55 protein-coding genes (1 of these 55 cut by a window edge) are annotated in these 55660 nt (G+C 77.0%); 21 read left to right on the forward strand and 34 right to left on the reverse strand.

The genetic code is table 11. From position 1 onward, the window contains the following. The 3 genes from WJX68_RS22095 to WJX68_RS22105 all read right to left on the reverse strand — a co-directional run. On the reverse strand, positions 1-1089 hold a 1089-nt coding region (locus WJX68_RS22095; RefSeq protein WP_340294222.1), incomplete at its 3' end, for an ABC transporter ATP-binding protein. Next, positions 1086-2654 (reverse strand): ABC transporter permease, encoded by a 1569-nt coding sequence (locus WJX68_RS22100; RefSeq protein WP_340294224.1) that lies wholly within the window; start codon positions 2652-2654, stop codon positions 1086-1088. The genes WJX68_RS22095 and WJX68_RS22100, both read right to left, overlap by 4 nt. 2 nt (positions 2655-2656) lie before the next feature. Next, the gene (locus WJX68_RS22105; protein ID WP_340294226.1) at positions 2657-3616 is read right to left on the reverse strand and encodes an extracellular solute-binding protein; all 960 of its coding nucleotides are present in this window, start codon (positions 3614-3616) and stop codon (positions 2657-2659) included. Between the two features lie 197 nt (positions 3617-3813). On the opposite strand from WJX68_RS22105, the gene WJX68_RS22110 reads away from it, so the two are divergent. The 5 genes from WJX68_RS22110 (at position 3814) to WJX68_RS22130 (ending at position 9365) form a co-directional block, all read left to right on the forward strand. Further along, positions 3814-4437 carry a response regulator transcription factor gene (locus tag WJX68_RS22110; protein ID WP_340294228.1) on the forward strand — a complete coding sequence of 208 codons (624 nt, stop codon included), beginning with the start codon at positions 3814-3816 and terminating at the stop codon, positions 4435-4437. Continuing rightward, on the forward strand, positions 4434-5750 hold the full coding sequence (locus WJX68_RS22115; RefSeq protein WP_340294230.1) for a sensor histidine kinase: 1317 nt from the start codon (positions 4434-4436) through the stop codon (positions 5748-5750). Before WJX68_RS22110 ends, WJX68_RS22115 begins: the two co-directional genes overlap by 4 nt. A 99-nt stretch (positions 5751-5849) precedes the next feature. After that, a complete protein-coding gene (locus WJX68_RS22120) occupies positions 5850-7853 on the forward strand; it encodes an MFS transporter (RefSeq protein WP_340294232.1) in 2004 nt (667 codons plus the stop codon). After that, positions 7846-8484 carry a TetR/AcrR family transcriptional regulator gene (locus tag WJX68_RS22125; protein WP_340294234.1) on the forward strand — a complete coding sequence of 213 codons (639 nt, stop codon included), beginning with the start codon at positions 7846-7848 and terminating at the stop codon, positions 8482-8484. The genes WJX68_RS22120 and WJX68_RS22125 overlap by 8 nt, the downstream gene beginning before the upstream one ends. A 32-nt stretch (positions 8485-8516) precedes the next feature. Continuing rightward, positions 8517-9365: an alpha/beta fold hydrolase gene (locus WJX68_RS22130; RefSeq protein ID WP_340294236.1), complete on the forward strand. Its 849-nt coding sequence runs from the start codon at positions 8517-8519 to the stop codon at positions 9363-9365. A 22-nt stretch (positions 9366-9387) separates the two neighbouring features. On the opposite strand, the gene WJX68_RS22135 is transcribed toward WJX68_RS22130, so the two are convergent. The 11 genes from WJX68_RS22135 to WJX68_RS22185 all read right to left on the reverse strand — a co-directional run bounded on the left by WJX68_RS22135 (position 9388) and on the right by WJX68_RS22185 (position 19976). Next, positions 9388-10242 (reverse strand): ABC transporter permease, encoded by an 855-nt coding sequence (locus WJX68_RS22135; RefSeq protein WP_340294238.1) that lies wholly within the window; start codon positions 10240-10242, stop codon positions 9388-9390. 4 nt (positions 10243-10246) lie between these two features. Further along, positions 10247-11128, reverse strand: a complete 882-nt coding sequence (locus WJX68_RS22140; RefSeq protein ID WP_340294240.1) for an ABC transporter ATP-binding protein — start codon at positions 11126-11128, stop codon at positions 10247-10249. Then, on the reverse strand, positions 11125-12156 hold the full coding sequence (locus WJX68_RS22145; protein ID WP_340294242.1) for an ABC transporter substrate-binding protein: 1032 nt from the start codon (positions 12154-12156) through the stop codon (positions 11125-11127). Before WJX68_RS22145 ends, WJX68_RS22140 begins: the two co-directional genes overlap by 4 nt. Beyond that, entirely contained in the window at positions 12153-13253 is a 1101-nt protein-coding gene (locus WJX68_RS22150) for an amidohydrolase family protein (RefSeq protein WP_340294244.1), read from the reverse strand. Before WJX68_RS22150 ends, WJX68_RS22145 begins: the two co-directional genes overlap by 4 nt. Continuing rightward, positions 13246-14385: an amidohydrolase family protein gene (locus WJX68_RS22155; RefSeq protein ID WP_340294246.1), complete on the reverse strand. Its 1140-nt coding sequence runs from the start codon at positions 14383-14385 to the stop codon at positions 13246-13248. The genes WJX68_RS22150 and WJX68_RS22155 overlap by 8 nt, the downstream gene beginning before the upstream one ends. Then, entirely contained in the window at positions 14382-14822 is a 441-nt protein-coding gene (locus tag WJX68_RS22160; RefSeq protein WP_340294248.1) for a Rieske (2Fe-2S) protein, read from the reverse strand. The genes WJX68_RS22155 and WJX68_RS22160 overlap by 4 nt, the downstream gene beginning before the upstream one ends. Then, the gene (locus tag WJX68_RS22165; RefSeq protein ID WP_340294250.1) at positions 14819-15271 is read right to left on the reverse strand and encodes an aconitase X swivel domain-containing protein; all 453 of its coding nucleotides are present in this window, start codon (positions 15269-15271) and stop codon (positions 14819-14821) included. Before WJX68_RS22165 ends, WJX68_RS22160 begins: the two co-directional genes overlap by 4 nt. Further along, positions 15268-16545, reverse strand: a complete 1278-nt coding sequence (locus WJX68_RS22170) for an aconitase X (protein ID WP_340294402.1) — start codon at positions 16543-16545, stop codon at positions 15268-15270. Before WJX68_RS22170 ends, WJX68_RS22165 begins: the two co-directional genes overlap by 4 nt. Before the next feature lie 77 nt (positions 16546-16622). Next, positions 16623-17930, reverse strand: a complete 1308-nt coding sequence (locus WJX68_RS22175) for an FAD-dependent oxidoreductase (RefSeq protein WP_340294252.1) — start codon at positions 17928-17930, stop codon at positions 16623-16625. 86 nt (positions 17931-18016) lie between these two features. Then, positions 18017-18964, reverse strand: coding sequence for a LysR family transcriptional regulator (locus WJX68_RS22180; RefSeq protein WP_340294254.1), 948 nt, complete (start codon positions 18962-18964; stop codon positions 18017-18019). 118 nt (positions 18965-19082) lie between these two features. Next, positions 19083-19976, reverse strand: coding sequence for an AraC family transcriptional regulator (locus tag WJX68_RS22185; RefSeq protein ID WP_340294256.1), 894 nt, complete (start codon positions 19974-19976; stop codon positions 19083-19085). Positions 19977-20057: 81 nt separating this feature from the next. Here WJX68_RS22185 and WJX68_RS22190 point away from each other — a divergent pair, with 81 nt between their 5' ends. Further along, the gene (locus WJX68_RS22190; protein ID WP_340294258.1) at positions 20058-20495 is read left to right on the forward strand and encodes a pyridoxamine 5'-phosphate oxidase family protein; all 438 of its coding nucleotides are present in this window, start codon (positions 20058-20060) and stop codon (positions 20493-20495) included. A 15-nt stretch (positions 20496-20510) separates the two neighbouring features. Here WJX68_RS22190 and WJX68_RS22195 read toward each other — a convergent pair whose 3' ends face one another. Both WJX68_RS22195 and msrA read right to left on the reverse strand, forming a co-directional pair. Then, positions 20511-21095, reverse strand: a complete 585-nt coding sequence (locus tag WJX68_RS22195; protein WP_340294260.1) for an Rv1733c family protein — start codon at positions 21093-21095, stop codon at positions 20511-20513. Positions 21096-21411: 316 nt separating this feature from the next. Beyond that, positions 21412-21924, reverse strand: coding sequence for a peptide-methionine (S)-S-oxide reductase MsrA (gene msrA / locus WJX68_RS22200; RefSeq protein WP_340294262.1), 513 nt, complete (start codon positions 21922-21924; stop codon positions 21412-21414). 161 nt (positions 21925-22085) lie between these two features. Here msrA and WJX68_RS22205 point away from each other — a divergent pair, with 161 nt between their 5' ends. Next, complete coding sequence (locus WJX68_RS22205; protein WP_340294264.1) at positions 22086-23246, forward strand: acyl-CoA dehydrogenase family protein; 1161 nt, start codon at positions 22086-22088, stop codon at positions 23244-23246. 10 nt (positions 23247-23256) lie between these two features. Here WJX68_RS22205 and WJX68_RS22210 read toward each other — a convergent pair whose 3' ends face one another. The 4 genes from WJX68_RS22210 to WJX68_RS22225 form a co-directional block, all read right to left on the reverse strand. Further along, entirely contained in the window at positions 23257-24528 is a 1272-nt protein-coding gene (locus WJX68_RS22210) for an AI-2E family transporter (protein WP_340294266.1), read from the reverse strand. 187 nt (positions 24529-24715) lie between these two features. Beyond that, positions 24716-25378, reverse strand: coding sequence for an SDR family NAD(P)-dependent oxidoreductase (locus WJX68_RS22215; protein ID WP_340294268.1), 663 nt, complete (start codon positions 25376-25378; stop codon positions 24716-24718). A 40-nt stretch (positions 25379-25418) separates the two neighbouring features. Continuing rightward, complete coding sequence (locus tag WJX68_RS22220) at positions 25419-26144, reverse strand: VIT1/CCC1 transporter family protein (RefSeq protein ID WP_340294270.1); 726 nt, start codon at positions 26142-26144, stop codon at positions 25419-25421. A 193-nt stretch (positions 26145-26337) separates the two neighbouring features. After that, a complete protein-coding gene (locus tag WJX68_RS22225; protein ID WP_340294272.1) occupies positions 26338-27108 on the reverse strand; it encodes a hypothetical protein in 771 nt (256 codons plus the stop codon). Positions 27109-27265: 157 nt separating this feature from the next. Between WJX68_RS22225 and WJX68_RS22230 the strand changes: the two genes are divergently transcribed. From WJX68_RS22230 to WJX68_RS22245, 4 genes are read left to right on the forward strand one after another with little or no spacing between them, the layout of a single operon-like run. Further along, positions 27266-27808, forward strand: coding sequence for a dimethylamine monooxygenase subunit DmmA family protein (locus WJX68_RS22230; RefSeq protein ID WP_340294274.1), 543 nt, complete (start codon positions 27266-27268; stop codon positions 27806-27808). Next, on the forward strand, positions 27805-28734 hold the full coding sequence (locus WJX68_RS22235; RefSeq protein WP_340294276.1) for a PDR/VanB family oxidoreductase: 930 nt from the start codon (positions 27805-27807) through the stop codon (positions 28732-28734). Before WJX68_RS22230 ends, WJX68_RS22235 begins: the two co-directional genes overlap by 4 nt. Next, positions 28731-29714 (forward strand): heme-dependent oxidative N-demethylase subunit alpha family protein, encoded by a 984-nt coding sequence (locus WJX68_RS22240; RefSeq protein WP_340294278.1) that lies wholly within the window; start codon positions 28731-28733, stop codon positions 29712-29714. The genes WJX68_RS22235 and WJX68_RS22240 overlap by 4 nt, the downstream gene beginning before the upstream one ends. Before the next feature lie 49 nt (positions 29715-29763). Next, a complete protein-coding gene (locus WJX68_RS22245; RefSeq protein ID WP_340294280.1) occupies positions 29764-30933 on the forward strand; it encodes a hypothetical protein in 1170 nt (389 codons plus the stop codon). Between the two features lie 3 nt (positions 30934-30936). Here WJX68_RS22245 and WJX68_RS22250 read toward each other — a convergent pair whose 3' ends face one another. Genes WJX68_RS22250 through WJX68_RS22265 form a run of 4 tightly spaced genes read right to left on the reverse strand, consistent with a single transcriptional unit; the run spans position 30937 to position 34885 of the window. Continuing rightward, positions 30937-31686: a hypothetical protein gene (locus WJX68_RS22250; protein WP_340294282.1), complete on the reverse strand. Its 750-nt coding sequence runs from the start codon at positions 31684-31686 to the stop codon at positions 30937-30939. A 45-nt stretch (positions 31687-31731) separates the two neighbouring features. Beyond that, positions 31732-32922: a glycosyltransferase family 2 protein gene (locus tag WJX68_RS22255; protein WP_340294284.1), complete on the reverse strand. Its 1191-nt coding sequence runs from the start codon at positions 32920-32922 to the stop codon at positions 31732-31734. Beyond that, positions 32919-33878, reverse strand: coding sequence for a hypothetical protein (locus WJX68_RS22260; RefSeq protein ID WP_340294286.1), 960 nt, complete (start codon positions 33876-33878; stop codon positions 32919-32921). Before WJX68_RS22260 ends, WJX68_RS22255 begins: the two co-directional genes overlap by 4 nt. Then, positions 33875-34885: a glycosyltransferase family 1 protein gene (locus WJX68_RS22265; protein WP_340294288.1), complete on the reverse strand. Its 1011-nt coding sequence runs from the start codon at positions 34883-34885 to the stop codon at positions 33875-33877. Before WJX68_RS22265 ends, WJX68_RS22260 begins: the two co-directional genes overlap by 4 nt. Before the next feature lie 92 nt (positions 34886-34977). Between WJX68_RS22265 and WJX68_RS22270 the strand changes: the two genes are divergently transcribed. The 4 genes from WJX68_RS22270 to WJX68_RS22285 all read left to right on the forward strand — a co-directional run bounded on the left by WJX68_RS22270 (position 34978) and on the right by WJX68_RS22285 (position 38943). Then, positions 34978-35880, forward strand: a complete 903-nt coding sequence (locus WJX68_RS22270; RefSeq protein ID WP_340294290.1) for a WcbI family polysaccharide biosynthesis putative acetyltransferase — start codon at positions 34978-34980, stop codon at positions 35878-35880. A 143-nt stretch (positions 35881-36023) separates the two neighbouring features. Next, positions 36024-37085 carry a glycosyltransferase gene (locus WJX68_RS22275; protein ID WP_340294292.1) on the forward strand — a complete coding sequence of 354 codons (1062 nt, stop codon included), beginning with the start codon at positions 36024-36026 and terminating at the stop codon, positions 37083-37085. Continuing rightward, entirely contained in the window at positions 37082-38140 is a 1059-nt protein-coding gene (locus tag WJX68_RS22280) for a glycosyltransferase (protein WP_340294294.1), read from the forward strand. Before WJX68_RS22275 ends, WJX68_RS22280 begins: the two co-directional genes overlap by 4 nt. Beyond that, positions 38137-38943 carry a glycosyltransferase family 2 protein gene (locus WJX68_RS22285; RefSeq protein WP_340294296.1) on the forward strand — a complete coding sequence of 269 codons (807 nt, stop codon included), beginning with the start codon at positions 38137-38139 and terminating at the stop codon, positions 38941-38943. The genes WJX68_RS22280 and WJX68_RS22285 overlap by 4 nt, the downstream gene beginning before the upstream one ends. A 272-nt stretch (positions 38944-39215) precedes the next feature. Here WJX68_RS22285 and WJX68_RS22290 read toward each other — a convergent pair whose 3' ends face one another. Further along, the gene (locus WJX68_RS22290) at positions 39216-39782 is read right to left on the reverse strand and encodes a hypothetical protein (RefSeq protein ID WP_340294298.1); all 567 of its coding nucleotides are present in this window, start codon (positions 39780-39782) and stop codon (positions 39216-39218) included. A gap of 67 nt (positions 39783-39849) precedes the next feature. Continuing rightward, entirely contained in the window at positions 39850-40467 is a 618-nt protein-coding gene (locus WJX68_RS22295) for a LysE family translocator (RefSeq protein ID WP_340294300.1), read from the reverse strand. An 81-nt stretch (positions 40468-40548) separates the two neighbouring features. On the opposite strand from WJX68_RS22295, the gene WJX68_RS22300 reads away from it, so the two are divergent. From WJX68_RS22300 to WJX68_RS22315, 4 genes are all read left to right on the forward strand, one after another. After that, positions 40549-41028, forward strand: a complete 480-nt coding sequence (locus tag WJX68_RS22300) for an Lrp/AsnC family transcriptional regulator (RefSeq protein WP_340294302.1) — start codon at positions 40549-40551, stop codon at positions 41026-41028. Positions 41029-41147: 119 nt separating this feature from the next. Further along, positions 41148-42653, forward strand: coding sequence for a CoA-acylating methylmalonate-semialdehyde dehydrogenase (locus tag WJX68_RS22305; RefSeq protein ID WP_340294304.1), 1506 nt, complete (start codon positions 41148-41150; stop codon positions 42651-42653). Between the two features lie 73 nt (positions 42654-42726). Then, positions 42727-43014 carry a hypothetical protein gene (locus WJX68_RS22310; RefSeq protein WP_340294306.1) on the forward strand — a complete coding sequence of 96 codons (288 nt, stop codon included), beginning with the start codon at positions 42727-42729 and terminating at the stop codon, positions 43012-43014. Positions 43015-43214: 200 nt separating this feature from the next. After that, positions 43215-44804, forward strand: a complete 1590-nt coding sequence (locus tag WJX68_RS22315; RefSeq protein ID WP_340294308.1) for a phytoene desaturase family protein — start codon at positions 43215-43217, stop codon at positions 44802-44804. Between the two features lie 42 nt (positions 44805-44846). Here the strand turns inward: WJX68_RS22315 and WJX68_RS22320 are convergent, their stop codons facing one another. The 8 genes from WJX68_RS22320 to WJX68_RS22355 form a co-directional block, all read right to left on the reverse strand. Further along, positions 44847-45341, reverse strand: coding sequence for a bifunctional nuclease family protein (locus WJX68_RS22320; RefSeq protein ID WP_340294310.1), 495 nt, complete (start codon positions 45339-45341; stop codon positions 44847-44849). A gap of 77 nt (positions 45342-45418) precedes the next feature. Continuing rightward, on the reverse strand, positions 45419-46657 hold the full coding sequence (mmsB, locus tag WJX68_RS22325; RefSeq protein ID WP_340294312.1) for a multiple monosaccharide ABC transporter permease: 1239 nt from the start codon (positions 46655-46657) through the stop codon (positions 45419-45421). Next, positions 46654-48180: an ATP-binding cassette domain-containing protein gene (locus WJX68_RS22330; protein ID WP_340294404.1), complete on the reverse strand. Its 1527-nt coding sequence runs from the start codon at positions 48178-48180 to the stop codon at positions 46654-46656. Before WJX68_RS22330 ends, mmsB begins: the two co-directional genes overlap by 4 nt. Before the next feature lie 37 nt (positions 48181-48217). Further along, complete coding sequence (chvE, locus tag WJX68_RS22335) at positions 48218-49348, reverse strand: multiple monosaccharide ABC transporter substrate-binding protein (protein WP_422785757.1); 1131 nt, start codon at positions 49346-49348, stop codon at positions 48218-48220. Positions 49349-49509: 161 nt separating this feature from the next. Further along, on the reverse strand, positions 49510-50556 hold the full coding sequence (locus tag WJX68_RS22340; RefSeq protein WP_340294316.1) for a LacI family DNA-binding transcriptional regulator: 1047 nt from the start codon (positions 50554-50556) through the stop codon (positions 49510-49512). A gap of 48 nt (positions 50557-50604) precedes the next feature. Further along, positions 50605-51489: an SMP-30/gluconolactonase/LRE family protein gene (locus tag WJX68_RS22345; RefSeq protein WP_340294318.1), complete on the reverse strand. Its 885-nt coding sequence runs from the start codon at positions 51487-51489 to the stop codon at positions 50605-50607. A 129-nt stretch (positions 51490-51618) separates the two neighbouring features. After that, entirely contained in the window at positions 51619-51912 is a 294-nt protein-coding gene (locus tag WJX68_RS22350) for an SHOCT domain-containing protein (RefSeq protein WP_340294320.1), read from the reverse strand. Continuing rightward, positions 51888-52454 (reverse strand): Rv1733c family protein, encoded by a 567-nt coding sequence (locus tag WJX68_RS22355; RefSeq protein WP_340294322.1) that lies wholly within the window; start codon positions 52452-52454, stop codon positions 51888-51890. Before WJX68_RS22355 ends, WJX68_RS22350 begins: the two co-directional genes overlap by 25 nt. Positions 52455-53021: 567 nt before the next feature. On the opposite strand from WJX68_RS22355, the gene WJX68_RS22360 reads away from it, so the two are divergent. Beyond that, positions 53022-55064: a DEAD/DEAH box helicase gene (locus WJX68_RS22360; RefSeq protein WP_340294324.1), complete on the forward strand. Its 2043-nt coding sequence runs from the start codon at positions 53022-53024 to the stop codon at positions 55062-55064. 112 nt (positions 55065-55176) lie between these two features. Further along, positions 55177-55660: the start of an FAD-dependent oxidoreductase gene (locus WJX68_RS22365; RefSeq protein ID WP_340294326.1), read on the forward strand. 1028 nt of this gene lie beyond the right edge of the window; only the first 484 of its 1512 coding nucleotides appear in the window; it begins with the start codon at positions 55177-55179; its stop codon lies off the right edge, out of view.

The raw sequence follows: 55660 nt of genomic DNA on the forward strand, positions 1-55660 counted from the left end.
CACGACGTGCACCGGGCCCCGGGACCGGACCCGGCACCGGTCCCCGGGGTGCCAGCGCTGCGCGGGCGCGACGCGCACCCGCAGCGGGCCGGGGCCCGGGCCGCACACGGTCACGAGGGCGGCGTCGCCGACGAACTCGACGCCCGTCACCTCGCCGGGCGCGCCGTCGTCCGGGCCGTCGTCCGGGCCGTCGTCCGGGCCGTCGGCGGGCAGCAGGTCGAGCTGCTCGGGCCGCAGCACCGCCAGCGCGGGGCCGGCCGCCGCGGTCCCCGGCCGCAGCGGGGCGCGGCCCAGCGCGGTGGTGACCGTCGCGTCGCCGACCCGGGCCGGGAGCAGGACGACGTCGCCGACCAGCCCGGCGACCGCGGCCGAGGCGGGTGCGGCGTAGAGCTCGCGCGGCGTCGCGGTCTGGGCCAGGCGCCCGTCGTGCAGGACGGCGACCCGGTCGCTGACCGCGAGCGCCTCGCGCCGGTCGTGGGTGATGAGCACGCCGGTCGCACCGGCCGCCCGCAGCGCGGCGAGGGTCTCCCCGCGGACCTGCTCGCGCAGGCCGGCGTCGAGTGCGGAGAACGGCTCGTCGAGCAGGACCACGCGCGGCCCGGGTGCCAGCGCCCGGGCCAGCGCGACCCGGCGCCGCTGCCCGCCGGACAGCGCGTGCGGCATCCGGTCGGCCTCACCGGTCAGGCCCACCAGCTCCAGGAGCGCCGCGACCCGCGCCCGGTCCGCGTCCGGGGCGGCCCGCCGCCACCGGCCGGCGCGCCGGCGCAGCCCGAACCCGACGTTGCCCGCGACGGTGAGGTGGGCGAACAGCGCCCCCTCCTGCGGGACGAGGCCGACCCCGCGCCGCTCCGGGGCCAGTGTGGTCACGTCCTCGCCGTCGAGACCGACGGTGCCGGCCCCGGCCGGGTGCAGCCCGGCGACCACCCGCAGCAGGGTCGTCTTCCCGCTGCCCGACGCGCCGAGCACCGAGACCAGTTCTCCGGCGCCGACGTCGAGGTCGACGCCGTGCAGCACGGTCGCGCGGCCGTACCCGGCCCGCAGCCCGCGCACCGTCAGCCCCGTGCCCGCCGTCCCGGCTCCGCCGGTCATCGCCGCCCCCCGCCCGCGTACACCAGCAGCGCCGCCGGCACGCAGGCCAGCACCAGCAGCGCGAGCGCGGCCGGGGCGGCCGCGCCGTGGGCCCCGAGCGAGGTGTGCGCCCACAGCCGGGTCGCCAGGGTGTCGATCCCGGTCGGGCGCAGCATCAGGGTCGCCGGGAGCTCCTTCATCGCGGTGACCGCGACCAGCAGCCCGCCGGTGGCGATGCCCGGCAGTGCCTGCGGCGCGGTGACCGTCCACCAGGTCGTCCACGGCGTACGGCCCAGCGTGCGGGCCACCTCCTCGGCCTCGGGCGGGACCCGCTCCACCGCGCTGCGGGCCGCGCCGAGCGCCTTGGGCAGGAACAGCACGGCGTAGCCGAACACCAGGACGGCGGCGCTCTGGTACAGCGCCGGGACCAGCGCGAGGGACAGGAACACCAGGGCCAGCCCGACGACGACGCCCGGCAGCCCCTGCCCGAGGTAGGCGGCGGACTCGGTCGCGGCGACGGCGCGGGAGCGGTGGCGGGCGGCGAGCACCCCGACCGGCAGCGCCATCGCCACCGCCAGCAGGGCCGCCGCGCCGGACAGCAGCAGCGTCCAGCCGGCCGCGACGGCCAGGCGCGGCAGGTCGACGGGCACGCCACCGGCGGCGAGGATCCGCCCGGTGAGCACCGCGGGCGGCCCGAGCAGCGCGACCGCAGCGACCGCGGCGAGCGCGGCGGCGACGGCGGCGGTGGCCACCGGGTGCAGCCGCGCGGGCGGCGTGGCGGTCGTGGTGGTGCTCGCCCGGGCGCGGCCGGACCGGCGGCGGGCGAGCCGCTCGAGCGCGACGAGCGCGAGGGTCGCGGCGGCGAGGACCAGTGCGGTCACCGCCGCGCCCGTCCGGTCGACGGTGCCCTCGTAGGCGGCCTGCACGGCCCAGGTGAACGACTCGTAGCGCAGCAGCGCGGGCGCGCCGAAGTCCGACAGGGTGTAGAGCGCGGCCAGCAGCGTCCCGGCGAGGGCGGCGGGCAGCGCCTGGGGCAGCGTCACCCGGCAGAACGCGGCGACCGGGCCCCGCCCGAGGGTCCGGGCCGCGTCCTCCGGCCCGGTGTCCGCGGCGCGCAGCGCGGCCGCCGCGGGCAGCGTCACGTACGGCGTGCAGGCCAGCACCAGCACGGCGACCAGGGGGCCGAGACCCCGGGCGTCCGGGCGCACGGCCAGCAGCGCGAAGGCCGTCAGGTAGGACGGCACCGCCAGCGGCAGGGCCGCGAGGACCCACCACAGGCCGGGGCGCGGCAGCCGGACGCGGACCAGCGCCGCCGCCGTCGCCAGGCCCAGCACGAGGCAGCCGAGCGAGACCGCCGCGACGAGCACGGCGGAGTTCACGACGAGGGTCAGGGTCCGCTCCCGCAGCAGCAGGGCGGCGACGCGGTCCGGGTCCGCCCCAGCGACGCGCACGACCAGCCAGACCAGCGGCAGTGCGGCACAGGCGGCGACGGCCACCGCCGCCCCCAGCAGGGCGCGCGGCGGCCGTTCCCGCCGGTGTGCCGGCGGCCGGGCGGCGGGCGGGGCCGCGACGTGTCGGCGCAGCACCGTCAGAGCAGTCCGACCTGCGTCATGAGCCGGGTGGTGGCGTCGAGGTCGGCCAGGTCGGCGAGGTCGAGCTGCGGTGCCCGCAGCTCGGCCAGCGCGGGCATCCCCTCCGGACCGGCCACCCCGGCCACCAGCGGGTACTCCCCGGTCTCGCGGGCGAAGTACTCCTGGGCCGCCGGGGAGACCAGGAAGCGCAGCAGCTCGGCGGCCTCCGCGGAGTCCGCCGCACCGGTGAGGACCCCGGCCCCGGTGACGTTGACCAGCGCGCTCGCCGTGCCGGGGGCGCCGAAGCGCAGCGCGGTGTTCGCGGGCGGGGTCTCGGCGGCCGCGACGTAGTAGTGGTTGATCAGGCCGACGTCGATCGCGCCGCTGTCCACCGCCTCCAGGATCGCGGTGTTGCGGGGGAAGAGCTGCACGTCGTTGGCCCGCAGCCCCTCCAGGAACGCGCGGGCGGCGTCCTCGCCCTCCTGCACGCGCAGCGCCGTGACGAACGCCTGGAACGAGGCGTTGGTGGGGGCGATGCCGACCCGGCCCCGCCAGCGCGGGTCGGTCAGCGCGGTGACGTCGGCCGGCACCTCGGCCGCGGGCACCCGGGTGTTGTACGCGGCCACCCGCACCCGTCCGGTCAGCCCGGTCCAGGTGCCGTCGGTCGCGGTGTAGGGCGCGAGCACGGCCCCGCGCACGTCCTCGGGCAGCGGGGCGAAGGCCCCGGTGGCGGCGAGGGCGCCGAGCGCGCCGGCGTCCTGGGACAGGAACACCTGTGCGGGGGTCGCCGCACCCTCCTCCGCGAGCTGGGCGGCGAGCTCGGTGGTCGAGCCGTAACGGGTGTCCACGGTGATGCCCGACTGCTGCTGGAACTGCTCCAGCAACGGCGCGACGAGGTCCTCCTCGCGACCGGAGTACAGGGTCAGGGTGCGCCCCCCGGCCCGCCGGGGCCGGGTCGGCGGGGGCGGCGGCGCCACCGCAGCCGGCGACGAACAGGGTGGCGGCCAGGAACGTGCCGGCGAGCACGCCGCGCCGGGTCGGTCGGGTCACGTGGGGGTCCTCCGGAGACAGGGGGGCCTACGCCCGGTTCGCCGGGCTCGTCCCCTTTCGGGCGAGGGCAGGCTAACCTCTGTCCGATCCGTCGGGATCTCCCGAGAATTGAGGGGGTGCGCGCGTGGTGCGGGTGCTGCTGGTCGACGACCACCGGTCGTTCACCGACCTGCTCGCCCTCGGGCTCGGCGTGCGCGCCGGTGCCGAGGTCGTGGGCGTCGCGCACGACGCGGACACCGCCCGTGCGCTGCTGGGCGGGGGCGCGCCGGCTCCGGACGTCGTCGTCCTCGACGTCCGGCTGCCCGGTGGCGGGCTGTCCCTGCTCGGCGACGTGCACGCGGCCGGGGCCCGCGCCCTGGTGCTCACCGCGCACCCCCGGCCCGGGCCCGCGCGCGAGGCCCGTGCCGCCGGGGCCGCGGGGTTCCTGGGCAAGCAGGTCCCGCTGGACGGCATCGTCGCCGCCGTCCGGACCGTCGCGGCGGGCGGGACCGTGCACGCCGACACCGGGCCGGTCCCGCACCTGACCCCGCGCGAGCACGACGTGCTCGACGGGCTCGCCCGCGGCGGGCACGTCGGGCGCATCGCCGGGGACCGGGGGCTGTCCCCGCACACCGTGCGCGACCACGTCCGCGCGGTGCTGGGCAAGCTCGGCGCACGCTCGCAGCTGGAGGCGGTCGTGACCGCCGAACGCCTCGGGCTGGTCGCGTTCGACCCCGAGGGCGAGGTCCCCGCGGACCGGGTGCCGTGAGCGGCCCGGCGCGGGCCCGACCCACCGGTCCCCCGCCCCCGGGCCGCCTGCTCACCCGCACCCTGCTGCGGCACGCGGCGGGGACGGCGGCCGGTGTCGTGCTCGTGTGCGCCCTGGTGGCCGCGGGCGTGTGGTGGCTCGCCCACGAGGAGGCGGAGCGCCGCGCCGAGGAGGTGTCCCGCCGCGTCGCGGCCGCGGTGGTGGTCGGGCTGAGCCACCGCGACCTCGCCGCGGCCGGGCCGCGGGAGCGGGCCCGGGTGCTCGACGACGTCGAGCCGTTCCGGGCGACCGGCATGGTCGGGCGGGTCAAGGTCTGGCTGGTCCGGGACGACCGGGCCCGGGTCGTGTTCTCCGACGAGCCCCGCGTGGAGGGCCTGACGCGGCCGTTCGACCCCGCGCTCGGCGCCCGCCTCGCGGGCGGGTCGGCGGTCGTGCTGCCGGTGCCCGACGCCGTCGACGCCACCGACGCCGAGCACCGGCACGAGCGCGGCGCCGGGCTGCGCGAGGTCTTCCTGGGGTTCACCGACGCCGCGGGCCGCCCCGCGCTGCTGGAGGTCTACGTCCCGGTCGACGTCGAGGGCGCCACCGCCCGTGCGGTCGGGCTCCTCCTGCCCCCGGCGGTCGCCGGCATGCTGGCGGTCGCCGCCGCGGTGCTGCCGCTGTCGGTGGCGCTGGCCCGGCGCCGCGAGCGCGAGCGGGCCGAGCGCCGCGACGCCGCGCACTACGGCCTGGCCGCGGGCGAGCTGGCCCGGCGCGACCTCGCCCGCCGCCTGCACGACGACGTGCTGCCCGGGCTCGCGAGCGCCGGCCTGATGCTGGACCTCGCCCCGGCCCGCCCGGAGCTGCTGCCGCGGGCACGCGCCGGCGTCGGCGACGGCGTCGTGCGGATCCGGTCGGTGCTCGACGACCTGCACCCCGACGACGTCGGCGCCGCCGGCCTTCCCGCGGCACTGGCCGCGCTGGCCGCCGAGGGCACCCCTCCCGCCACCGTCTCGGTCTCCGGTGACCCCGCGGCCGCACTCGGCGACGACGCCGCGGCCCTGCTGCACCGCGCCGCCGGGGAGCTGCTGCGCAACGCCCGCGCGCACGCCGCGGCCACCCGGGTGAGCGTCGCGCTCGACGCCGGCGCCCGGCCCCGGCTCGTCGTCGCCGACGACGGCACCGGGTTCGACCCGGACCGCGGACCCGCACCCGGCCACATCGGTCTGCTGCTCGTGCGCCGGGCCGTCACCGAGGCCGGCGGCACGCTGACGGTGCGCAGCACACCGGGCGCCGGGAGCACCGTGACCGTGGAGCTCCCGGGCCGCCGGTGAGCCGCGGGCGGGCCCGGCCGGACCCCGGAACTGCACGATGTGCGCGGACGCACTCCCGGCAAACTTGCACGCTCTGCATCTTTGCGTGAAACTCGTTGCGTGACGTCAACCATCCGCCCCGCGCGTACCCCCGAGGAGGCCGCGGCCCACCGCCGCGACGTGCTGCTCCCCCTGACCGGCCTGCTGATGGCGCTGTTCGTCGGCGTGCTCTCCAGCACGATCGTGTCCAACGCCCTGCCCCGGATCCTGGGCGACCTCGGCGGCACCCAGGCCGAGTACACGTGGGTGGTCTCGGCGTCGCTGCTCGCCATGACGGCCAGCACCCCGATCTGGGGCAAGCTGGCCGACCTCTACTCCAAGAAGCTGCTGGTGCAGGCCGCGATCGGGATCTTCCTGATCGGGTCGCTGCTGTGCGGGCTGGCGGTGTCCACCGGCCAGCTCATCGGCTTCCGGGTGCTGCAGGGCCTCGGCATGGGCGGGCTGCAGGCCCTGACCCAGGTCGTCATCGCCGCGATCATCACCCCGCGCGAGCGCGGCCGGTACATGGGCTACCTGTCGGCGATCATGTCGGTCGCCGTCGTCGGCGGCCCGCTGCTCGGCGGCATCATCGTGGACTCGCCGCTGGGCTGGCGCTGGTGCTTCTTCGTCGGCGTCCCGCTGGCGGCCCTGTCGCTGCTGGTGCTGCAGCGCACCCTGAACGTGCCGACGCCGCGGCGCGACGCCGGCGAGCCGGTCACGATCGACTACCTCGGGGCGACCCTGATCGCGGCCGCGGTGTCCGCGCTGCTGCTGTGGACCTCGCTGGGCGGCAAGCAGTTCGCCTGGTCCTCGCCGACCTCGTTCGGGCTGATCGGCGGCGGGCTGGTGCTGCTGGTGCTGGCCGTGGTCGTCGAGCGCCGCGCGAAGGACCCGGTCGTGCCGCCGTTCCTGTTCCGCGACCGCACGGTCGTGCTGGCCACCGTCGCGAGCCTGTTCGTCGGCGTCGCGATGTTCGGGTCGACGATCTTCCTGTCGCAGTACTTCCAGCTCGCCCGGGGTGCGAGCGCCACCGAGGCCGGGCTGCTGACCCTGCCGATGATCGTCGGCATGTTCCTGGCCTCGAACGTCGCCGGCCAGCTCATCAGCCGCTACGGCTACTGGAAGCGCTACCTGGTCGGGGGCGCCGTCTCGCTGACCGCCGGGCTCGCCCTCGGCGCGACGGTCATCTCCTCCACGGTCGCCTACTGGCAGGTCGCGGTGGCGATGGCCCTGGTCGGTCTCGGTGTCGGCACCACCCAGCAGAACCTCGTGCTGGCGGTGCAGAACACGGTCGCGATGCGGCACATGGGCGCCGCCAGCTCCACGGTCACGTTCTTCCGGTCGCTGGGCGGCTCGGCGGGCGTCGCCGGGCTGGGCGCGCTGCTCGCGTCGGTCGTCGGCTCCCGGACCGCGTCCGGGCTGGCCGCGGCCGGGATCGAGGGCGGCGCCGTCGGCGGCGGGCAGGTGCCGAACCTGGCCCGGCTGCCCGAGCCGGTGCGCTCGATCGTGATGGAGTCCTACGGCCACGCCACCGCGATGATCTTCCTGGTCGCGGCGCCGCTGGCGTTCCTCGCGCTGGTCGCGATCCTGGCGCTGCGGGAGGTGCCGCTGCGCGACACCCTCGACATCGAGCGCCCGGCCGGCGGAGCGGAGCCGGTCGGCGGGACCCCGGCCGCCCGGCCCGCCCCGGCCGCGGGGCCGGTGCTGCACGGTGTCGTGCGGGCCGACGGCGTCCCCGCGGGCGGTGCCGTGCTGACCGTGCTCGACGCCGTCGGCGACGAGGTGGGCCGTACCCGCGCCGACGCGGACGGGCGCTACCGGATCTGCGTCGCGACCGGCACGCTGTCCACCGTGTACCGCTGGGAGGGCAGGCCCGCCGCGCACCGGGTCACCGTGCCCGCCGCCGGGCTGCGGCTCGACGTCGACCTGCCCGCCGGGCACCGCACCGACGGCCACGGCATCCACGGCACCCACGGCGACGGCACCGACGGCCACGGGCCCGGCGCGTACGGCGCCGGGCGGCACGAGCTCGTCGCGGTCATCGACGCGCCGAAGCGCGGGCGGACGGGGGCCGACCGTGTCTGAGCACACGCCGCCGGCCGCGCCGCCCGGGCGTCGCGAGCGCAAGAAGGCCGCCACCCGGGTCGCGCTGGCCTCGGCCGCGCTGCGGCTGTGCAGCAGCCGGGGGCTGGACGCGGTGACCGTCGAGCAGATCGCCGACGCCGCGGACGTCGCCCCGCGGACCTTCTTCAACTACTTCACCTCCAAGGAGGAGGCGGTCGTCGCCGGGAACGCGGCCTCGGCCGACACCCTGCTCACCGCGTTCGCGGCCCGCCCGGGCGACGAGCCGGTCACCGAGTCGCTGCGCCGGGCGCTGCACGCGGTGGTGACCGACCCCGGCTACCTGGACCGGGTGCGGGCGCTGCGCTCGCTGAGCGCGCACCCCACGGTCGTCGCGCACCAGCTGGCGGCGTTCGCGGCCCAGGAGCGCGCGCTGGCCGAGGCGGTCGTCGCCCGGACCGGCACCGACCCGGCCCGCGACCTGTACCCCACCCTCGCGGCGGCCGCCGCGGTGACCGGGCTGCGCGTCGCGGTGCAGCACTGGCTGGGCGACCACGGCACCGACCCGCGCGCGCCGTCGCTGCCCGCGCTGGTCGACGAGGCGATGGCCGTGTTCGACGCCGGCCTGCGCGCGCTGGCCTGCACCCCGGCCTGAGCACCCGGGCGGGCCGGGAGAGGATCACCGGCGTGCCCGAGCCCGTCACCGCCGTCCTGGACCGCCCGACCCCGGCGCCGCTGGAGCTGACCCTGCACCCGGCGGCCGACCCGGTCGCGCCGGTGCTGCTCGTCGTGCCCGCGATGGGGATGCGCGCGTCGTTCTACACGCCGCTGCTGGGCGCGCTCGCCGACGCCGGCGTCGCGGCCGCGGTCACCGAGCTGCGCGGGCACCAGGCGCGGCCCGCTCCCCCGCCGGGCCGCCGACACGACCACGGCTACGACGACCTCGTCGGCGACCTGGGCGCGGCCGTCGAGACCGTGCGCGAGCTGCGCCCCGGCGCACCCGTCCTGCCGCTCGGGCACAGCCTGGGCGGGCACCTGTGCGCCGCCTTCGCCGCGCGGCGCCCCGACCGCGTCGACGGGCTGGCGCTGGTCGCGTCCGGCAGCGTCGACTGGCGGGTCTGGGGGCCCGGGCACCTGCTGCGCACCCAGGCCGTGGTGGCCGCGGCGTCGCTGCTCGGGCACTTCCCCGGCGACCGGGTGGGGTTCGCCGGGCGGGAGGCCCGCGGCCAGATGCGCGACTGGGGACGGTGGGCGCGCACCGGCCGCCTCGCGTTCGGCACCCCGCGGGTCGACCACGGCCCGTCGATCGCGGCACTGCCGCTGCCGGTGCTCGGCATCGGGTTCGAGCGCGACACGCTCGCACCGCCCGCCTCCACCGCGGCGCTGCTGGACATGTTCGCCGCGGCGGAGGTGACCCGGCACCTGCTCGACGTGCCCGCCCGGCGTCCGCACGTCGGGTGGGCGCGCGAACCGGGGGCGCTCGCGGTGGTGGTGCCGGTGCTGGCGGGCTGGGCGCGCGGGGCGGGGCGGCCCTGACCCCGCCCCGCCAGGCGGGCCCTCAGACCCCGGTGCTCACCGACTCGTGCCAGGGGATCACCAGGCGCTTCGCCGTGGTCACCATCAGGTAGAGCAGCGACCCCAGTACCGCGAGCAGCACGATCACGGCGAACAGCCGCGGCGCGTCCAGGGCGTTGAGGCTCGACACCACCAGGTACCCGAGCCCGGCGCTGCCGCCGAGGTACTCACCGACGATCGCGCCGATCACCGAGAACACGATCGCGACCTCGGCGCCGGCGAACACGTAGGGCAGGGTCGCGGGCAGCTCGAGGTTGCGGAACGTCGCCCAGCGCGAGGCGCCCAGACCGGTCATGACGTCGCGGTGGCCGCGCTCGACCGAGCGGACCCCGAGCATCACGTTCAGCATGATCGGGAAGAACGCGAGCAGCCCGGCCATGATGATCTTGGAGGTCGGGCCGAAGCCGAACCAGATCACGAAGATCGGCACGAACGCCACCTTGGGCACGACCTGCAGGGCGACCAGGGCGGGCTGCACCGCGCGGCGCAGCCACTCGATCCGCCCGAGCAGCGCGCCGACGGCGACCCCGGCGACCAGCGCGGCGCCGAACCCGACGAGGACCTCCAGCAGCGTCACCCCGATGTGGCCCCAGATGTCCGGGTCGGCCAGCAGCTCCCCCAGCGCGCCGGCGACGGCGAGCGGCGCGGGCAGGATGAACTCCGACACCCCGATCACCGAGACCGTGAACTGCCAGCCCGCCACGAGCAGCAGCAGGAGCACCGGCCCGGAGATCCAGGGCAGCCGCCGCATCCAGGGCGACTCCTTCTCCGGGCCGCCGGGGTCGGTCACGGGCGTGGCGGGGCCGGTCGCCGCGGTGGGCCGTTCGGTCGTCGTCATCGGTTCAGTCCTCCCGGTCCAGCTCGGTGCGCAGCCCGGCGACCAGCGCGCCGAACTCCGGTGTCGTCTCGGTCGCCGCGGACCGCGGCCGGGGCAGGTCGACCGGGGTCACCGACCGGATGCGGCCCGGACGCGGGGTGAGCAGCACGACCCGGTCGGCCAGGAACACCGCCTCGGGGATCGAGTGGGTCACGAAGACGACCGTGGCCCCGGAGACGGCGTGGATCTGCTGCAGCTCCAGGTTCATCCGGTCGCGGGTCAGCGCGTCCAGCGCCCCGAACGGCTCGTCCATCAGCAGCACCGACGGGTCGCAGGCCAGCGCGCGGGCGATCGCGGCGCGCTGGCGCATGCCCCCCGACAGCTCGCGCGGATAGGAGTCCTCGAACCCGGCGAGGCCGACGGTGGCGCACAGCTCGACCGCGCGGGCCCGGCGCTCGGCGCGCGGCATCCCGCGCAGCTTGAGCGGCAGCGCCACGTTGTCGGTGACGGTGAACCACGGGAACAGGTTCGCCTCCTGGAAGACCAGGCCGAACTCGGCGAACACGGCGTCGTCGCGGCGGCCGGCGGACCAGGCGGGACGCCCGCCCGCCTCGACCAGCCCGGCCGAGGGGGCGAGCAGCCCGGACAGGATCCGCAGCAGGGTCGTCTTGCCGCAGCCCGAGCGTCCGACCAGCGAGACGAACTCGCCGCGGGCGACGTCGAGGTCGATCCCGGACAGTGCGTGGACCTCCCCGCGCCGGGTCGGGTAGACCTTGTCGACACCCGACACGCGCAGGCCGACCGCGCCGCCGGTGGGCGGGGCCTGCGCCGCGGAACGGGCCGCCGTCCGCTGGGTCATGCTCGTCTCCTGCTCCGGTGCCGGGGACCGTGTCGTCGAGGTGCTCATCGGGCACCCTCCGTGCCGTTGAGGCCGGCGTCGAGCCACTGTGCCGGGTCCAGCCCGGCCGGGACCTGCCCGACCGAGGACACCTCGTCGTAGGTGGCCTGCCAGCGCTGCGGGGAGATGCCGGTCGGGCCCTGGCCCTTCGCGTATCCGTCGGTGTAGGCGGCGAGGGCGGCGCGCGCGACGTCGGGCCGCTCCAGTGCCGAGACCTGGTACTTCGAGCCGATGAGCCGCATCGTCTCGGCGAAGCCGTTCGCCTCGTCGGCGGTGATGAACGCGGTGGCGTCGGCGATCGCCGCGAGGTAGCGGCGCAGCTTGTCCTGCTCGGCGGGGTCGGCCGCGGTGGCCTTCGAGGTCGCGTAGATCTGCGACCCGGCGGAGATCGCCTGGTTGGGGTCGTACACGACGGCCTCGGGCCGGGTGGCCTGCAGCAGCATCGCGGTGTCGAGCGACACGACGAAGGCGTCGACGCGCCCGCTGTCCACCAGGTCGAACACACCGGGGCTGAGCCCGACGACCTGGCGGCGCACCTCGTCGGGGGCGATCCCGGCCGAGCCCGCGACGAGGTCGAGGGTGATCGAGCTCGTGCCACCCTCCGACGGCGTCCCCACGAGCCTGCCGCGCAGCTGCGCGGCATCGGTCACCGGCGCGCGCTGCGCGGAGACCAGGCGCAGCGGACCGTCGTGCACGACGCCGCCGATCGCGACCAGCGGCGCACCGCGTTCGCCCGCGGCGACCATCGTCTCGATGTCGCCGATGCGGGAGATCTCGGCGGATCCCGCGAGCAGGGTCTGGATGGCGGGGGCGGAGCCCTGGGTGGCCTCGAAGGTCACGTCGAGGCCGTGATCGGCGAAGTAGCCCTTCGTGTCGGCGATCATCTCCGCGGCGTAGCCGAGCGACTCCATCGGCAGGATGTTCAGGAAGGTGATCCGGTCGCGGCCGTCCCCGCCACCGCCCGAGCCGCATCCGGCGAGGACGAGGCAGGCGGCGAGCAGGACCGCGGCGAGCCGCCGGGTCGTCGTACGGGTCATCGGGGGACCTCCGGTGCGTGCCGGACCGGCGCGGGGGCCGGTACGTGGGGGACGACGGCGCCGGCGCCGCGGTACCAGCCGGCGGCGTTGCCGTGCAGGACCGCGGCGCGGCCCGCCGGATCGAGGGCGTCGAGCAGCCGGGCCGCGCCGTCGCCGTGACGGTGCGGGTGGTCTCCGGCGTGGAGCAGCAGCTCCGCGGCGCCGAGGACGTCCAGGGCGTCGCGCAGCTCCGCGGGGTCGCGCGGCAGGTGGATCGGGGCCGTGGTGAACCGGACCTGCTCGCGCACGTACCGCGAGGGCGGCCGGTCCACCCACGGCACCTCGCGCCGGATGCCGCGCCACTCCTTGTCCAGCCGCCACAGCAGCGGCGGCAGCCACGAGGACCCGCACTCGGCGACGGTGACCCGCAGCGCGGGCAGCGCGCCGAGCGCGCCCTCGGCGACCAGCGACACCAGCTGGGACTGCGCGACCTGGCCGTGGGACAGGTAGTCCTGCAGGTAGGTGTGGGTGAACCCGGTCGTGGTCGGGGCGCTGCCGACCCGGCCCCAGGCGTGCAACGTGACGACCAGCCCGGCCGCGGCGGCCGCGGCCAGCACCGGGCGGAACACCGGGTGCCCCCAGCGCAGGTCGTGCCCGCGCACCGGGAGCAGCACCTGCACGAAGCGCGGGTCGCCCGCCCGGTGCTCGATCTCGGCGACGGCCGCGGCCGGGTCGCCGAGCGGCACCGCGACCGAACCGCGGGCGCGGGGCTCGTGGTCGAGGAACGTCTGTGCCGTCCAGGTGTTCACCGCCCGGCACAGGGCCGCCTCGAAGGCGTGGTTGCGGCTGACGTCGAACGCGGTGGTGCAGGTCAGGACCGCGGTCCCGGTCCGGGCGCCGCCGGGGCCCGGGGCGTCGAGCACCGCCGCACGCAGCGACGCGAGGTCGTGCGGGGCGGGCCCGTCGACCATCGCGGGCGGGTAGGCGCTCGCCTGGACGGGGTCGGCGCGCAGTGCGGCACCCGCCGCGTAGTCACGCCAGTACGGGCTCAGCGACCCCGCGAGGTCGGCGAACGAGGCCGGCGCGACGTGGGTGTCGGCGTCGAACAGCTCAGTCATCGTCGCCCCCGGGCAGGGTCAGGCCGTAGAGCCGGGCGGCGTTGGCGGCCGCCATCGGCCGGCGCAGCGCCGCGGGCAGCACCCGCAGCGCGGTGATCGGGTCGTCGAAGTCCCAGTGCGGGTAGTCGGAGGAGAACAGGATCCGGTCGGTCATCCCGGTCTGCTCCCAGGTGGTCGCCAGGTGGGCGGGCACCGGCGGCTCGTCGATCGGCTGGGTGGTGAACCACAGCCGCTCGCGCACGATCTCCGACGGCGGGCGGGTCAGCCACGGGACGTCGTCACGGCACAGCTCCCAGGCGTCGTCGAGGCCCCAGAGAAGCGACGGCAGCCACGACACCCCGCCCTCCACGAGCACGACCTGCAGGTCCGGCACCGCCTCGAGGACGCCGCCGGCGACCAGCCCGGTCAGCGCGACGGCGACGGCGTTGCCGTACCAGGCGTGCTGCTCCAGGTAGAACGACGGCCAGCCGTCGCCGCGGTGGCCCTCGGTGCCGCCGAGGTGGATCGCCACCGGCAGCCCGTGCGCGGCGGCCGCGGCGTAGATCGGCCGGTACTTGGCGTCCGACCACGGCAGGAACGTGCCGCTGGGGAACAGGACCTGCACGAACCGCGGGTCCGCGGCGCGGCGCTCGATCTCGGCGACGGCCTCGGCCGGCGACTCGTGCGGGATGCAGATGCTGGCCCGCAGCCGCGGCTCGGGGTCGAGCCAGTCGGTGACGAGCACGTCGTTGTAGGCGCGGCACAGCGCGGCCGCGAACGCGGGCTCCTCCGCGCCCGCGGTGTGGCCCTGCATCGGGATGAGCACCCCGGCGACGACGTCGTAGGGGTCGAGCAGCTGGCTGCGCATCAGGTCCAGGTCACTGCCCGGGGGCCGGACGGCGCTGCCGGGCGGGCCGGCCGCGGGGTGGGAGTCGCGGCGCATGCCGCCGTGCCGGACCCGGGGGTAGACCGCCGGCGGCGGCGCGCCGCGCAGCCCGAAGCGCAGGAACCGGCGCCGCCAGGGCTCGGGCAGTGCGGCCGCGAGCCGGTCGGGCGTGACGACCGGGTGGATGTCGGCGTCGACGATTGGGGTCCGGGTGCGACGCCGGGCCGGGGCCCGGGTGGTGGCCGCGGTGGAGTCGATGGTGGTCATGACGTCTCCTCGGTGACGGGGCGACGGCCGGTGTCGACGACCACCCAGCGGTCCTCGACGGTCACCTCGAAGGTCTCGGCGGTGTACGGGCCGGGTGTCATGCCCGGCGGGCCCGGCTCGACCGACGCCGGGAGGCTGCGGGCGGGTGCGTCGCCGGGCTGGTAGGAGCGGCCGGTGCGCACGTCGTACTCCCAGCCGTGCCAGGGGCAGGCGACGAGCACGTGGCCCTCGTCGAGCCGCACGTCCGAGGGACCGGTCGCCACCGGGGCCCCGGCGACGGAGCCGCGGCACAGCGGGCCGCCCTGGTGCGGGCAGTGGTCGGCGAGGGCGTAGTAGTCGTCGCCGACCCGGAAGACGCCGATCGAGCGGGTGCCGACCCGCACCACGCGGTGCTCGCCGGGGGCGAGCTCGTCGGCGGGCAGCACGGCGAGCCTCACGTCCCCTCCCCCGCCCGGTGCTCGCCCGCCCGCGCGAGGAGCTCGACGGTGCCCGCGGTGGCGTCGAGCCGGATGCGGTCACCGGTGCGCAGCACCTGCACCGGGTCGGCGTCGAGGTCGGCCAGGGCGGGGACGCGGGTGACGACGGCGCCGAGCGCGGCCTTCGTCGTGGTGACCGTGAAGACCATCCCGAGCGGGGCGGTGCCGAGCAGCCGGCAGCTCTGGAAGAACGCCGACCAGCCCGAGGACCCCTTGGCGCCGGGGAACACGAGGATCCTCCCGGCGAAGCAGACGCCCTGCAGGGCGTGCCGGGCCTCGACGATCGTGCCGGTCGCCGGGTCGATACCGCCCCAGCCGGAGATCGTCTCGGGCGACACCAGCGCCTCGCCGGTGACCACGCCGGGCACCACGGTCCGTCCGCGCAGGACGGTCCCGACCGTCGCGGTCATCGCAGCTCACCCGACCAGCGGCCGGTGACCGCGGCCCGCACGCACTCCTCGGTGGTGCCGAACCACGCCTCGATCCCGAGGATCGCGGGCAGGTAGTGGGCCTGCTTGGCGGAGTCGGTCGCGAACACCCTGGTCCCGGGCGGGGCCAGGCGGGACATGGCCGGGCAGGAGTCGGTGAGGACCTTCGCGCCGGCGGCCTCGATGGTGGCGGTGTAGCCGCTGCGCTCGGCGACCGCGGCCAACGCCCGCGGCGCCATGATCCACAGCGAGGTGCCGTCGTGCAGCCTGCGGCCGTCGAGGAGCCGGGCGACGTCGCGGATCTGGTCGAGCGAGGCGTGCGGGCAGCCGAGCAGGACGAAGTCGACGTCCGTGCTGGTGCCCTGGTCGTTGAGCCGGGCGTAGGTGGCGGCCCGCTCCGCGGCGCCGTAGACGACGGCGTCGGCCGGGATGGTTCCGCCGAACGCGGCGTCGGCGGTCGGAGCCTCCGGGGTGACCCCGGGGACGTGGTACACCTCGACCCCGCCGGAGGAGGCGGCCGCGGCGCCGAAGTGCTTGAGGTCGGTGAGGTCGGGCAGGGCGAGGTCGCCGGTGACGACCGGTCGGGCCTCCTGCACGACGTCGCCGGTGAAGTAGCCGAGCAGGCCCCAGTCGAGGAACCCGCCGACCGGGGTGTCGACCCGCACGAGGTGGGTGCCGCGCCGGTGTGCGTCGTGGTGGTTGCCCCAGCACGGGACGCGCCCGGTGAGGCTCGCCGCACCGGTCGACGCGGTGCCCTCGCAGTTCGTGCGGGCCCCGAGCACCGAGTTGGCGTAGACGACCGCGGAGGACTCCATCCAGGCGCAGTGCTCGCCGCGGACCGGCAGGTTCCCGACCTGGTACGGCGTGCAGGTGGCGAGGATGGAGACGCCGCGACGGCCGTAGAAGGTCTCGGCGTCGGCCTGCAGCTCCACGAACTGCGCCGGGTACGGCGCGACGGCGGCCGCGTCGGCGCCGAAGCCCTGCTGGAGCTGGCAGGTGGGCACCGCCATCGGCGGGATCTCGTGGGTCTCGTCGCTGTCGAGGTTGATCACGGAGAAGGCGCGGTCCCAGCCGCCCTCGGCGACCAGGCGGGCCTTGAGCGGGGAGGGCTGGGTAGCGGTCCCCGCGACGTTGCGCACCGAGCAGAACCGCTCGGCGTCCAGCGCCTCGGCGTAGCGGACCAGCAGGTCCATCGCGGCCGCGACGGCGGGCCCCTCGGCCCCGTCGAGCATCCTGCGGTCGTCGTCGGTGAGCATCACGGGGCGCCTCCCGGGCGGGCGGCGGCGGAGCGGGGACCGGGCATCGTTGCCTGCCTCCTCGTGGTGGTGGTCGGTCAGTCCTCGACGTTCTCGCGGATCCGGCCGGTCAGGGCGACCGGATCGACCGCGTGCAGGCTCCCGCCGGGTCCGGCGAGGTCGAGGGCGTGCGCGGCGGCGTGGCCCATCGCCGCGCACGGCCCCATGACGCGCACGCTGGACAGGGCGGCGGCGTCGCCGTCGACACAGCGGCCTGCGGCCACGAGGTTGCCGACCGCGGGCGGCAGCATCGAGCGCAGCGGCACGTAGTGCAGGTGGTCGGGGCCGAAGGTCTCCCAGACGTAGCCGTCGGGGCTGTCGTGCAGCTCGATCGGCCAGGCGGTGCGGGCGACGGCGTCGGGGAAGCGGACGCCGGCGCGCACCTCGTCGACGGTGAGCTGGTGCACGGCGGCGAGCCAGCGGGTCTGGCGGCGGCCGGGCAGCCCGTAGGACCGGACGCTGGCCTTGCCGAACACCTCCGGGAACTCCGCGCGCAGGAACTCCACGACCCGGTCGGCCTGCGCCTTGCCCTCCAGCTGCGCCTCGGCGGCGGCGATCGGGTCGAGCGGGGCCTCGATGTGGGTCATGTTGAGCACCGCGGTGTCGCGGCCGGGGAAGTAGAAGGCGAGCCCGTCGCGGCGCAGCAGGCCGTAGTCGCCCGCCCGGGCCCCGACCCGGTCGGCGAGCTCCGCGGGCGGCGGTGCGGCGCTCGCGTCCAGGTGCTCGACGACGAGCTGCTGGCTGCCGTAGATCTCCCGGTCGGGCAGCCAGCACTCCAGGCCCGCGGCCCAGGCGAGCGCCGCGTCGCCGCTGGCGTCGACGAAGCCGGCCGCGGTGACGTCCACGGCGCCGTAGCGGGTGGCGAACCGGGCGCCGAGCACGCGGTCGCCGTCGCGGTCGACGCCGGTGAGCGTGGCGTTGGTGAGTACCCGGATGCCGTGGGCGCGCACGGTGTCCTCCACCCAGCGGCCCAGGCGCACCTCGTCGTAGCCGACGGTCAGCGTGTGCCCGGTGCGGTAGAACAGGTCGCCGCCCGCCTCGAGGTCGGCGAACATGGCGTCGAACAGGCCGTGGGTGAGCTGCCGGTGCTCGGGTCCGTTGCCGTAGACGCCGCAGAACAGCCCGATCAGCGAGTTGACCATCTGGCCGCCCAGCACGGGTGCGGCGTCGACGAGCACGACGTCGCGGCCGAGCCGGGCGGACTCCACGGCGGCCGACAGACCGGCGATGCCGGAGCCGACGACGCACACGTCGGCGGTGACCGCGTGGGCGGCCGGATCGGCCGGCCGGAGCGGGGCGTCCCGGACCACGGTGTGGATCGGCAGGGGCGTCAGCGGGTGAGGCATGGCTCACACGGTAGGAAGCGCGTCGCGGCGCCCGGAAATAGAACCTTCACCTGACGGATCATCGACCGGACGAATAGTCGCAGCTCCTACAGGGTGCCGGCGAGCTCCACGACGAGCTCCCGCAGCCAGCGGTGGGCCGGGTCGGACTCCAGGTCGGTGTGCCACCACAGCCGCTCGTCGATCGGCCCGGGATCTCCGGGGCAGGGCAGCACGGCGAGCCCGAGGCGGTCGGCGACCTGGCGGGCGAGGCGTTCCTGCAGCAGCGCCACCCGGTCGGTCCCGGCCACCAGGTACGGCACCGACAGGTAGCTCTCGACACGCACCCGGATGTCGGGCTCGACGCCGAGGCGGGCCAGCTGGCGCGTCATCGGTGCCGCCGCCGACATCCCCCGGTCCGGGGCGAAGGGCACCACCCACGGCATGGCGGCCAGGGTGTCCAGGCCGAGGCGCGGGCCGGAGCCCGCGGCGACCGGGTTCGACGCGTCGACCACGCACACCCAGCGGTCCTCGAACAGCGCGGTCGAGCGCAGCTCCGGACGCTCGAAGCGGGCCGCGGGCGGCGCGATGAGACCGTCGATGAGCCGGATGGTCTCGCCGATGTCGGCGGAGAACGACTCCCGCACCAGGCGCAGCCGCAGCTCGACGCCCGGGGCGCGGCGTGCCATCGCCGCGGACAGGGCCGGCCCGAGCACCGCGACGGTGTAGTCGGCCACGAGCAGGGTGAAGCCGCGCCGCGCGGTGGAGGGGTCGAAACCGTGGCCGGTGCCGAAGAGCCGTTCCGCCGCCGAGCAGACGCCCTCGACCTGGTCGACGAGCTGGAACGCAAGCGGGGTGAGCACGTAGCCGCCGGGCCGGCGGGCCAGCAGGTCGTCGTCGAAGTGGCGGCGCAGCCGCGACAGCGCGGCGCTGGCCGCGGGCTGGGAGATGCCGATGCGGGCCGCGGCGCGGGTGACGTTGCGCTCGCGCAGCAGCTCGCGCAGCGACACCAGGAGGTTGAGGTCGAGGTTCGCCAGCCGGCTCGGGGGCGGTGTCACGCGACGCCGGCCGCCGCGACGGACGTCCCGGCCGGCCGGGTGTCGGCGGTCGCGGCTCCCCCGGCGGGCGGGCGGAGCGCGCGGTGCGGGGCGGCGACGGTGCTCACGGCGCCGCAGGTTAGCCCGTCGTGACCCGGGCGCGCCGGAAGGCGCTCGGGGTGACCCCGCGGACCCGGGTGAACGCCGTGCTGAACCCGAAGGCGTCGGCGTAGCCGACCCGGCGGGCCACCTCGGCGAGCGTGACGTCCGGCCGCGACGCCAGCAGCTGCGCCGCCAGGGTCATCCGCCAGCCGGTGAGGTAGGTCAGCGGGGGCTCGCCGACCCGCTCGGTGAACCGGGCGGCGAGCGTCGCCCGCGACACCCCGGCGGCCGCGGCGAGTCGCGCGACCGTCCAGGGTGCGGCCGGGTCGTCGTGCAGCAGCCGCAAGGCCTCGCCCACGACCGGGTCCTGCCGGGCCGCCCACCACGACGGCGGGTGCCCGCCGGGCCGGTCGAACCAGGTCCGCAGGGTGCACACCAGCAGCCAGTCCAGCAGCCGGTCCAGGACGACCTGCTGCCCGGGCGCGTCGACGGCCAGCTCCTCGGCGAGGTGGTCCAGCACCGGGTCGCCCGAGCCGGAGGACGGCCCGCCGGGTGCGGGGTCCGGGGCGGGGACCCGCAGGACCGGGGGCAGCGCGTCGAGCAGCCGGGCACCGACCTCACCGGCCACCGTGACGGCCCCGGTGACCAGCACCGTGTCACCGCCGGCCGGCCCACCGGGGGCGGCGCCCCCGACCGGGTCGTCGACGACCTCGAAGCCGCCGGGCCCCCGCACGACGGCGGTGTCGCGGGCGCGCAGCGGCTCCGGCTCGGCGCCGGGGACGACGATCCGGCCCCGCCCGCGCAGCAGCACGCACAGCGTGAGCGGGGCGCCGTCGGGCACGCGCAGCGACCAGGGCGGGGTCAGCGTGGTGCTGCCGAACACCGCGCCGTACGACCGCAGGCCGCGCAGGAGGTCGCTGAACGGGTCCACCGCCCCATTCTGGACGACCGGACATGCGGCCCGGTGCCGTGACCATGTCGTCGTCCGGCCGGGCGCGGTTGACTCGCCGCCATGGACACGCACGACACGACCCGCGAGACCCTGACCGCGGCCGACCGGGAGCTGCTCGCCCGGCCCCTGCACGGCTTCCTGACCGGCGCGGGCGGACCGGTCCCGGCGCAGCCGCGCCCGGTGTGGGTGGAGGCGACCGAGGACGGCGCGGTGCAGCTGTTCACCGGTCCGGAGTCGCTGCACGTGCGGCGCCACCGGCGCGACGCGCGGGCCACGGTCGTCGTCGCCGCGCCGGCGGGCGAGCCCGAGCGCTGGGTGTCGGTGACCGGCCCGACCACGGTGGAGACCGACGGCGCGCACGCGCTGGCCCGGCGGCTGGCCGGACGCTACTGGGACCTCGGCGACCCGGTCCGCGCCGGACAGCTCGCCGAGATCCTGGCCGGGGACCAGGTACGTCTGGTGATCCACCCGCAGCGGGTGCGCCGCTTCAGCTTCTGAGGGCGGGGGCCGCGCTCAGGGCGTGCGCCGCCCCGACCAGCCGGGCTCGACCGCGGCCCAGTCCAGCTCCCAGGCCCGGGCGAAGGTCCGGCCGTTCACGGCGAAGGCGAACCGGCCCAGCAGCAGCACCCCGACCGCCCAGGCGACCGCGGTGATGAAGCCGGCCGCGACGGCGACGGTCACCGCGTCGGCCGGTGTCGACGGCGGTGTGGCGAGCCGGCCGTCGGCACCCACCCAGGCCGTGACGTGGTCGCCGACGCCGTAGATCCCGGGCAGCGAGCTGCCCCCCGAGTGCGGCGCGCCGTCGGGGCCGGTCCAGGACAGGGTCAGCGCCTGCTGGCCGGTCTGCAGGTCGCCCATCGACGACGCGCGCGCGGTGACGGTGGCCTGCACCGCGGTGCGTTCGTGCGCCTCGACGCGGCCGCGGTCGAGCACGGTGCCGTAGGCGGCGGACCCGGCGATCCAGGCCACGAGCAGGCCGGTCGCCACGAGCAGCCCGAGCGCGACGGCGAGCACGTCCTCCCGGCGGGACGCGCGACGGCGGAGCCGGTCCGCGGATCCGGCCGGCGACCCCGGACGCGGGTGGTCGGCTGCGCGCATCGTTCCTCCAGGGGCTCGCGACGGCTCGTGGACGGGCCGCACCACGGCGCGTGAGGACCCGACCACCGAGAACTACCCCCGTTATCGCTCCGTGACATCACGTCGGGACGGAGATCACTCCGTCGGACGCCGTGCGGTCGGCTCCCGTACCCGGACGGTCGTCCGCGGCCGGCCGTCGCCGCGCCCGCGGCGCGCTCCCTCTCGCCGCGCGTCGTCGGCCGCTCACCGTGGGTGGCCGCGTCCGGCCCGGACACGCCGGACGCCCGCCCCCGCGTACGGGGACGGTCGTCCGGGTGTGGTGGGGACGGCGCGCGGCTCAGCCCGTGCTGGCCGCCCGGCGCGGCAGCACCCAGTTCGGGCGCGGGAAGTGGCAGGTGTAGCCGTAGGGGAATTTCTGCAGATAGTCCTGGTGCTCCGGCTCGGCCTCCCAGAAGTCACCGGCCGGCTCGACGTCGGTGGTGGCGCGGCCCGGCCACAGCCCGGACGCGTCGACGTCGGCGATGGTGTCCAGGGCGACGGCCTTCTGCTCCTCGCCGGTGTAGAAGATCACCGAACGGTAGCTGCGGCCGATGTCGTTGCCCTGGCGGTCCTTGGTCGACGGGTCGTGGATCTGGAAGAAGAACTCCAGGATCTCGCGGTAGCTGATCCGCTGCGGGTCGAACACGATCTCGACGGCCTCGGCGTGGTCGCCGTGGCGCCGGTAGGTCGCGTTCGGCGTGTTCGGGTCGCCGGAGTAGCCGACGCGGGTGGAGACGACGCCCGGGCGCTCACGCAGCAGCTCCTGGACGCCCCAGAAGCAGCCGCCGGCGAGGATGGCGGTCTCGGTCATGGGGCCTTACCTCCCTGGGTCGGGTTCGCTGGACCGTACAACGACCCGCCACCCGCGGATGTTCCGTCGCGCACGATCGAACTCCCCCGTCTCGCGCCCGACCGGGTCGATGACCGATGCTCACGGTCGGGAGATCGGCGGCGAGACGGAGGAGCACGGGCATGGGTGAGCTGAGCACCGAGGAGCGGGCGGTCCTGGAGACGGTGCGCGACTTCGTCGAGCAGGAGGTCCGCCCGGTGGTGCGCGAGCTCGAGCACGCGAACACCTACCCGGAGAAGCTGATCGAGCAGATGAAGCAGCTCGGCGTGTTCGGGCTCGCGATCGGCGAGCCGTGGGGCGAGGCGCCGGTGTCGATGCCCTGCTACGCGCTGGTCACCGCCGAGCTGGCACGCGGCTGGATGAGCCTGGCCGGCGCGATGGGCGGGCACACCGTCGTCGCCAAGCTGCTCGGGGAGTTCGGGACCCGCGAGCAGCAGGACCGCTACCTGCCGCGGATGGCGACCGGTGAGCTGCGGGCGACGATGGCGCTCACCGAGCCCGGCGGCGGCTCGGACCTGCAGGCCATGACCACCCACGCGCGGCGCACCGACGACGGCTGGGTCGTCAACGGGGCCAAGACGTGGATCACCAACTCCCGCCGCTCCGGGCTGATCGCGCTGCTCTGCAAGACCGACCCGGCCGCCGAGCCGCGCCACCGCGGGATCTCGGTGCTGCTGGTCGAGCACGGCCCGGGCCTGACCGTGTCGAAGGACCTGCCCAAGCTCGGCTACAAGGGCGTCGAGTCCTGCGAGCTGGTGTTCACCGACATGGCCGTCCCCGCCGACGCCGTGCTGGGCGGGGAGCCCGGGCGCGGCTTCGCCCAGATGATGAAGGGGCTGGAGACCGGCCGCATCCAGGTCGCCGCCCGCGCGCTGGGCGTCGCCGACGCCGCGCTCGGCGACGCGCTGGCCTACGCCCAGGAGCGCGAGTCGTTCGGCAAGCCGATCTGGCAGCACCAGTCGGTCGGCAACTACCTGGCCGACATGGCCACCAAGGTCACCGCCGCGCGCACCCTGATCCTGCACGCCGCGCAGAAGTACGACGCGGGCGAGCGCTGCGACATGGAGGCCGGGATGGCCAAGCTGTTCGCCTCCGAGACCGCGATGGAGGTCGCGCTGGACGCCGTGCGCATCCACGGCGGCTACGGCTACTCCACCGAGTTCGACGTCGAGCGCTACTTCCGCGACGCCCCGCTGATGATCGTCGGCGAGGGCACCAACGAGATCCAGCGCAACGTCATCGCCGCCCAGCTGGTGAAGCGGGGCGGCCTGCGGCGGTTCTGAGCCCGGCGGGTCAGCGGCCGTCCCGGGCGGGGTCGGCCGTCCCGCCACCGGCCGGGGCGGCGCCGTCCACGGAGCCGGTGCCGTCGGCGCCCCCGGCGACCGCGGCGCCCCCGGCGCCGTCGGCGCCGTCGGCGACGGAGGTGCCGTCGGGGTCGGGGGCCGCGCCGTTGGTCGCGGCGGCCGGGGTGGTCGCGGGGTCCGCGTCCGTACCGACCAGGCGCCGGTCGCGGGTGTCGATCTGCTCGCCCAGGTAGCGCATCAGCACCGCGACGACGGCGGCCACCGGCACCGCGAGGAACGCCCCGGCGATCCCGTAGAGCGACCCGCCCGCCGTCACCGCCAGCAGCACCACGGCGCCGTGCAGCTTGAGGCTCTGGCCCTGCAGGATCGGCTGCAGCACGTTGCCCTCGACCTGCTGGACCGCGATGACCAGCACGACGACCGCCAGCGCGGTGGTGAAGCCCTGCGTCACCAGCGCGATGAGCACGGCCAGCGCGCCCGCGACGACCGCACCGACGATCGGGATGAACCCGCCGATGAAGGTCAGCACGGCCAGCGGCAGCGCGAGCGGGATGCCGAGCAGGACCAGCCCGACACCGATGAACACGGCGTCGATGAGGCTGACCAGCGCCTGCACCCGGATGAACCCGCCGAGCACCTGCCACATGCGGCGCAGCACCTCGGCGATGTGCCCGCCCGCGCTGCGGCCGGTGATCGAGGTCAGCCACGGCAGGAACCGGGGACCGTCCTTGACGAAGAAGAACGTCAGCACCAGCGCGAGCACCACCGCGACCAGCCCGGACGCCAGGGTGGACACCCCGGTCAGCACGCTGCCGGCGATCTGGGTGGCGCTCTGCTGCAGCTGCTGGGTGACCTGGGCGACGATGTCGCCGATCTGGCCCTCGCCGAGGTTCAGCGGCGGGCCGGACACCCACTGCTGGATCTGGCCGAGCGCGGCGATCACCCCGGAGGTGATCTGCTGGGTCTGCCCGGCGATCGACGGCGCGATCGCGACGAACAGCCCGCTGACCGCCCCCAGCCCCACCAGCAGCACGAGCGCCGCCGCGAGCGCCGGGGGGAACCGCCACCGGATGAGCAGCGCCGCCGGCGGGCGCAGGATGGTGGCGAGCAGGACGGCGAGCACCACCGGCCACAGCACCACCCACAGCGCGCCGATCAGGTAGCCGACCAGGACCAGCCCGACGGCGATGAGCGCGATCCGCAGGCTCCACGCCGCGACCCAGGTCAGACCGTTGCCGATGATCGTGCCGCGGCTGGCCACGTCCCCGGACGGTGCCCGCCCGAGCACGGACCTCCCCGCGGGATCCTGCCCGGCCGGTGGCGACGCCGAATCCATGCCGTGCTCCGTTCTCGCTGGTGGCTGCGGCTCGGAACCCTAGCCGCGCAGGAGCGTCCGTGCCCGCGTCCACGGGCCCGGGGGACCCGACCGTGGTGTGGCCCCGCTCGCCTCAGAGCTCGTCGGCGAGGTGGCGGAACCCGGCGGGCCGGTCGCGGTGCAGCGTCCACAGGGTCTCGGCGAGCACCGCCGGGTCGGTGCGCGGGTGCCCGGGCTCGATGGCGCCGGGCACGATCAGCTGGGCGACGTGCACGCCGTCGCGGGCGACCTCGTCGTGCAGCATCGCCGCGAACGCGCCCGTGCCGGCGAACGCGATGGAGGTGCCGGCGACCCGGGCGGCCGGGCGGGCGCCGCTGCCGCCGTTGACGAACAGCACGGTGCCGCGGCCCAGTGCGCGCATCCCGGGCAGCACCTGGTGCACCGCGGCGACCGGCCCGTACACCGACATCTCCACCGGCCCGACCAGGTCGGCCGGGGTGGTCTCCAGCAGCGGGCGCAGGAAGTCCTTCTGCGGGGCGGGGCTGTACTGCAGCACCTCGACCGGGCCGACGGTCTCGGCGACCCGCTCCAGCGCCGCGGCGAGCCCGGCCGGGTCGCGCGCGTCGGCGGCGAACCCGTGGGCCCGCACGCCGTCGGCGGTCAGCTCGGCGGCGAGGGCCTCCGCGCGCTCGCGGCGGCGCCCCAGCAGCGCCACCTCGAACCCCTCCCGCCCGAAACGGCGGGCCACCGCCGCGCCCAGTCCGGGCCCGGCACCGACGATCGCGAGGACGGTCATGGCGCCGATCATCGCCCGCGCGGCCCGGGCGCGCCCGCCGTCACCCCGCGGCGACGCCGACCAGCGTGCCCAGCCCGTAGGTGACGGCCAGGCCGAGCGCGCCGCCCAGGACGACCCGCAGCACGGCGCGCCGGGTGCCGTGCCCGCCGAGGCGGGCGCTGACCGCGCCGGTCACCGCGAGCGCGACGAGCACGGCGACGACGGTCACCGGGATCCGCCAGGCCGCCGGGGGCAGCGCGATCGCGAGCAGCGGCAGCACGGCGCCGAGCACGAACGACAGCGCCGACACCGCGGCCGCCTGCCACGGGCCGGCGAGGTCGTCGGGGTCCAGGTGCAGCTCGGCCTCGACGTGCGCGGACAGCGCGTCGTGCGCGGTGAGCTCGCGGGCGACGGTGTCGGCGGTCTCCTCGCTGAGGCCCTTCGCGCGGTAGAGCGCGGCCAGCTCGGCGAGCTCGCCCGCCGGGTCCTCGGCCAGCTCGCGGCGTTCGGTGGCGAGCAGCGAGCGCTCGGTGTCGCGCTGGCTGCTGACCGACACGTACTCCCCCAACGCCATCGAGACCGCGCCGGCGGCGGTCCCGGCGATCCCGGCGGTGAGGACGGTCGCCGGGGTGGCGGCCGCCCCGGCGACACCGACGACGAGCCCGGCGGTGGAGACGATGCCGTCGTTCGCGCCGAGGACTCCGGCGCGCAGGCGGTTGAGGCGGCCGCTCAGCGCGGAGGCGTGCGGCTCGGCCGGGTCGAGTGCGGTGTCGGTGGGTCCGGTCATGGGCGTAGTGGAGCACCGGCCGGGACCGTTGCGCCAGACAAGCCGCCCTCACCCGCGGCCAGCCTGACCGAACCGAGGCGTGCCTGCCCTCGCGCCCGGCGATCGGCCCCCGACCTGCGACGACGCGCCGCGCGGACGGCGCACGGCGCGCCCCGCCCCGGTGGCGGGGCGACGCGGATCACCCGTCCGGCGCTCAGCCGGACAGCTGGGACAGCCGGTCGGCGACCGCGCCGAGGTGCCCGCTCATGGCGGTGAGCTCGTCGGAGGCGCTGCCGAGCAGCCCGGCGTCGCCGAGCTCGCTGCCGGCGATGCAGTGCCGGGCGGCGTCGGCGCCCGAGGTGAGCCCGGCCGCCCACGAGGCCTGGGCGACGGCGTCGGGGATCTCCGGGTAGGCCCGGGCCGCGGCGACCTCGTCGCGCAGGTCGCGGCAGGCGTCGGCGAGCGCGCCGACCCCGCCCGACGTGCCGGCCGCGGCGATCCCGCGCAGCGCACCGGCGATCGCGGTGACGTGGACCTGGCCGCCGCCGCTGCGCCAGTCGACGACGGCGGTGGTCGCGGCCGCGGCGTCGGTGATCCCGCGCCCGGCGGCGCCCGCGGCCCCGACGACGACCCCGAACACGACGAGCATGACCGCGATCGCCGAGCCCAGCCCCGCGACGACGACCGCGGGCCTGCGGCGGCGCGGCAGCAGCGCGACCGGGAAGCCCGGGAGGCTGCCGTCCGGCGAGGGGCCCGCGGCGGGCTCCACCGGGCGCGGCGGCGCCGGCGTCCACCAGGGCGCCGCACCGCGGGGCGCCGGGACCGCCACGCGCGGACCGCCCGTCGGCGGGTGGGCGGTCACCGGCGGCGGACCGGCCGGGCGCCGCTGGGCCGGGATCGCCCCGGCGGGCGGGTACCCGGCGGGGGCGGCGTGCGGGTGGTCCTCGCGCAGGGCGTGCCGCGGGCGGTGGGGTGCTCCGTCCATGACCTCCCCCTCTCCGGCGTGCGGGCGTCGACCAGTTCATCGCCGGGTGCCCCGCCCGTGCATCCCGTACCCGGATTCTTCAGCAGAAATGCCGATATGCGCGTCACGCTCGCGGGTCATCCGGCGTTCACCCGGGCGCCGTAGCATCGCCGTCGCCATGCCCGAGCCCGTCCGCCCGCTGCGCCGCGGCGCCGTCACCCCGCCCGTGCACGTCCCGCCGGAGCAGACGACGGTGCCCCGCTACCCGGGCGCCGTGGCCGGTGCGGCCGGTCGGGCACCGCACCTGGTGGTCGTCGCCGCGCCCGCACCGGTCCCGCCGCTGCGGGCCGGTGACCGGTGTGCGCGGCTGGCCGCCGGCGCCGACCCGGGTGCGCTGCTGGACCGCGAGCTCGCCCGGCTGGTCACCGGGTGGCGGATCCTGGTCGTCGGCACCGAGGCGCGGGCGCAGGAGGTCCGCGCCGCCGCGCTGGCCCGCGGCGCCCGCGACGACGAGCTCGTCCTCACCCCCACCGACCTCGCGGACACCGCCCGCGACCGCATCGTGTCCTGCGGGCACTGCCACCACCGCTTCACCGCCCGCGCCGACCCCGGCGACGCGCTCGGCTGCCCCGGCTGCGGGCTGGTCGTGCACCTGGCCGCGCACTTCTCCCGGCGGCTCGCGGCCTGGCTGGGCGCCCCGACGCCGGAGCGCGCCCGGTGAGGACGCTGGACCTGCGCGTCGCCGCCGTCGCCCCGGTGAGCCCGGGGGTGCGGTCGCTGGCGCTGCAGCGGCCCGGCGGCGGGCCGCTGCCGTCGTTCCCGCCGGGCGCGCACGTCGGCGTCGAGTGGGCGCCGGGGCGGTGGAACCCCTACTCCCTCACGGGACCGCAGGACGAGCCCGCCCGCTGGCACGTGTCGGTGGCGCTGCGCCCCGGCGGGCACGGCGGCTCGGCCTGGATGCACGCCCGTTCCCCCGGCGACCCGGTGCGGGTCACCGCCCCGCGCAGCACGTTCGCCCCGGACGACACCGCACGCCACCACCTGCTCGTCGCGGGCGGGATCGGGGTCACCCCGGTGCTGTCGCACGTGCGCCGCCACCTCGCGTGGTCCGCGCCGTTCACCGTGCTGTTCGTGCACCGCCCGGGCCGCGCCCCGCACGCCGCGGAGCTGGCCGCGCTGTGCGGGGACCGGCTCGTCACCGCCACCGGGCGGGCCGCCGCCCGGGCGCAGCTGGCGCGGCTGCTGGGGACCGCGCCGTTCGGCAGCCACGTCCACACCTGCGGGCCGCCCGGCCTGGTCGCCGCCGTCGCCGACGCCGCGCGGGCCGCGCACTGGGTCGCCGGCCGCGTGCACGCCGAGAGCTTCGACGCACCGCCCGTCACGGGGCGGCCGTTCCGCGTGGTGCTGCGCCGCAGCGGGCGCACCGTGCCGGTCGGGGCCGGGGAGAGCCTGCTCGACGCCGTCACCCGGGCCGGGGTGCGCGCGCCGTCACTGTGCCGCAGCGGTGTCTGCGGGGAGTGCGTGACGACGGTGCACCGCGGCGCGGTCGAGCACCGCGACACGGTCCTGGCCCCGGACGGGCGCGACGGGCGGATGGCGCTCTGCGTGTCCCGCGCCGCGGGCGACGAGCTGGAGATCGACCTGTGAGCGTCCCGGCCGACGTGGCCCGCTACCCGTTCCCGCTGCCCCACCCCACGTACCGGATCAGCGCGAACGTCGAACCGGCCTGCGTCGTGCGGGAGACCGAGGCCGGGTCGTGGGGCGCGACCGTGCTGGACGACGGCCCGGACCGGGGCGCGCTCGCCGCCGCGCGGGCCGCCGTCCTGGACGCCGAGCCGGCCCGCTTCGTCGCCGCGCCGCACGCCCGCGCCGCCTGCTGGGACGCCTGCCTGCACCTCGCCGGGCTGCTCGCCGCCGCGCAGCCGGGCACCTGCTCGCTGACCCGCGACGACGACGGCGTCCGCCGTTTCCGCGACACCGTCACCGGCACCGACCTGCGGCTGGTGCCCGGCGACGAGGATGCGCTGCCCGAGCACCCGCTGCGCTGGATCTCGCGCCACCTCGCCGAGGACGTCGTCGTGCTCGGGGCCCGCGACGGCGCGCTGTGGCTCGACGCCGGCGCGGTCGCGTCCGCCTCGGTGTGGTCGGTCGGGTTCGACGCGGGCATGAGCTTCCGCGAGCTGCACGGCCCGGTCCCCGGCAACGGTCCCGGCGGGGTGTTCGAGCGGGCGGAGCGCTTCCTGCTGCGGCTCGACCCGGGCGAGGCCTACCGGCGTCTCAACTGGGGCCTGCAGCCCGGCGACCACCACGACCTGTCGCTCGACGCCGCACCCGCCTGGCAGCCCGCGCGGGCCCGGCTCGCCGCGGGCGCCCCGGTCACCGACCCGGGCCGGGAGATCCACCTGCGCACCGAGGTGCAGCACATGGTGCGGCTGCCGCGGACCGGGGCGGTGCTGTTCCTGATCGGGATCCGGCTGCTGCCGCTGGAGCGGGTCGCGCTCGTCCCGGCGTGGGCGGAGCGGCTCGCGTCGGTCTGCGAGACGCTGCCGCCGGAGGTCGCCGAGTACAAGGAGCTCGAACCGCTGGCGTCGATCACCGCGCGCTGGCTGCGCGCGCGGCGGCCGTGAGCGGCGTTCCCCGTGCGGCGCAGCGCGTGCGGACCTAGCCTCGCCGCTGATGACCGACCCGACCCCGTGCACCGTGCTCGATCTCGTGGCCGACCCCGGGGTGGCGACCGAGCTGGCACACCGGCTGGCCCGCGAGCTGCCCGACGTCCTCCGGGGACGTGGCGAGGGGCGCTGGGAGGTCCGCGTCGCCGACGAGCCGATCGTGCTCGACGAGCGCGGCGCCCTGCCCGCCCTGTCGATCGGGGACCGCGTCCGCGACCGTGACGGCGCCGACGCGGTCGTGCTGCTGACCGACCTGCCGCGCCGCGCCGACACCGACCCCGTCGTCGCCGACGCGGGCACCGCGCACCGGGTGGGGCTGGTGTCGCTGCCCGCGCTGGGCGCCCTCGACCAGTACCGGCGCTGCCGCGACACCGTGGTCCGGCTGGTGACCCGGCACCTGTTCCCGGCCGGGGACCGGGCCGGGGCCGGGGAGCGGTCCGACGCCGGCCGCGCGGGAGCCCTGACCCGGCTCGGCCAGGACACCGGTGGGGGCCGCGACGGCTCCGGCAGCGCCGGCGTCGAGGACGACGTCGACGTGCGGCTCGCCCTGCCCGGCCTGCGCGGGCGGCTGCGGCTGCTGGCCGGGCTGGTGCGGGCGAACCGGCCGTGGCGGCTGGTGCCGAGCCTGTCCCCGGCGATCGCGGCGGCCGCGGCCGGTGCGGCGTTCGGGATCTTCTACTCCAACATCTGGGAGCTGGCCACCGCGCTGGGCACCGGACGGCAGGTCACCGTCATGCTCGTCGCGCTGACCGGGATGACGGCGTGGCTGATCCTGGACAACGGGCTGTGGGAGTCGCGGCGGGCACGGTCGCTGCGCGAGGAGATGCTGCTGTCGAACCTGTCGACGGTGATCACGGTCGCGTGCGGGGTGCTGGCAATGTTCGCGCTGCTGTTCGTGCTCGCGCTGGTCGCGGCGGTGCTGGTCGTCCCGCCGGACTACCTGGGCCAGAAGCTGATGCGCCCGGCCGGGCCGGACGACTGGGTGATGATCGCCTGGCTGTCGACGTCGATGGGCACCGTCGCCGGGGCGCTCGGCTCCGGGTTCGCCGACGACGACGCGGTGCGCCGCGCCGCCTACAGCCGGCGCGAGCGGGAGCGCCGGGCCCGCCTCGACGACGCCGAGCACGACTCCGGCGGCCGCTCCGGCGACGGCTCCGGGCGCGGCGACCGAGGCTGAGCGTCAGCCGGGCAGCGCCGACCGCAGCACGTCGACGGCGGTGGCCGCCCGGTCGCGGCCGTCCCCGGCGGCGTCGAGCCGGGCGGCCAGCTCCGGCGGCAGGTCGAGCACCAGCCGGACCGGGCCGCCGGACGCCGGGTCGCGGGGCCGCAGGACCACGCCCAGGACCGGCAGCGCGACCGTCCCGAGCGCGTCGACGATCCCGGCGACGCCCAGCCACCGCCAGTAGTCCTCGCCGTCGCCGACGACGCCGTCGGTCAGCACGGGCAGCGCCAGCATCACCGCGACCACCGCGATCGCGGCGAGGGTGAGGGCGAGCCCGGCCCGGATCACCGCGGAGCGACGCCCGGACAGCAGCAGGAGCAGGTTGGCGTGCGCCAGGCTGACCGCGGCGATGGTCAGCACCAGCGCGGCCTTGACGACGGTGCCGTCGAGGTCGCCGCCTGCGGCGGAGAGCATCTCGCCCCACCAGATCAGCCACAGCACGCAGACCGCGGCCGCGACGCTCGCCGCGAGCCCGGCGATCCCCAGCAGCCGCACCGCGCGGGTGACGACGGCGAGGTGGCAGAGCGCCGTCGTACCGAACGCCGCGACGACCAGGGTGGTGACCACGACGCGGGCGGCGGTGTCGCCGAACCCGCCGCCGAGCAGGGCGACGATGCCCGACACCGACGCGACGACCAGCGAGGCCACCACCGCGACGATCATCGCGCGGCGCGCGCCGCGCACGGACGGGGCTGCAGGAGCGGTCATGGCGGCCAGTGTGGACCCGGCCGGGCCCGGGCGTGATCCGCAGTCCTACGGACCGGGCAGCGTCGCGACGCCCATCTGCTCCTGCACGGCGGCCGGGTCGACGCCGCGGCGGCGGGCCCGGCCGGCCGCGCGGGTGGACGCGAGCACCGCGCGCGGCTCCCCCGCCGGCCCGGTGATCTCGACCCGGCCCAGGTCGTGCCGGGTCAGCAGCGCCATCGCACCGGCCAGGGCGTCCGGCGGCAGCGGCGCGCGCACCGCGAGCCGGGCGCGGGCGCGGCGCAGCTGGTCGGCGGTCCACGGGCCCGGGGCGGCGACGCCGTCGAACAGCTCGGCGAGGCGGGGGTCGGTGCCCGGCAGTCGTACCCGGACGTCGCGGTGGGTCTGGGTCAGCACGCCGTGCACGATCGCGGCCGCCTCCCAGCCGGTGGCCGTGGTGTCGAGGTCGGCGAGGACGTCGGGGACGGCGCCGGGCAGCGGCACGGGCCGGGCCCCCGGCTCGGGCACCAGCGCGGCGATGCGCAGCCCCTCGGAGTCCTTGCCCGCGGCGGACTCCGGGCGCCCGGCCCAGTCGGGGCCGTCGTGCCATGCGAGGGCCGCCGGGACGTGACGCAGCGCGGCGCCGCTGTTCCAGGCCCGGTAGGCGAGGTCCCAGTCCTCGCCGCCGTAGCCGACGTAGCGCTCGTCGAAGCCGCCGAGGTCGTCGAACAGGGACCGGTGCACGGCGAGGACCGCGCTGATGACCAGCCGCCAGTCCCCCGGGCCGGCGTCGCGCAGGTCCCGGGTGCGGGCGTAGCCCTGCGCCAGCCACACCGGGTCGGGCAGCTGCGGGGCGTCCGCGGGGTCGTCGCCCGGCGCCGCGGCGGACAGGTCGGCGTGGCGCCGCCGCCCGACGGCGAGCACGTCGGGACGGGCCGCGACCGGCGCGGCGAGCGCGGCGACGAACCCGGGGCCGGGCACGGTGTCGGCGTCGAGGAACACCAGCACGTCGCCCTCGGCGTGCGCGGCGCCGCGGTTGCGGGCCGCGGCGGCGCGGAAGCCCAGGTCGGCCTGGGTGACCACCCGCACCGGGACCGGGCCCGGCGCCGGCCGCGGCGGCTGCGGGGACCCGTCGTCGGCGACGACGACCGACACCGGTGGCAGCGTCTGCGCCGCGAGCGCCGCCAGCGTGCGGGCGAGCTGCGCGGGCTGGCGGTAGTGACAGACGACGACCCCGACCCGCGGGCCCGGGCCGCTCACCGGCCCAGCACCGCGCGGTAGAGGGCGACGTGCCCGGCGCCGGGCTCGGGCCAGTCCGGGACCGGGCCGCGGGTGCGGCCGGGGTCGGCGAGCGCGGCCGCGACGAGCGCGTCGCGGGTGGGGTCGTCGTCGTAGAGGTGCACCGAGCCCGGGGCCGCGGCGGCGACCTCGACGGCGTGCGGGGCGGCCGCGGCCAGCGGGACCCGGCCGTGGGCGAGCCAGGCCAGCAGCGAGCCGCTGGCGCTGACCGTGCGGCTCGGCGCGACCGGGACGGTGACCGCGGCGGCGGCCGCGGCCAGCTCCGCCGGTTCCAGGTGCCCGGTCAGCACCCAGTCGACGCCGCGGGCGCGGGCGTGCGCGGCCAGGTCGCGGGCGAGGTCGTCGTGTCCGTCGGCCACCGCCCCCGCCGCGACGACCGCGGGCCGGTCCGGGTGCGCGGCCGCGGCGTCGACGACGGCCTCGTGCCCCTTGCCGGGGTGCACGAACCCCAGCACCCCGAGGGCGGACCGCCCGGCCCAGCCGGGCGCGGGCCCGGGCGGCACCACCACCGGCAGCGGCAGCGCCACCTGCACCGGGTCCGCGGCACCGAGCGCGCGGGCCTTCGCGGCCTCGTGCCCGGCGGAGACGACCACGGCGTCCGCGGCGGCGACGACGTGCCGGTACCCCGCGGCGCGCCGGGCGTCGCGGGCCGGGTCGGGGTCGGCCCCCGGGAGGTCGTGCAGGGTCACCACCAGCGGGCGGGGCAGGGTCGCGGCCACGTCGGTGAACGCCTGCGCGGCGGCGGCGATGTCCGGGCCCCACAGGGCGTCGGTGAACTGGGCGTGGGTGAGGTCGGCGGCCCCGGACCCGACCGGCACGACACCCCGGGCGGCGACGGCCGCCGCGACGGCCGCGGCGTGGCGCACCACGCCGTGCCCGGAGGCGCCCGGCGCGACGACCCGCACCGTGGTCGTCACCGCGACACCCCGGCGACGACCTCGCGGTAGAGCGCGGCGTGCGCCCCGGCGACCTCGGCGCGGGCCCGCTCGCGCACGGCGGGGTCGGCCCGCCAGGCCGGCCGGGTCCGGTGGGCCAGCGCCACCGCCGCGGCCAGCGAGGCCCGGTCGGGGCCGTCGCCGGCCAGCCGGTAGGTCAGGCAGGGCGCCTGCTCGCGGAAGTGCCCGACGTCGGGGACCAGCGCGGTGGTGCCCAGGTCGTGGCATGCCTCGAGCCAGCCGGAGTGGGTGCCCCAGCGGTAGGGCAGCACCGACACGTCGAGCTCCTGCAGGTAGGTGTGGAAGGCGTCGTCGTCGAACGGGGGGTGGACGCGCAGGTCCAGGCGGGGCTCGTCGCGCAGGGCGGTGGCGACGGCACGGCCGCGGCCGTCGTCGTGGGCGTCGACGCGGACGGTCACCCCGGCCGGAGCGGTCGCGGCGAGCGCGCGGGCCACCCCGACCGGGTCGGCGTTGGTGCGGTGGCTCTTGGCGTGCAGCCCGACGACGAACCCGTCGTGGCGCGGGCGCGGCGCGTGCGCCCACCCAGGCCCGACGACGGCCGGGTGGGCGAGCACGAGGGCGTCGCGTCCCCAGCGCTCCCGGATCCGTCCCGCCGCGCCCGGGGTCAGCGTCACCACCGCCGCCGCGGCCGGCACCAGCACGTCCAGCGACGCGGTGTGCGGGGCCGGGTCGGTGTGGTGCGGGTTGCGCAGGTCGTGCACGGTCAGCACCAGGGGCCGGTCCGCCCCGCGCAGCGCGGCGACCAGCGCGCGCAGCTGTGCGGGGCCGCGGTCGTCGAAGCCGAAGTGCACGTGCAGCACGTCGAACGTCCCGGCGTGGGCGCGCACGTACCCGGCGTCGAGCCACGGCGAGGGCCACCACCGCCCGTCGACGGCGCCGGGCACCGGCGGGTCGGGCAGGCGCAGGACCTGCGGGTGGTGCAGCGACCGCACGTAGGGATGGGCGGTGGGCACGGACGCCACACGCACGCGGCGGCTCCTCTCGGACGGGTACGGCCCGGGTGCCCGTCCCGGGGCCGGTCAACCGCGCGGCGCGGCGCGATCCGGCCCACGATGGGCCGGTGACCGATCCGCGCCGGCGCCACTACGGCGTCCTCCACGGCTGCGCGCCCGTCCCGGCCGGACCGCTGGCCCTGGTGTGGGGCAACTGCCAGGCCGAGGCCGTGCGGGTGCTGCTCGCGACGGTGCCGGACCTGCCGGTGACCCCGGTGCGGATCCCCCCGGTGCACGAGCTGACCGCCGCCGACCTCGACCTGCTGGCACCGCTGCTCGCCCGGACCCGGCTGCTGGCCGCCCAGCCGGTCCGCGACGGCTACCGCGGGCTGCCGCTCGGGACGGCCGAGGTCGCCGCGGCCCTCCCGGCGGCGGCGACGGTGGTGCGCTGGCCGGTGGTCCGCCACCCCGCGCTGCACCCCTGGTCGGCGATCGTGCGCCACCCGTCGGACCCGGCCGCCGTCCCGCCGCCGGTGCCGTACCACGACCTGCGGGCGCTGGCCGCCGCCGCGGGCCGCCCGGCCGGGGCGCCGCCGTCGGCGGGGGCGCTGGCCGAGGTCGGGGCCCGCGGGGTGGCCGAGCTCGCCCGCCGCGAGGCCCGCGACACCGACGTCGGGGTGGCCGACGTCATCACCTCGTTCGGGACCGCCGCCGCGCACACGCTCAACCACCCGGGCAACCCGGTGCTGCACTGCCTGGCCGCGCGGATCCTGGACACCGCCGGGCTGCCCGCGACCGTCGGCGACCCGGGTCGTGACCTGCTCGGCGGGATCCGGTCCCCGCTGCGCCGCGACGTGCTCGACGCGCTCGGGCTGCCCGGGCCGGCCCGCGGGCACTGGCTCGACGGCGACCGCCCGGTCGGCGAGGACGAGGTGCTCGCCGCGCAGCGCGGCTGGTACGCCGCGCACCCCGCCTGGGTGAGGGCGGGCGTGGCGCGCCACGCCGACACGCTGGAGATCCTCGGCCTGTAGGGACGGGGCCGCGCAAGGTCGAGTTGTGGGCCCGGGCGGGGCCCCGCATGATCGGAGCGCGTCCGGGTTCAGCAACAGCTCGCACGGTGTCCCCGTCCCCGAGCCCCGGAGCGTTGTTCGATGATCCTCCCTGTCGTGCGCCGGTGAGCGCCCGGATCGCGCTGATCGCGTCCGCGCGCTACCCCATCCGGGAACCGTTCCCGGGCGGGCTGGAAGCGCACACCGCCGGGCTGGCGGACCGGCTGCGCCGTCGCGGCCACGACGTGACCGTGTTCGGCGCGCCCGGCTCCGACCCCGGGCTGCGCGTGTCCGCGATGGCCGCGCTGCCCCCGATCTCCGACGCCGCCCGCAGCGACGTCGGCATGCCGCCGGAGTGGTTCCTCGCCGAGCACCACTCCTACCTCGAGCTGCTGCTGGCGCTCTCGCGCGAGCGCGGCCGCTACGACGTGGTGCACAACAACTCCCTGCACTATCTGCCGCTGGCGCTGGCCGGCACCCTCGACGCGCCCGTGCTGACCACGCTGCACACCCCGCCGACGCCCTGGATGGAGTCCGCGGTGCGCCTGGGCGACCCGCGGCGGCTGCGGTTCGCCGCGGTCAGCGCGCACACCGCGGCGGCCTGGGCGCCGACCGGGGCGCGCGCCACCGTCGTGCGCAACGGGGTCGACACCGCGGCCTGGGGGTACGGGTCCGGCGGCGGTGTGCCGGTGTGGTCGGGCCGGATCGTGCCGGAGAAGGGACCTGTCGAGGCCATCCGCGCCGCCCGCCTCGCCGGCACCGGGCTGCGCCTGGCCGGTCCCTGCCCGGACCGCGGCTTCTTCGACTCCTGCGTCGCGCCGCTGCTCGGCGGGGACGTGACCTACCTGGGGCACCTCGACCACCGCGCGCTGGCCCGGCTGGTCGGCGACGCGAGCGTCGCGGTCGTCTCCCCGTGCTGGGACGAGCCCTACGGCCTGGTCGTCGCCGAGGCGCTGGCCTGCGGGACCCCGATCGCCGGGTTCGCCCGCGGTGCGCTGCCCGAGATCGTCGACCCGGCGTGCGGGGTCCTCGTCGCACCCGGCGACGTCGAGGGCCTGGCCCGGGCCATCCCGGCCGCGGCGGCGCTCTCGCGCACCGACGCCCGCCGCCACGCCGAACGGACCTGCTCCGCCGAGGTCATGATCGACGGCTACGAGCGGCTCTACGGCGCGCTGGCGGCGGCGTGAGCACGGTCGTCTACTACGTCCACCACCACGGCAGCGGCCACGCGCACCGGGCCGCCGCCATCGCCGCGCACCTGCGCACCCCGGTCGTCGGGGCCGGGTCGCGGCCCGCCCCCGCGGGCTGGCCCGGCCCCTGGCACGAGCTGGCACCCGACACCGGCGGCACCGGCGGAGGTGACCCCGACGTCACCGCGGGCGGGACGCTGCACTGGGTGCCCCGCCACCACGACGGGCTGCGCGCCCGGGCCGCCGCGGTCTCCGCCCTGCTGGCCGCCGGACCGGCCCGGCTGCTGGTCGCCGACGTGTCGGTGGAGATGGCCGTGCTGGCCCGGCTGCACGGGGTGCCCGTGGCCGTCGTCGCCCAGCCCGGCGACCGGGGTGACCGCGCCCACCGCACCGCCTACGACCTGGCCGAGGTGCTGCTCGTGCCGTGGCCGCGGACCCCGGCGCGGCCGTGGCGGACCGAGCTCGCCGCGCGCACCGTGCACCTGGGCGGGCTCTCCCGTTTCGACGGCCGTCGCGCGGCTCCGCCACCCGGGCGGCGGCGGGTGCTGCTCCTGACCGGCAGCGGCGACGACGGTGCCGACCCCGACGCGGTGGCCGCCGCCGCGGCCGCCACCCCCGGCTGGACGTGGCACGTCGCGGGACGGCTGCGCGGCCCGCTCCCGCCCGGCGCACCACGCACCCTGACCGTGGGCGGCTGGAGCGAGGACGTGTGGGCGCGGCTGCAGGGCGCCGACGTGGTCGTCGGGCACGCCGGGCAGAACGTGGTCGCCGAGATCGCCGCCGCGCGGCGGGCCGCTGTGATCGTGCCCGCGCAGCGCCCGCACGGCGAGCAGGCCGCCACCGGTGCGGCGCTCGCGGCAGCCGGGCTGGCGGTCGTCGAGCCCCGCTGGCCGGACCCGCGGGACTGGCCAAGGGTCCTCGGGCGGGCCGCGGGGCTGGGCGGCGCGGGCTGGTCGCGGTGGAGCGACGGCCGGGCCGCGGCGCGGGCCGCCGCCGTCCTCGACGGGATCGTCGCGGGCGCCGACGCCGGCCCGCACCGGCCCGCGGCGTGAGCGCCGCAGCCGGGCGCGGCGCGGTCGCCGTCGTCACCGTCGTGCGGGGGCGGGCGGACCACCTGGCCCGCCAGCGACGGCTGCTGGCCACCGGCCCGGCGATGACCCACGTGGTCGTCGGGATGGGTGGGGCCCCCGACCTCGACGGCGCCGGCCCGCCGACCCGGGCGCTGACGGTGCCCGCACCCGGCCCGCTCCCGCTGGCCCGGGCCCGCAACGCCGGCGCGGCCGCCGCCCTGGACCTGGGCGCCGGGCTGCTGGTGTTCCTCGACGTCGACTGCCTGCCCGGCGAGGAGCTGATCGACCGCTACGCCGACGCGGCGGCCGCACGCCCGGACGCCCTGCTCGCCGGGCCGGTGACCTACCTGAGCGAGGGGGTGCTGCCCGAGCGCGACCTGCACCGCCACCTCGACCCGCACCCGGCCCGGCCGTCGCCGGAGCCGGGCGTGCTGGTCGACGAGCCGCGCCGCGAGCTGTTCTGGTCGCTGTCGTTCGCCGTGACCGCCCGGGCGTGGACCGCCGGCGGCGGGTTCTGCGAGCGGTACGCCGGCTACGGCGCCGAGGACACCGACTTCGCGCTGTCCTGCGGGCTGCCGCTGGTGTGGGTGGGCGGGGCGCACGCGCTGCACCAGCACCACCCGCCGGCGCGCACGGACCCGGACCGGGTGGCGGAGATCGTCGGCAACGCCCGGGTGTTCCGGTCGCGCCGGGGCTGGTGGCCGATGGCGGGCTGGCTGCGCGAGCTCGACGCGGCGGGCGCGGTCGAGTTCGACCCGGAGCGCGACGTGCTGCGGGTCGTGTGAGGCCGGTGGCCGCGGCTCAGCAGGCGCAGAACTGGACCGGGCGCATGCAGGTGTAGCAGAGGCCCCCGGCCGGGGCGGAAGGCGTGCGGCGCAGCCACCACCGGTGGGTACGGACGGGAACGGACATGGGGTGTCAGTACCCGCCCCGGCACCGCTCACGCCCCGTGCGACCGACTTGGGGACGGGCGGTCGGAAAGCGGCGCCGGACGGGGTGGCGGGCCGGGGCCACCCGGGTGAACGGTCGTCCTCCGCGGGTGTCCGGCCCGCCCGGGTCACTGCGGGCCGCGGGCCCGCAGCTCCTCCACCCGCTCCATCGCCGTCCGCAGGTCGCTGAGCCAGTCGTCGGAGTGCCGGCCGACCAGCCGGACGCACCAGGCGAGCGCGTCGGAGCGGGACCGGGCGACACCGGCGTCGACGAGGGTGTCGAGCACCCGTCGCTCGGGCTGACGCAGCCGGGTCATCACCGGCACCGACAGCGTCGTGAACAGCTCGCGGGTGCCGCCCTGGCGCACGCCCCAGGCGACCCGGCGCGCCCAGCGGTGCTCCGCCTGGCGGGCGACGGCGATCCGCTCGTCGCGGGTCTCCTCCCGGAAGCGGGCGATCCGGCCCGCCTCGGCGGCCGCGCGGGCGGCCCCGCCGTCGTCGGACTCCCCCGTGCCCGGCACCTCCGGCAGCGGCGGCAGCTCCCCGACGACGACGATCTCGTCGCGGTCCACGGTCACCTCCGGCGCCCCGGTGAACCAGCCGTCGGGCAGCCGCCCGGCGAACCAGGCCGCGGCGTCGTCGGCGGGCGGCGGGTCGGCCTGCGGTCCGCCCGGTCGTCCTCGTCCTGCTCTCATCACGCACCTCCAGGTCGGATGATTACAGAATTACACCGCTACACCACAGAGGCAACCGCCGCCGGGATCAGGCCGCGACCTGGGCGACGAGCAGCCCGGCGCCGAGGGTCACCATCGCCGCCCCGGCGACCCGCGACACGACCCGCGCCGCGGCCGGGCGGGCACCCAGCACGACCCGGGCGCCGAAGCCGACGCCGGCGTAGACCACCGCGCACCCGGCCACGTGCACCAGCCCGAGCAGCACGATCTGCCCGCCCGGCGACCACGCCGCGGACGGGTCGGTGAACTGTGGCATCAGGGCCAGGAACAGCAGCAGCGCCTTCGGGTTGAGCCCGCTGACGCCCGCGCCGCGCACGAGGTCGCCGACCGCGGAGCCGCCGGCCTCCGGAGCCGCGACGACCGGACCGGCCGGGCGGCGCAGGGTGGCCGCGCCGAGCAGCACGAGGTAGCCGGCGCCGACGGTGGTGAGTACGGCGAGCACCTCCGGGCGGCGCGCCACCACCGCCGCGACACCCGCCGCGACGAGCGCGGTCAGGGCCAGGTGCCCGCCCAGGAGCCCGGCCAGCGACGGCAGCACGGCCCGCCCGCGCACCCCCGCCCGGATCATGTACGCCCAGTCCGCGCCCGGGGTGAGCACCAGCAGCAACGACAGGCCGGAGAACCCCAGCACGCTCGCGATCGGCATGCCACGACGCTAGGTCGCCGCCCCCGGGAGGTGGTCCCGAACTTGCTCGCCCGGCGGGTGTGTACGGCAAGATCCTGCCGTATGGACGCCATCGACCGGAAGATTCTTGCCGAGCTGCAGGCCGATGGCCGGCTGACCGTCACCGAGCTCGCCGAGCGCGTGCAGCTGTCGCTGTCGCCGTGCCACCGGCGGCTGCGGGCGCTGGAGTCCTCCGGCGCGGTCGCCGGCTACCGCGCCCACCTCGACGCCCGCGCCCTCGGGCTGGGCTTCGACGCGCTGGTGTTCGTGACGATGCACGAGGCCGTGCGCGACACCGTCGAGGCGTTCGAGTCGGCCGTGGCCGGCATCGAGCACGTCGTCACCGCGCAGCGCCTGTTCGGCGACCCGGACTACCTGCTGCGGATCATCACGCGGGACCTGCCGGCCTTCCAGCGGCTCTACGACGAGCGCCTCACGACGCTGCCCGGGGTGCAGCGGCTGTCCTCGACGCTGGTGATGAAGGACGTCGTGGCCGACCGGGGGCTGCCGCTCGAGGCCGGGGCGGGCGGCCGGTCCCGGTAGCCGTCGCCGGCCCGGTGGCGCACGGTGGACGGAGGCTGCCCCGGTGTCCTGCCGGGCGTCCCGGGCTGCACGATGCTCAGGACGAGCACGCGGTCCGTGCCGAGGGGAAGATGAGGTTGATGACGAGCACCCTTGCCAAGACGCTCACCCACTGGGTCGCCGGCAGGCCCGCCGAGGGCACGTCCGGGCGGACGTCGGAGGTGACCGACCCCGCCACCGGCGAGGTCACCGCCCACCTGCCGCTGGCCTCGGACGCCGAGGCCGCCGCCGCCGTCGCGGCCGCGAAGGCCGCCTTCCCGGCCTGGCGCGACACCAGCCTGAGCCGGCGCACCCAGATCCTGTTCCGGTTCCGCGAGCTGCTCAACGCCCGCGCCGGCGAGCTGGCGGAGCTGATCACCGCGGAGCACGGGAAGGTGCTCTCCGACGCCGCCGGTGAGGTCGCCCGCGGCCAGGAGGTCGTCGAGTTCGCCTGCGGGATGCCGCACCTGCTGAAGGGGTCGGCCACCGAGAACGCCTCCACCGGCGTCGACGTGCACTCGGTGCGCCAGCCGCTGGGCGTCGTCGGGATCATCTCGCCGTTCAACTTCCCGGCGATGGTGCCGATGTGGTTCTTCCCGGTCGCGATCGCCGCCGGGAACACCGTGGTGCTCAAGCCGTCGGAGAAGGTGCCCTCGGCCGCCCTGTGGCTCGCCGAGCTGTGGCGCGAGGCCGGCCTGCCCGACGGCGTCTTCACCGTCCTGCACGGCGACAAGGTCGCCGTCGACCACCTGCTGACCAGCCCGGACGTCAAGTCGATCAGCTTCGTCGGCTCGACCCCGGTCGCCCGCTACGTCTACGAGACCGGCACCGCGCACGGCAAGCGCGTGCAGGCGCTCGGCGGGGCGAAGAACCACATGGTCGTGCTGCCCGACGCCGACCTCGACCTCGCGGCCGACCAGGCCGTGAACGCCGGGTTCGGCTCCGCGGGCGAGCGCTGCATGGCGATCTCCGCGCTGGTCGCGGTCGGCGACATCGCCGACACCCTGGTGGAGAAGATCGCCGAGCGGGCCCGCGCGCTGCGCACCGGCGACGGCCGCCGCTCCTGCGACATGGGGCCGCTGGTCACGAAGGCCGCCCGGGACCGCGTGTCGGGCTACGTCGACGCCGGGGAGCGCGAGGGGGCCACGGTCGTCGTCGACGGCCGCACGGCGTCCTTCGACGCCGACGGGTCCGGCTTCTTCCTCGGCCCGACCCTGCTCGACCACGTCGGCACCGGCATGAGCGTCTACACCGACGAGATCTTCGGCCCGGTGCTGTCGGTCGTGCGCGTCGACAGCTACGAGGCCGCCGTCGACCTGGTCAACGCCAACCCCTACGGCAACGGCACCGCGATCTTCACCAACGACGGCGGCGCCGCGCGCAGGTTCCAGAACGAGGTCGAGGTCGGGATGATCGGCGTCAACGTGCCGGTCCCGGTGCCGATGGCGTACTACAGCTTCGGGGGCTGGAAGAGCTCGCTGTTCGGCGACACCCACGCCCACGGCACCGAGGGCGTGCACTTCTTCACCCGCGGCAAGGTCGTCACCACCCGCTGGCTCGACCCGAGCCACGCCGGGGTCGACCTGGGGTTCCCGACCAACGGCTGACGCCCGCGCGGCACGTCCGGAACGTTCGTCGTCCCCGCAGGTGTGAGCGGCCCGTCGTGAGGTACCCCGGGCCATGACCTCCTTCCTCGGACGGCTCGCCGACCGGCTGCGTGGACGCACCCCGGCCGAGGACGTCGAACCCGACCCGCATCTGGCCAGTTCCCGCGAGACCGGCGGCCTGCCGGGGGCGGAGGGCGGCGACGCCGTCGCGACCACCGGGACCGGCGACTCCGGCGAGTTCGTGGGCAGGGTCGCGGGCCGCGACGAGGGCTTCGCCGGCGAGACCGGTGCCGAGGCCCGCGCCGAGGCCGGGGAGCCCACCGCCGACGACGCTCCCGACCGGGACCCGGACCCGCGCTGACGCACCGGGTCCGGCGGGGTCGGCGGCACGACGGGGTGCGGTGAGCGGGACACCGGGTGGCCGCGCGAGCGGTGTCCCTTCCGGACGGTCATGCTGGGCACCTCCGGACCCGTCCGGAGCCGGGTCGGCGACCCCGGTGCGGCGCCGTCCGCCGGGCGGCTCCGTGACGGGGGCTCCGGCCGCGGAAGGACGTGGGACAGGTGACCGAACGGGTCGACGCCGTCGTGGTCGGGGCCGGGCACAACGGCCTGGTCGCGGCGAACCTGCTGGCCGACGCCGGATGGGACGTCCTGGTCTGCGAGGCCGCCGACGCCCCGGGCGGCGCGGTGCGCTCGGCCGAGATCACCGCGCCCGGGTTCGTCAGCGACCTGGCCAGCGCATTCCACCCGCTGGGCGCCGCGTCGCCGGTGCTGCGCGAGCTGGACCTGGGCGCCCACGGCCTGGTGTGGCGGCACGCGCCCGCGGTGCTCGCCCACCCCACCGCCGACGGGCACTGCGCGGTGCTGCACCGCCGCCTCGACGACACCGCCGCGGCCCTCGACGCCGACCACCCCGGCGACGGCGACGCCTGGCGCGCCCTGGTCGCGCAGTGGGACCGGGTGGCCGCGGACCTGCTCGACGCGGCGCTGCGCCCGTTCCCGCCCGTCCGCCCCACCGCCCGGCTGCTGCGCCGCCTCGGCGCCGGCGACGCCCTGCGGCTGGCCCGGATGCTCGCGCAGCCGGTCACGGCGATGGCGCGGGAGCACTTCGGCGGCCGCTCCGCGCCGCTGCTGCTCGCCGGCAACGCCCTGCACACCGACCTCGGCCCGGACTCGGCGGCGAGCGCCGCCTACGGCTGGCTGCTCGCGATGCTCGGCCAGCGGGTCGGCTTCCCGGTGCCCGCGGGCGGGGCCGGGTCGCTGACCGGCGCGCTCGTCGCGCGCCTGGCCGACCGGGGCGGACGCGTGCAGTGCGGACGGCCGGTCCGGACCGTCCTGGTCGACGGCGGCCGCGCCCGCGGCGTGGTCGACGCCGACGGCGCCCGGGTCCTCGCCCGGCGTGCCGTGCTCGCCGACGTCGACGCCCCGCGGCTCTACCGCGACCTGGTCGGCGAGGCGCACCTGCCGGCCCGGTTCGTGGCCGACCTGGCGCGGTTCGAGTGGGACCACTCGACCGTCAAGGTCGACTGGGCGCTCGACGGGCCGGTCCCGTGGACCGCGCCGGGCGCCCGGTCCGCGGGGACCGTGCACGTCGGCGCCGACGTCGACGGGCTGCGCCGCTACGCCGCCGACCTGACCGCGGGCCGGCTGCCCGGCACCCCGTTCCTGCTGTTCGGGCAGATGACCACCGCCGACCCGGACCGCTCACCGCCGGGTACGGAGTCGGCCTGGGCCTACACCCACGTGCCCCGCGGGCTGGGGTGGGGCCGCGACGACGTGCTGCGCTGGGCGGACCGGATGCAGCAGGTGGTGGAGGAGCACGCGCCCGGGTTCGGGTCGCGGGTGCGGGCGCGTGCCGTCGCCGGGCCGGCCGACCTGCAGAACCGCGACGGCAACCTCGTCGACGGGGCGATCACCGCCGGGACCTGCGCGGTGCACCAGCAGCTGGTGTTCCGCCCGGTGCCCGGTCTCGGCCGCGCCGACACCCCGGTGCCGGGCCTGTTCCTGGCGGGTGCGTCGGCCCACCCGGGCGGTGCGGTGCACGGCGGCCCGGGCGCCAACGCCGCGCGGGCCGCGCTCGCCGCGTCGGGGGCGACGGGCCCGCTCTACCGCGCCGTCGTCGGTCTCGCCCACCGCGCCCTGCACGCCTGACCCCGCCCCGGGCGGCGGCGGGGCCGGCTCGCCGGAGCCGTCCTACTGGGGCCGGTCGAAGTCCTCGGGCAGTGCGGTGTCGAGGAACCGGCGGAACCGCTCGACCTCGTCCGCGCCGCCGCCGGGCCCCTCGACGGTCACCGTCGCCGGGTCGACCCCGGCGACGGCCAGCACCTCGTCGTCGACCTCCAGCGGTGCCCCGGCCTGCAGGGCGAGGACCACCGCGTCGCTGGTACGGGCGTCGATGCGGGTGCCGTCGTCGAGCTCGAGCTCGGCGTGGAACACGGCATCGCGCAGCGCGTGCACCCGGACCCGGGCGAGCCGGCGCCCGGCGGCGCTCAGCACGGCGCCGATCAGGCGGTGGGTGCCCGGGCGGGCGCTGTGGACGCCCTCCAGCGCGGCGGCCGCGGCGAGCGCCTCGGCCTCCCCGACCGCGACGGCCACGATGCGCCCGCCACCCCCGGTCTCCTCCAGCAGCACGACGCGGTCCGACGTCGTCGTGTCCGTCCCGACCGCCTTCACCCGCACGCCGGCCATCGGCCCCACTCCCCTCGCCGCGGACCGCCTCGGGTACCCCCGGTCCCCGGCGTTCACACCGGCGGCGGCACCGGCGCTCAGCCGTCGCCGCGGACCCGGCGCTTGTTCCAGACGTCGAACGCCACGGCCAGCAGCAGCACCAGGCCCTTGACCACCGACTGCACGGACTGGTCGACCCCCATGAGCTGCATGCCGTTGCTCATCACCGCCATGATCAGGCCGCCGACCAGCGCCCCGACCACGGTGCCGACGCCGCCGGTCACCGCCGCGCCGCCGATGAACGCCGCGGCGATGGCGTCGAGCTCGAACATCGTGCCCGCCGCGGGCTGCGCGCCGTTGGAGCGCGCCGAGTAGATGACCCCGGCGACCCCGGCGAGGAAGCCCATGTTCACGAAGATCCAGAACGTGACGCGGCGGGTCCGCACGCCCGACAGCCGGGCCGCCGCGGCGTTGCCGCCCAGGGCGTAGACGTGGCGGCCGAACACCGTGCGCCGGGTGACCAGGCCGTAGGCGATGACGAGCACCGACAGCACGATCAGCACCACCGGCAGGCCGCGGGAGGTCGCGAGCTGCCAGGCGAAGGCCAGCACCACCAGCCCGACGAGCGCGATCCGGCAGGCGAACAGCGGGAACGACTCGACCTGCTGCAGGTCCAGCACCCGCGCGACCCGGGCCCGGTGGGCGAGCACCGCGTACCCGGCGACGCCGACGGCCGCGATCAGCATCGTGAACGCGTCGTAGCCCTGCCCGCCGATCAGCCCGTTCAGGAACCCGCCGGCGAGCTGCTGGTACTCCGACGGGAACGGCGAGAGCGAGATGTTGCCGAGCACCTGCAGGGTCATGCCACGGAACAGCAGCATCCCGGCCAGGGTCACGATGAACGCGGGGATGCCGACGTAGGCGACCCAGAAGCCGTGCCAGGCCCCGACCAGCAGACCGGTCCCGACGGCGGCGGCCACCCCGACCCACCAGGGCAGCCCGTCGCCGATGACGAGCACGGCCGCGATCGCCCCGGTCAGCGCGACCACCGAGCCCACCGACAGGTCGATGTGCCCGCCGACGATCACGATCACCATGCCGATCGCGAGGACCAGGATGTAGGAGTACTGCAGGACGATGTTGGTGATGTTGCCCGGGCTCAGCGACACCCCGCCGGTCAGCACCGCGAACAGCGCCACGATCGCGACGAAGGCGATGGAGATGCCGCTCTGGCGCAGGTTGCGGGTCAGCAGGGTGCGCAGGTCGGAGGTGCCGGTGTGCAGCGCGGTGCCGCCGCGCTCCCCGGCCGGGTCCCTCTTCGGCAGCGTCGTGGTCATGCGGCGGTCTCCGGCTCGTCGGTCGTCAGCGTCATCAGGGCCATCAGCCCCTCCTGCGTCGCCTCGCCGACCGGCACCTCACCGGTGATCCGGCCGGCGGACAGGGTGTAGATGCGGTCGCAGATCCCGAGCAGCTCCGGCAGCTCGGAGGAGATCACCAGCACCGCCTTCCCGGCCGCGACGAGCCGGTTGACGATGGTGTAGATCTCGTACTTCGCGCCGACGTCGATGCCGCGCGTCGGCTCGTCGAGGATCAGCACGTCGGGCTCGGTGAACAGCCACTTCGCCAGCACGACCTTCTGCTGGTTACCGCCGGAGAGCGTCCCCACCCGGGTGCCGACGCCCGCGGTGCGGATCCCCAGGTCGCGCCGGTACTGCTCGGCGACGCGGCGCTCGCGGTCGCCGTCGACCCAGCCGGCCCGGGCGAGGCGGCCGAGACCGGCGGCGGAGACGTTGCGGGTCACGTCGTCGATCAGGTTGAGGCCGTAGTGCTTGCGGTCCTCGGTGACGTAGGCGATGCCCGCACCGACGGCCTCGGCGACGGTGCGCGTGGACACCTCGCGGCCGCCGACGTACACCCGCCCCCCGGTGTGGCGCCCCCAGCTGCGCCCGAACACGCTCATCGCGAGCTCGGTGCGCCCGGCGCCCATCAGCCCGGCGATCCCGACGACCTCGCCCGCCCGCACGGTGAGCGAGGCCCCGTCGACGACGGTGCGGTCCTGGGTGGGGTGGCGCACCGTCCAGTCCTCGACGCGCAGCATCTCCTCCCCCGGCGCGGACTCACGGCCGGGGTAGAACGAGTCGAGGTCGCGCCCGACCATGCCGCGGATGATGCGCTCGCGCGGGCGCGGCTCGTCGGCGACGGCGAAGGTCTCGACGGTGGCGCCGTCGCGGATCACCGTCGTGCGGTCGGCGACCGCGACGATCTCGTCGAGCTTGTGCGAGATGATGATCGCGGTGATCCCGCCGTCGCGGAACCGGCGCAGCAGGTCCAGCAGGTGCGCGGAGTCGGTGTCGTTGAGCGCCGCGGTCGGCTCGTCCAGGATCAGCAGCCGCACGTCCTTGGCCATCGCCTTGACGATCTCGACCAGCTGCTGCTTGCCGACGCCGAGGCGCCCCACCGGGGTGGCCGGGCTCTCGTCGAGCCCGACCTCGGCGAGCAGCGCGGCGGCCTCGCGGTGCGCCCGTGCCCGGTCCACCAGGCCGAACCGGCCGCGCCGCTCGTTGCCCAGGAACACGTTCTCCGCGATCGACAGGTGCGGCACCAGCGCGAGCTCCTGGTGGATGATCACGACGCCGCGGGCCTCGCTGTCGCGGATGCCGGCGAACCGGGCGGGCTCGCCGTCGAGGACGATCTCGCCCTCGTAGTCGCCGGCCGGGTGCACCCCGGAGAGCACCTTCATCAGCGTCGACTTCCCGGCGCCGTTCTCCCCGCAGATCGCGTGGATCTCCCCGCGCCGCACCTGCAGCGAGACGTCGGAGAGCGCGGTGACCCCCGGGAACGTCTTGGTGATCGAGCGCATCTGCAGGACCGTGTCGCCGCCCGGCCCGGCGGCCGGCTCAGCCCTGCCGGCCACGGGCGACGTCCTCGGCGGTGTAGTAGCCGGTGTCGACCAGCTTCGGGGTGATGTCGGCCCGGAACACCGTCTGCACCGGCAGCAGGTGGGAGGGCACGACCTTCACGCCGTTGTCGTAGGTGGTGGTGTCGTTGGCCTCGGGGGTGCGGCCCTGCAGGAACGCCGTCGACGCGGCGACGGCCTGCTTCGCCAGCTCGCGGGTGTCCTTGAAGATCGTCGAGCTCTGCTGCCCGTCGGCGATCATCTTGACCGAGGCGATCTCGGCGTCCTGCCCGGTGACGACGGGCAGCGGCCGGGCCGCGGAGCCGTAGCCGGCGTTCTGCAGCGCGGTGATGACGCCGCGGGAGATCCCGTCGTAGGGCGAGAGGACGCCGTCGACGCGGGTGCCGTCGCTGTAGGAGCCGGTGAGCAGGTCCTCCATCCGCTTCTGCGCGGTCTCCTGTGCCCAGCGCAGCGTGGCGATCTGCTCGATGCCGGTCTGGCCGCTGCGCACCCGCAGCGTCCCGGCGTCGATCAGCGGCCGGAGCACCGACATGGCGCCGTCGTAGAAGTAGAAGGCGTTGTTGTCGTCCAGCGAGCCGGCGAACAGCTCGACGACGAACGGGCCCTTCTCCGCGCCCGGTGTGCCGTCGGCCTTCTGCAGGCCGAGCCCGGTGAGCAGCGCGCGTGCCTGGGCCACCCCGACCTGGAAGTTGTCGAAGGTGACGTAGAAGTCGACGTCCGGGGTCTCGCGGATCAGCCGGTCGTAGGCGATGACCGGGATGTTCGCGGCCTTCGCCGCCTGCAGCTGGCCCGACAGCGCCGTGCCGTCGATCGCCGCGACGATCAGGACGTCGGCGCCCTGGGTGATCATCTGGTCGATCTGCTGGGACTGGGTCGGGATGTCGTCGTTCGCGAACTGCAGGTCGACCCGGTAGCCGGCGGCGGAGAGCTGGTCGCGCACGGCGTTGCCGTCGGCGATCCAGCGCTCGGAGGTCTGGGTCGGCATCGCGACGCCGACGAGCATGTCCTGCGGGGCTCCGCCGCTCCCGGCACCGCCGCCGCCCCCGGCCCCCTGGCCGCCGCACGCGGCGAGCCCCAGCACCAGCAGTGCGCCGACCGCGACGGCGCGCATCCTCTTCCACACGGGCGATCTCCCCTTCGAGACGGTGTGGCGCGGGGTGCCCCGGCCTCGACTGTGAACGTTAACAAACAGCGAGTGAGAGCGGAATCACCTGCGCCCGGTTCGTCGCGGACGGTGACGTCACGTCACCGGGCGGCCACGCGCGGTCGTCGCTACGGGGCGGGGGCGTCCGCCGGCGGGGCGGCCACGCTGGCGCGCTCGACGAGCACCGGGACCACCGCGCGCGGGCTCGCCGCGCCCGCGGCGGCGTCGGGGCCCGGGTCTGCCTCGGCCGCGACGAACAGGTCCAGCACCCGCCGCGCGACGGCCTCGAAGTCCGGGCGCATCGTGGTCAGCGGCGGGATGAGGTGCGCCGAGGAGGGCACGTCGTCGAACCCGACGACGCTCACCTCGCCGGGCACGGCACGCCCGCGCTCGTGCAGGGCGTGCAGCAGCCCGGTGGCCATCGCGTCGTTGGCCGCGAAGACGGCGGTGACCTCGGGCATGCGCGCCAGGAACTGCCCGGCGCGGTACCCGGCGTCGGGGCTCCAGTCCCCCGGCACCACCGGCGGGACCTCGCGGCCGGCCGCACGCAGCTCCGCGGCCCAGCCCGCCGCGCGCCCGGCCGCGTCGAACCAGTCCGGCGGGCCCGCGACGTGCCAGACGGTGCGGTGCCCGGCCGCGAGCAGCGCGCGGGTGGCGAGCCGGCCGCCCTCGACCTGGTCGACGGTGACCATCGCGCCGGGCCGGTCGGGGTCGCCGTCCACGGTCACCAGCGGGACCGGGCGGGGCAGCTCCTCCAGCGCCGCGGCCACCGGCGCGACCGGCGCGATCACGACGATCCCCGACACCTGCCCGTCGAGGTGGCGCTGCACGGCCTCGCGGACCGAGGTGCCGTCGAGCGCGCGGATCCGCACGACGCTGACGCCGAACCCGGCCTGCACCGCCTGCTCCTCGAAGGCCGCAAGCATCGACACCGGCCCGAACAGCGTCGAGCCGGGCGCGACGACACCCAGCACCCGGTCACGGCCGGTGACCAGGGTGCGGGCGGCGCGGTTGGGGCGGTAGCCGAGCTCGTCGATGGCCGAGAGCACCCGGACCCGGGTCGCCTCGCGGACGTTGGGGTGCGCGTTGAGCACGCGGGAGACCGTCTGGTGCGAGACGCCCGCGACCCGGGCGACGTCGAACATCGACGGTCCGCGCCGGTTCCGTTCCACCACGGCCCCCTCCACCCCCTCCGCGTCCGCGGTACGGACAGTAGCCGGTCCTCACCCGGCGAACGCGGTCACCGGCACCCCGCGGACCCCCGGGCGGACGGCGAACAGCGCGCCGGCCGCGGGCTGGCCGGCGAGCTCGCCCGGCCCCAGCCCCTGACGGGAGGTCGTGACGTAGAGCGTGCCCAGGTCCTCGTCACCGAACGTGCACGCGGTCACCCGGCCCACCGGGAGCCGGACGACGGTGTCGAGCGCCCCGTCCGGGGTGTAGCGGTGCACCGCGCCGCCGCCCCACAGCGCCACCCAGAGCGCGCCCTCGGCGTCGAGGCAGAGCCCGTCCGGCACCCCGTGGCCCGGGTCGACGACGACCGCGGGGCGCCGGTGGTGCAGGCCCGCCGCCCCGGCCCCGGGGTCGACGTCGAACAGGTCGACCCGCCCGGTCGGGGTGTCCACGTAGTACGCCCGCAGGCCGTCGGCGGTGAAGGCGAGTCCGTTGGAGACGGTGACGCCGGTCAGCGCGGGCTCGGCGACCAGGTCGGGCCCGAGCCGGTACAGCGTCCCCGCGCCGGGTCGCTCGTCGTAGGCCATCGTGCCGCACCAGAAGGCGCCCGACGGGTCGGCGGCGCCGTCGTTGAACCGCACGCCGGGGTCGTCCCACAGGTCGGGCAGCCGACGCTGTACCCGCAGGCCGGGGTCGAGCAGCACGAACCCGCGCTCACCGGCCAGCACGGTGCCGCCGCCGCGGCGCGGGCGCATCGCGGCCGCGACCGGTCCGCCGGCCGGGACGCGGCGCACCCCGTCGCCGGTGAGCTCGCAGACCGCGCCGGCGAGCAGGTCGACCCAGCGCACCCCGCCGGCCGCAGGGTCCCAGACCGGGCCCTCGCCGTGCTCGCACACCGGGCCGGTGACGGCCTCGGCCGACAGCTCCCGCGCGCTCACCGGGCCGCGTCCCCCGCAGGCCCGGGCGGGCCCACCACCGGCGCGCCGCCGCCGTCCGTCCTGCTGCTCCGCACGTCCACCACCCCGCTGTGATCGTCCGGAGCATTGTTAGCGCTCACAGCCGGGGCGTCAACGTGCGGGGTGGTCACCGTCCAGGATCCGGCGGCGGCGCTCGTACTCGTCGTCGTCGATCTCGCCGCGGGCGTAGCGCTCGGCGAGCACCGCGGCCGCGCGCGAACCGGATCCGCCGCGCTCCCCGGGCCGCCCGGCCGTGCGTACCAGCCACACGCCCGCGGCGACCAGTGCCACGAGCACCAGCAGCCCGGTCAGCCCCATCAGCAGCCCACCTCCGGCCATCGGGCCGTACCAGCCGTTCATCGCGTCCTCCCGTTCCCGGCTCAGCGCCGGCTCCGGCCGCTCCACGTCGGTTCGACCTCGGCCCACTCCTGCTCCCACGCCCCCGCCAGCCGCCGCCCGGTCCAGCCGAACCCCGCGGCGGCGGCGCCCGCCACCAGCAGTCCGGCGGGCACCGCGGCCATCAGGCCGGTGAGCACGCCCGCCGCGACGGCGTCGGACGGGGTGAGCGGGGTGCGGACCAGTCGTCCGTCCCGGCCGGTCCACACCGTCACCGGGTCCCCCGCGTGCCACGGCACCGCGACGGCCGCCGTGCCGGTGCGGGCGACGCCGTCGCGCCCGGTCCACCCGACGGGCGCCCGGTAGCGCTCCGGGCCCGCGGCGCCCGGCACCGGTGTCGCGTCGGCCAGCAGCGCCGCGGGGGTGGCCTGTGTGTCGGCCGCCTCGGCGCGGGCCCGGTCCAGGGTCGCGTCGCGCGCGGCGAGCCCCGCGGCGACGCACGCCAGCCCGGCCACGGCGAGGGCCAGCGCGACCAGCACCGACAGCAGGTCCTCGAGCAGCCGCGCCCGCGCACCGGCGCGGTTCGGCTCCGACCGCGTCCGACGGCCCATCCCGCCACCTCCCCGGGTCGGCACCGAGGATGCGCCGCCGGACCGGGGGCGCGGCAGGGCCGGCCCGCCCGCCGGACGGGGGCCCGCGGGCCCGGCCGGACGGGACCTTCGTGCCTGGCCCGGTCCCCCGGGGCCCGCGGGACGCCCGGTACCGGAACCCGCGCGTGCGACTCGGCACGTCGAGCGGTGTGTCACGCGCCGGGACGGCCGTCGCCGGGTACTGTGGAGCGCGGATCAGGTCCGCTGCACCGGTCCGGCCCGACCGGCCGGTCCGCACAGCGGGTCCCGGAGCACCGTCGACGGCCTGTGGCGCTTCCCGCAGCCGGACCGCCGACGTCCGTGACTGCGATCCCCACCCGCCGGTCCGTGGCGCGGAGGGGCCGGACGGCCCCTCGCCACCGCGCACGCCCGGCCGTGGCTCCCCGACGGGGCCGCGGCCGACGGACCGGCGCCCGCACCGTCGACGAGGAGCAGTACGTGGCGCGAGGAGGCAGGCCCCGCACCGGGGCTCGCCAGGGCACCCCCCAGCGTCGGCGCGGCGGCGGCCGCAGCCGCGGCAACGACGTGATGTCGGTGCTGACCGGGGCCGCCCGGGAGGTGCGGACCGCCCTGCGCAGCGGCCGGGTCACCCCGGCCACCCGCACCAAGTTCCAGACCGTCGCGCTCCTGCTGCGCGACGAACGCGCCCGGGTCCGCGACCGGCACGACGACGCCAAGCGGGCCGAGACCCTGCAGCGGCTCGACGAGATCGCGAAGGCACTGGCGATGGACGCGGTCCGCGACGCCGGGCTGCTCGCCCTGCTCGCCGACGACGCCGTCGTGTCCGACGCGGCACGCGCGCTCAAGCGCGAGCTGCTCCGCTCGGCCGGCATCGAGGTCGCCGAGGAGGAGCCCCCGCCACCGGTGGAGCTCCCCGCCGTCCCGGCGAAGCCGCAGGTCGTGCCGCAGTCGGTGGTGGCCCGCCAGATGGCCAACCCGTTCCTGGCCCCCGACTTCTCCCAGCCCGTGCCCGCCGGTCCCCGCCCGACACCGCTCACCGGCTGGGAGCTGCTCGGGCCGCTGCTGCGCTCCTTCGAGCGCGCCGGGGCCGGCGCCCCGGCCTGCATGGAGCTGCCGGAGCCGTCGACCCGGCCGGTGCCGGGCGGGCTCGAGCTGATGCCGCACCAGGCGCGCCTGGTCGCGGCCGCCGAGGAGGGCCACCGCACCTTCCTGCTCGCCGACGAGCCCGGCCTGGGCAAGACCGCGCAGGCGCTGCGCGCCGCGGAGGCCGCCAACGCCTACCCGCTGCTGGTCGTCGTGCCGAACGTGGTGAAGACGAACTGGGTGCGCGAGGCCGCGCTGTGGGCGCCGCGCCGGCGCGCCACCGCGATCCAGGGCAACGGCGACTCCGTCGACGGGTTCGCCGACATCGTCGTCGTGAACTACGAGGTGCTCGACCGCCACATCGGCTGGATGGGCGACTTCGGGTTCCGCGGCATGGTCGTCGACGAGGCCCACTTCATCAAGAACCGCACGTCGCAGCGGTCCCGCCACGTGCTGGAGATCTCCGAGCGGATCCGGGCGTTCACGCCGCGGCCGCTGCTGATGGCCCTGACCGGCACCCCGCTGATCAACGACGTCGAGGACTTCCTCGCCATCTGGCAGTTCCTCGGCTGGATCGACGCGACGAAGCCGCGCGCCGCGCTGCTCGACGCCCTGACCGATACCGGTATGACCCCGGCCGACGCGCTGTTCGAGCGGGCCGCGCGCCAGTGCGTGGTGGACCTGGGCATCGTGCGCCGCCGCAAGATCGATGTGGCCGCGGACATCCCGGCCCGGCGGATCGCGGACCTGCCGGTGGAGATCGACGGCCCGACCGGCCGCTCCGTCCGGGCCGCGGAGAAGGCCCTGGCCCGGCGGATGGTCGCCCGCTACACCGCCGCGCTGTCCACCCGTCGTTCCGGGTCGACGGTCGAGGGCATCGACCACGGCCTGGTCCGGGAGGTCGCCGGCTGGGAGCAGAAGGACGCCGCCGAGGCCGGTTCCGGCGACAACGTCTTCACGATGATGCGCCGGCTCGGCCGGGCCAAGGCCGGGCTGGCGGCGGACTACGCGGTGCAGATCGCACGCAGCGCGGGCAAGGTCGTCTTCTTCGCCAAGCACGTCGATGTCATGGACCTCGCCGAGCAGACCTTCGCCAAGCAGGGCGTGCGGTACTCCTCGATCCGCGGCGACCAGACGCCGTCGGTGCGCCAGCGCAACATCGACGCCTTCACCGACGACCCGGGTGTGGCGGTGGCGGTGTGCTCGCTGACCGCGGCCGGTGTCGGGCTGAACCTGCAGGTCGCCTCGAACATCGTGCTCGCCGAGCTGTCGTGGACCGCCGCCGAGCAGACCCAGGCGATCGACCGCAGCCACCGGATCGGGCAGTCGGAGCCGGTGACCGCGTGGCGGATCCTGGCCGCGCAGACCATCGACGCCCGTATCGCGGACCTGATCGACAGCAAGGCCGGGCTGGCGGCGGCGGCGCTGGACGGCGCCGACGACGTCTCCGGGTCCTCGGCCGACGTGCAGCGCGAGGCCCTGGTCGCCCTGCTCACCGAGGCGCTGGAGGCCGACCTGGCGGCCTGACACCGGCGCCGCGGTCCGTGCGGGCGTCGTGCCAGCCGGATGCGTGCGCCGTGCCAGCGCGGCGGCGCACCGTCGGGGCATGACCTCGACGACGGAAGGCACGGTGGGCGCAGTGGACGACGTGGTGATCGTGGGAGCGGGACCGGTCGGTCTGTTCCTGGCCTGCGAGCTGGGTCTCGCGGGCTGCTCGGTGGTGGTGCTCGAACGCGAGCCGGAGGGGCCCTCGCCGTGGCGGACCGCCCCGCTCGGGATGCGCGGGCTGACGCCGTCGTCGGTGGAGGCGTTCCACCGGCGCGGGCTGCTGGAGCCGCTGCGCGCGGCCGTCGGCGCCCCCGCCGCCGACGACGACCCGGCGGAGGTCCCGCCGCTGCGCTCGGCCGGGCACTTCGCCGGGATCATGCTCGACGGCGCCGACGTCGACCTCGGCGCGCTGCCGCCGCGGCTGCCGAGCCCGGCGACCGAGTGGCTCATGGTGCAGCTCGACGACGTCGAGCAGGTCCTCGCCCGCCGCGCGAAGGAGCTCGGGGTCCGGATCGTGCGCGGCGCCGCGGTGACCGCCGTCGAGCAGACCGCCCACGGCGCCGTCGTCACCGCGG

The sequence above is a fragment of the Pseudonocardia spirodelae genome, from assembly GCF_037727765.1.
Classification (GTDB): domain Bacteria; phylum Actinomycetota; class Actinomycetes; order Mycobacteriales; family Pseudonocardiaceae; genus Pseudonocardia; species Pseudonocardia spirodelae.

What these genes read in the sequence shown, in the direction of transcription:
- WJX68_RS22245 (WP_340294280.1), top strand. Translation starts at nt 29,764, where the DNA reads ATGACCGACCCGACCCCGTGCACCGTGCTCGATCTCGTGGCCGACCCC.
- WJX68_RS22300 (WP_340294302.1), top strand. Translation starts at nt 40,549, where the DNA reads ATGGACGCCATCGACCGGAAGATTCTTGCCGAGCTGCAGGCCGATGGC.
- WJX68_RS22305 (WP_340294304.1), top strand. Translation starts at nt 41,148, where the DNA reads ATGACGAGCACCCTTGCCAAGACGCTCACCCACTGGGTCGCCGGCAGG.
- WJX68_RS22150 (WP_340294244.1), bottom strand. Translation starts at nt 13,253, where the DNA reads ATGACTGAGCTGTTCGACGCCGACACCCACGTCGCGCCGGCCTCGTTC.
- WJX68_RS22205 (WP_340294264.1), top strand. Translation starts at nt 22,086, where the DNA reads ATGGGTGAGCTGAGCACCGAGGAGCGGGCGGTCCTGGAGACGGTGCGC.
- WJX68_RS22190 (WP_340294258.1), top strand. Translation starts at nt 20,058, where the DNA reads ATGGACACGCACGACACGACCCGCGAGACCCTGACCGCGGCCGACCGG.
- msrA (WP_340294262.1), bottom strand. Translation starts at nt 21,924, where the DNA reads ATGACCGAGACCGCCATCCTCGCCGGCGGCTGCTTCTGGGGCGTCCAG.
- WJX68_RS22220 (WP_340294270.1), bottom strand. Translation starts at nt 26,144, where the DNA reads ATGACCGGACCCACCGACACCGCACTCGACCCGGCCGAGCCGCACGCC.
- WJX68_RS22225 (WP_340294272.1), bottom strand. Translation starts at nt 27,108, where the DNA reads ATGGACGGAGCACCCCACCGCCCGCGGCACGCCCTGCGCGAGGACCAC.
- WJX68_RS22170 (WP_340294402.1), bottom strand. Translation starts at nt 16,545, where the DNA reads ATGCTCACCGACGACGACCGCAGGATGCTCGACGGGGCCGAGGGGCCC.
- chvE (WP_422785757.1), bottom strand. Translation starts at nt 49,348, where the DNA reads ATGCGCGCCGTCGCGGTCGGCGCACTGCTGGTGCTGGGGCTCGCCGCG.
- WJX68_RS22145 (WP_340294242.1), bottom strand. Translation starts at nt 12,156, where the DNA reads ATGACCCGTACGACGACCCGGCGGCTCGCCGCGGTCCTGCTCGCCGCC.
- WJX68_RS22320 (WP_340294310.1), bottom strand. Translation starts at nt 45,341, where the DNA reads ATGGCCGGCGTGCGGGTGAAGGCGGTCGGGACGGACACGACGACGTCG.
- WJX68_RS22310 (WP_340294306.1), top strand. Translation starts at nt 42,727, where the DNA reads ATGACCTCCTTCCTCGGACGGCTCGCCGACCGGCTGCGTGGACGCACC.
- WJX68_RS22165 (WP_340294250.1), bottom strand. Translation starts at nt 15,271, where the DNA reads ATGACCGCGACGGTCGGGACCGTCCTGCGCGGACGGACCGTGGTGCCC.
- WJX68_RS22195 (WP_340294260.1), bottom strand. Translation starts at nt 21,095, where the DNA reads ATGCGCGCAGCCGACCACCCGCGTCCGGGGTCGCCGGCCGGATCCGCG.
- WJX68_RS22135 (WP_340294238.1), bottom strand. Translation starts at nt 10,242, where the DNA reads ATGACGACGACCGAACGGCCCACCGCGGCGACCGGCCCCGCCACGCCC.
- WJX68_RS22230 (WP_340294274.1), top strand. Translation starts at nt 27,266, where the DNA reads ATGCCCGAGCCCGTCCGCCCGCTGCGCCGCGGCGCCGTCACCCCGCCC.
- WJX68_RS22330 (WP_340294404.1), bottom strand. Translation starts at nt 48,180, where the DNA reads ATGCGCTCGATCACCAAGACGTTCCCGGGGGTCACCGCGCTCTCCGAC.
- WJX68_RS22355 (WP_340294322.1), bottom strand. Translation starts at nt 52,454, where the DNA reads ATGGGCCGTCGGACGCGGTCGGAGCCGAACCGCGCCGGTGCGCGGGCG.
- WJX68_RS22360 (WP_340294324.1), top strand. Translation starts at nt 53,022, where the DNA reads ATGTCGGTGCTGACCGGGGCCGCCCGGGAGGTGCGGACCGCCCTGCGC.
- WJX68_RS22290 (WP_340294298.1), bottom strand. Translation starts at nt 39,782, where the DNA reads ATGAGAGCAGGACGAGGACGACCGGGCGGACCGCAGGCCGACCCGCCG.
- WJX68_RS22155 (WP_340294246.1), bottom strand. Translation starts at nt 14,385, where the DNA reads ATGACCACCATCGACTCCACCGCGGCCACCACCCGGGCCCCGGCCCGG.
- WJX68_RS22215 (WP_340294268.1), bottom strand. Translation starts at nt 25,378, where the DNA reads ATGACCGTCCTCGCGATCGTCGGTGCCGGGCCCGGACTGGGCGCGGCG.
- WJX68_RS22295 (WP_340294300.1), bottom strand. Translation starts at nt 40,467, where the DNA reads ATGCCGATCGCGAGCGTGCTGGGGTTCTCCGGCCTGTCGTTGCTGCTG.
- WJX68_RS22140 (WP_340294240.1), bottom strand. Translation starts at nt 11,128, where the DNA reads ATGAGCACCTCGACGACACGGTCCCCGGCACCGGAGCAGGAGACGAGC.
- mmsB (WP_340294312.1), bottom strand. Translation starts at nt 46,657, where the DNA reads ATGACCACGACGCTGCCGAAGAGGGACCCGGCCGGGGAGCGCGGCGGC.
- WJX68_RS22250 (WP_340294282.1), bottom strand. Translation starts at nt 31,686, where the DNA reads ATGACCGCTCCTGCAGCCCCGTCCGTGCGCGGCGCGCGCCGCGCGATG.
- WJX68_RS22175 (WP_340294252.1), bottom strand. Translation starts at nt 17,930, where the DNA reads ATGCCTCACCCGCTGACGCCCCTGCCGATCCACACCGTGGTCCGGGAC.